Source organism: Epilithonimonas sp. (genome assembly GCF_032055105.1).
Classification (GTDB): domain Bacteria; phylum Bacteroidota; class Bacteroidia; order Flavobacteriales; family Weeksellaceae; genus Epilithonimonas.
Genome location: NZ_DAMBRK010000001.1, coordinates 175,100 through 232,770, shown reverse-complemented (window position 1 = coordinate 232,770; position 57,671 = coordinate 175,100). Strand labels below are relative to the sequence as shown.

The following is a 57,671-nucleotide window of genomic DNA, read 5'->3' as shown; positions in this document are numbered from 1 at the left end:
CGATCGATTTGTTCAATGTTTTGAATGACAGATTTTCCTTCTGCAGAAAGTGCTGCGATTAGAAGTGCATTTCCAGCTCTGATGTCTGGTGAAACCATTGTTGTTCCTCTCAAAGGCGTTTCTTGATTCATTCCAATAACAGTTGCTCTGTGTGGATCACAAAGAATAATTTGTGCACCCATATCAATCAATTTATCAACGAAGAATAATCTGCTTTCGAACATCTTCTGATGAATCAATACAGAACCTTTTGCTTGAGTTGCTACAACCAAAATAATTGATAACAAATCCGGAGTGAAACCTGGCCAAGGTGCATCAGAAACCGTCAGGATAGAACCATCAATGAATTTCTGAACTTTATAATTTTCCTGAGACGGAATATAAATATCATCACCTCTTTGCTCCAATTCAATTCCTAATTTTCTGAATGTATTTGGGATAACGCCAAGCTGGTTCCAGTTAACGTTTTTAATTGTGATTTCGGACTTTGTCATTGCTGCCAATCCAATCCAAGAACCAATTTCTACCATATCAGGAAGCATTGTGTGTTCCGTGCCGTGTAATTTATCAACCCCTTCTATAGTTAATAAATTAGAACCAATTCCTGTAATGTTAGCGCCCATTCTGTTCAGCATTTTACATAATTGCTGTAAGTAAGGTTCGCACGCTGCATTGTAGATTCTTGTTTTTCCTTTTGCTAAAACTGCTGCCATTACGATGTTTGCCGTTCCTGTTACAGAAGCTTCTTCTAATAGAATGAATTTTCCATTCAGTTCTTTTGCGGTTAAAGAGTAGAATGCTTCTTCCTCGTCATAAGAAAACTCTGCGCCTAGTTCAACAAAGCCTTGGAAGTGTGTATCCAATCGTCTTCTTCCGATTTTATCTCCACCTGGCGTTGGTAAATAAGCTTCACCAAATCTCGCTAACATTGGACCCAAAATCATTACAGAACCTCTAAGTTTTGCACCGTCTTTTTTGAATTCTTTAGATTTAATATAATCGAAGTTAACTTCGTCTGCTTTAAAGGTATAATCTCCTTTTCCGTTTTTGGTAACCTTAACATTGAAATCCTGAAGAATCTCAATTAGCTTATTAACATCCTTGATGTCAGGGATATTGGTAATTCTTACCTCTTCTTCGGTCAACAAAACAGCACAAAGAATCTGCAAAGCTTCATTCTTAGCACCTTGTGGCGTAATCTCACCACTTAATCTTTTTCCTCCTCTTATTTCGAAAGCTCCACTCATTATCTTCTTTTATTTTTATGGTTTTGGAAGTTGTTTTTTCTATTGTTATTTTGGTTTCTATTATTGTTATTTTGATTCCTATTGTTGTTATTTCTATTATTGGCATAATAGATTTTGCTTTTATCAAGAGAGTCAATTCCTGTAAGATCCAAACGATTATCAGAAAGTTCTTTCAAATGGCGGAAAATAACATCATCCTGAACATGTTCTTTATTATAAACATTGTAGGACTTTTTCATATTGTTAGCAATCACTTGGATTAAGGCTTCTTTTTCTTCACCTTCTTCCAGAGCAATAGCTTTTTCAATCAATTGTAGGATGCTTTTTCCATAGAATTTATAGGCATTGTCCAAAGACGGATAATCCATTTTTCTAGGTTTTGTGATCAGATCTTCTGCTGTAAGAATTGGATATGGAGAATCTACATCCAGCTCATGATTAGCTAAAATAAAAAGATGATCCCAAAGTTTGTGTTTGTAATTTTCTTCATCGCGCAGATGTGGATTTCTTTGTCCCATAAACTCGATGATTCCAACTGCCATTTCATTACGTTCTTCCTTAGATTCAAGGGTTTTGCAATGCTCTACCAGCTGTTGTATATTGCGCCCATATTCGGGCATTAGTAATTGCGGTCTTTCGGTATTATAATCCATAATGTTGCAAATATAAAACATTTCGAGTTCAAACTTTAAAATTCAAAATCGAGTGATTGTTTTTTCTTTAATTTGTATTGTCAGGCTGAGGCTCTCGAAGCCTTTTTTGTATTAAATTTATTTTTCAATAAATTTTTTCCTCTGTTCAGCATTCGGAAGAAAACATTGGTTGTCTGCCAATTTCTTTCGATTTCTGGAAACCAAATTATAAAACTGATTTCCAACAAAATCTGGAAGAATTTTTCCAACCGAAGCCAAAGAATAAATTCCACCAATTTCTGCAGCAATTTTTAAGATAGCTTGATATTTAGATAAATAAAAACGCTCAGGTTTCCAAAGATAAAGCGTGTCAAAAACTTTATTGGGTAGATTTCTGTCAGTCAAAAAATTCTGTCCAAATTCAGATTGAAGAGAAGAAAACAAAAACTTATCTTTCTTATCTCTTTCCAAAATCCACTGCACCCAATGATTACAAAACCCACATTCTCCATCAAAAAAAACAATGAATTTATCTTTCAAGTTTACTGAGATTTCTGTTGTCATAATGTATTCGAAGTGTCTATTTCTTTTTGAACCTTTCTGAAATAGTCAGCCAATTGTTTTCTTTGTTCATCAGTCAATTTTGCATCTTGATGTCCTAATGTATAACTTTCCAACGGCATTTTCTTTTGCTCCACATATTCCGCCGCTTCTTCCAGTTTATGCGCCTGTCTTTTCGGTTCGTAAGTTGCAAATGTAGAAAAATTAAGTTCTTTTCTACCCTCATCAATATGATTTTTCAACAGCCAAGCAATAGGCTGAATATTACTGTAAAACGGATATTCAGTTTCATTAGAATGACAATCATAACAAGAGTTTTTGATTAAGTTCGCAATCGGTTCAGGTGTGTTTTTGATTTTCAGAAAGTCCATTCCGTCGTTAGTCGAAGGATTTGTTTTATCAATCGGAAAAAATTGGATGATGATGAATGCAACAATCAGTACAATTAATATTTTTTTCATAGTTCAGATTTTGAATTGATAATTACAAAAAGCTTTCCAAGTTTTCATCGATATTTTTTAGGAGCTAATCCTGCTATCCGCTATATCTTTTCTGTCATTGCGAACGAAGTGAAGCAATCCATAGAAATTTTCACCGCAAAGACAAAAAAGGATGCCGCTACTATCAGGGCTAGTGAGCAATTCAATGTTTAAATTAATTCCCCTGTCGACAATCAACCAACAACTCTCAATCAAAAAAAACGTATCTTTGCAAAAAATTTGGGCTCTTAGAGTAAGAGTAACCCATTAATAATTTTATTATTAAACAATTTTATGTCAAACATTGTCGCTATCGTTGGACGTCCCAACGTAGGAAAATCCACATTATTTAACCGATTATTAGAAAGAAGAGAAGCCATTGTAGATTCTACAGCAGGTGTAACGCGTGACCGTCATTACGGGAAGTCCGATTGGAATGGCGTAGATTTCACAGTAATAGATACAGGTGGTTATGATGTAGGAACAGAGGATATCTTCGAAGAAGAGATTCGTAAGCAGGTTCAATTAGCAGTTGATGAGGCTACTTCTATCATTTTTATGGTGAATGTGGAAGAAGGTCTTACAGATACAGATCACGAGATTTATAACCTTTTAAGAAAAGCTAACAAACCACTTTATTTGGTGGTGAACAAAGTAGATTCTGCGAAGGAAGAACTTCCTGCGACAGAGTTTTATCAATTAGGTATTGAAAAATATTATACATTATCTTCTGCAACTGGTTCGGGAACTGGAGATTTGTTGGATGATGTTGTGAACGATTTCCCGACAACAGATTACAAAGATCCATTCGAAGGTTTACCAAAAATCACAATTGCAGGTCGTCCAAATGTTGGAAAATCAACATTGACGAATGCTTTACTTGATGTAGAAAGAAATATCGTAACTGATATTGCGGGAACAACCAGAGACAGTATCCAGACTTTGTATAACAAGTTCGGACACGAGTTTGTTTTGGTTGATACTGCAGGGATGCGTAAGAAAAATAAGGTTTCAGAAGATTTGGAATTTTATTCTGTGATGCGTTCCATTCGTTCTATTGAGTTTTCAGATGTTGTGATAATTATGGTAGATGCAACTTTGGGTTGGGAATCTCAGGATATGAACATCTTTGGTCTTGCTCAGAAAAACAGAAAGGGAATTGTGATTGTTGTAAACAAATGGGATTTGGTAGAAAAAGATACCAATACAACTCGTGATTTCGAAGCAGCTATCAAGAGCAAAATCGGACAGTTTACAGATATTCCAATCTTATTCGTTTCTGCTTTGACGAAACAAAGAATCTTGAAAGCTGTTGAGGTTGCAATGGAAGTTTATAATGACAGAGCTAAAAAAATCAAAACGTCTAAACTGAATGAAGTCATGCTTCCTGTTTTCGAAGCGTTACCACCACCAGCTATTAAAGGGAAATATGTGAAAATCAAATATTGTGTACAGTTGCCAACGCCGTCGCCGCAATTCGTATTTTTCTGTAATCTTCCACAATATGTGAAAGAGCCTTACAAGCGTTTCACTGAAAATCAATTGAGAAAACACTTTGGATTTACAGGTGTTCCAATCGAAGTTTATTTCAGACAAAAATAATTTTCAACCCTTTCAGAGCTTAGGTTCTGAAAGGGTTTTTTATTAATTTTAAATATTCATATATAAAAATCACAATAACTAATGCTTACAATATTATCAGATAATTTCTCTCTCGTCAATTCTTGGATCAATGATTTAAGAAACGTTGAAGTACAGCAAGACCGAATGAAATTCCGTAGAAATATGGAGAGAATCGGGGAAATTGCTGCTTTTGAAATCAGTAAAACTCTTGACCAAAAAGAGCTTGAAATCATAACACCTCTAGATAAAATCACAGTAAAAGAAATTGAAACGCAACCAGTTATCACAACTATTTTAAGAGCTGGAGTTCCATTGTTTCAAGGAATTTTAAATTATTTTGATAAAGCAGATTGTGGTTTCGTAGCGGCTTATAGAAAACATGATGCGAACGACTATTTTTCTATCAAACAAGATTATTTGACTTGCCCAAAATTAGATGGTCGTCCATTGATTGTTGCTGACCCGATGTTGGCGACAGGAGCATCTTTAATCGAAGCCATCAAAGATTTGTTGACCAACGGAAAACCAACTTCCATTCATATCGTTGCTGCAATTGCAAGCAGGCAAGGTGTTGAAACGATTCAAAATGCTTATCCTGAAGCGAAAGTTTGGATTGGTGCTTTAGACGAGAATTTAACTTCAAAAGGTTACATCACGCCAGGTTTGGGAGATGCAGGTGATTTATCTTACGGAGAAAAACTACAACGATAATTGTTAGTTGTTAATTGTTGAATTTATCATTAATAATTAATCAAACATCCATCGCCATCACCAAAATACTGATTTTTACATTCTTGGAATTATTGAGAATTTCCCACGCGATATTCGATATTGTGTTTCCGGTCGTGTAAACGTCATCAATTAAAAGAATATGCTTATCATTGATATTTTCCGTCAATTGGTAAGCATTTTTTGTTTTCAGTCTTTCACTTTGATTTTTCTTTGCCTGAGCTCTGGAGTGCTTGATTCTTTTCAGTAAAGTGTGATTCACAGGAATGTTATAATGCTTAGATAGCTCATTTACAAAAAGATGAAGCTGGTTGTAACCACGCTGTTTTAGTTTTTTATAATGAAGCGGAACAGTAACTAATAAATCAGGTTTTTCATTATTAAAATCAATTCGTTCAGTTGTCCAATTCGCTAAGACTTTTCCAATTTTTTCTCTGTGATTATATTTTAATTGATGAACAATTCTCTGCGCAAGACTTTCCTTTTCATAATATAATAAGGAGAAAGCGTTTTCGACAGGAATCAATAATGAAACTTTTTCCGTCAAGGAATTATTCTCGTAAAACTGATGATTGGAGAAATTAACCTTATCCAAACACAATTCGCAAACAACATCTTTTTTGTCAATCAACTGATTGCAATCCAGACAACGATTGGGAAAAAGAAAGTCAAAAATCATTGTCCTAAATTAATGATTTTCTGATTTTCTCAATCGATTTTTTCATATCGAGATTAAATTGCTCTTTTTCAAGTCTTGTTGGAGGCGCTTGTCTCACATCACAATTCTGAATACTGCAACTTTCGCAAGTCACACCAACTTCAATAGTTTTTAAAGTGGAAGATTTTGCGAAATTCAATTTTTTAATCGTTTGATTATTGAGCAGAATTCCCAAACAATAACTTCTGTTGCTTCCGTCGGAAAAAGGATTTTTTTGCGAAGTGGAAATCACGAGATAACTCACGCCTTGGTCTTTGTAATGCGAGATTTGAGCATCGGTCAAAGTCTCATTTTCTTTGAGATGATGCAGGTTTTTCACAGCAACCCAACGTCTGCAGTAATGCTCGTTGGTAGCGTTGGAATGTGGCGCTTGCTGATGATTAAGATGTAATTCTTTTAGAATATTGATTTTATCCGAATCATCTTTCTTCACAAAGCACAAATAAAACAAATCTCTAATACCAAATTCCGAGGTCAAAACATTGGTCAATCTGTAATAAAATGTTTCCGGCGAATCTGTGAAATGATTAATTAATGCTTCGAATTTATCAGATTCCCATTGTTTTTGGTCGAAGAAATCCGAGGTTTTTTCAATCAGTTCTTTTTTCGAAATCAAGAAACAACCTGCAAAATAAGAGGCGTAAAAATTATTGAGGATTTCTTCAAAACTTCCGAAATCCAGCCAAGAATAAGTATTGGGTCTCGGATTGAGTTTCAAAACATTGAAGCCGATTTCTTTTGCGAGAATGAAGGTTTTTTGATTAATGTCCAATCGCTCATTCAAAAGCAATAATTTCTTCTCAGGAATATATAATGAGCGAAGTTTGTTCAAAGCGTAATCTCCCGAAAAATCCTTTGATTGAATATGATAACCGAATTTTTCTTTCAATAAGTTTTCAAGAATTTCGGTTTTGAGGTTTTTATTAAGTTCCAGTTGATTCTCATTCGCAAACTGAATCGCTTTTTCCTCAACTTCCGGAAAGTAATTATCATACAATTCCTGAAAAGAACGCATCACAGCAAAATAAAATCGCTCTTTTCCGAGGTTGTAATTCTGAGAAATTTCTATCAATGCATTGATGAAAGCTGTTACTTTTTTGGGTGCATCGCTGATGATGCTGATGAGATTATTCTTGTTGATTCCGAACAAATCCAACGGAATTTCCTTAAAAAAATCTGATTGCAAAACGTCATTAATTGGCGTCAGGCTTTTATCCAATTTAGTTGAAACCAAATCATCAAAAGTGCAATGTAAAGCTTCTGAAAGCTGAATTATTTTGTCGTGTTTCGGATACTTTTTTCCATTTTCTATTTCGTTGAGATAGGATTTGGAAAGTCCGGTTTTGGTTGCAAGGTCTTGCAGAGACCAGTTTTTTTTCTGTCTTTGTTGTTTCAGTTTTAGTCCAAAAACCACGCGTATATAGTCGCTTTCTGCAATCATAGAATCAAAGATAAATATTAAAGCGATTATTCGCATAATAATTTTTATAAAAATTTAGCGAACGTTCGCTAATTGTGAAAATATTTTTTCTATATTTGTCAAACCAAATCACAAAATATTTTAATTATGGAAACGGTGAGCCAATTAAAAATTTCCCCGAATACCAAGTTTCAAGAGGTTTTTACTGATGAATTGAATGATTTTTTAATCAAACTTCACAGGAATTTTAATCATACTCGGATTGAATTGTTAGAAGAAAGAAAGAAAACGCAATTGAGATTTGATTCAGGAGAATTGCCATCTTTTCCATCAGAAACAATTCATATCAGAAATGGAGAATGGACTTGCGGGGAAACGCCAAAAGATTTGTTGGATAGAAGGGTGGAAATCACAGGTCCGGTTGATAGAAAAATGATTATCAATGCGCTTAATTCCGGAGCAAATACTTTTATGGCGGACTTTGAAGATAGTAATTCTCCGACTTGGGAAAACTGTATTCAAGGGCAAATCAATTTAACAGATGCTATTAATAGAAATATTGATTTTACTAATGAGCAAGGCAAATCTTACAAACTGAATGATGAAATCGCAACATTGATTGTTCGTCCAAGAGGCTTACATTTATCCGAAAAAAATATTGAGATTGAAGACGAACTAACTTCCGCATCATTAATGGATTTCGGAATTTATTTTTTCAGAAATGCTAAAGCTTTGATTGAGAAGGGAACTGCGCCTTATTTTTATCTTCCAAAATTAGAACATTATAAAGAAGCCCGTTGGTGGAATGATGTTTTCATTTTTGCTCAGAATTATCTAGACATCCCACAAGGTACAATCAAAGCGACTGTTTTGATAGAAACTATTACGGCTTCTTTCCAGTTGGACGAGATTCTTTTCGAACTGAAAAATCATAGTTCCGGACTCAATTGTGGACGTTGGGATTATATATTTTCTTATATCAAGAAATTCAGAAATCAAGCTCAGTTTTTAGTTCCAGATAGAGACCAAGTGACGATGACTTCACCTTTTATGAATGCTTATTCCAAAAGAGTGATTGAGGCTTGCCACAAAAGAAATGTCCACGCAATGGGCGGAATGGCAGCACAGATTCCTGTGAAAAATGATGATGAAGCTAATGAATTGGCTTTTGAAAAAGTTCGAAATGACAAAGAACGAGAAGTTCGAAATGGTCACGATGGAACTTGGGTGGCGCATCCGGCTTTGGTTTCTGTAGTGAAGGAAATATTTGACCAATATATGCCGGAGAAAAATCAGATTGATAAAAAGTTTGACCACAAAATAAAGGAGTCCGAATTGCTGGAAGTTCCTGCCGGAACAATCACGGAAAATGGCGTTAGAAAAAACATCAATGTTGGAATCCTCTACATTGAATCTTGGTTAATGGGCGTTGGAGCTGCTGCGCTTTACAATCTAATGGAAGATGCAGCAACGGCGGAAATTTCCAGAACTCAGATTTGGCAGTGGTTGTACCACGATGTTGTTCTTGAAGATGAAAGAACTTTGACAAGAGAATTGGTTCTACAATGGGAAAAAGAAGAGCTTTCCAGAATCAAAAGATATGTTGGAGAAGAACGATTTACAAAAGGGAAATTCAATCTCGCAAAAGAGCTTTTCAATGAATTGATATTCTGCGATAAGTTTGAGGAGTTTTTAACACTAAAAGCTTATCCATTTATTTAATCGTAAAAAGTATAATGTACAAAGTAAAAAGTACTTTTTACATTATACTTAATACGTTGTACAATAGTATCACACCAAATCACAAAATATTATGCAAACAAAACAAGAAAAAATCCAGGCTTTGGAAAAAGATTGGTTGACGAATCCGAGATGGATTGGCGTTACAAGACCTTACACGGCAGAAGAAGTGTTGAAATTAAGAGGCTCTTACAAATTAGATTACACGATTGCGACAGAAATGTCTCAAAAACTTTGGAATAAACTGAACAATCAAGATTGGGTTGCGGGACTAGGTGCTTTGACAGGAAATCAAGCGGTGCAGGAAGTGGATGCAGGATTGGAAGCGATTTATTTATCAGGTTGGCAAGTTGCAGCAGACGCGAATCTTTCAGGAGAAATGTATCCTGATCAATCTCTTTATCCGGCAAACTCGGTTCCATCTGTGGTTAAGAAAATTAATAATGCGTTGCTGAGAGCAGACCAAATTCAATCGGTTAACGGAGGCGGAGAAAAAGAATATCTTGTTCCGATTGTTGCTGATGCGGAAGCGGGATTCGGAGGGAATCTGAATGCTTTTGAATTGATGAAACAAATGATCGAAGCCGGTGCTGCAGGCGTTCATTTTGAAGATCAATTGTCTTCTGCTAAAAAATGTGGACATCTAGGCGGAAAAGTTCTGGTTCCGACTCAGGAAGCGATTAATAAGCTGATTGCAGCAAGATTGGCTGCTGATGTTTGTGGCGTTCCGTCTGTGATTGTTGCGAGAACTGATGCGGATGCAGCAGATTTATTAACTTCTGATATCGATGATAGAGATAAAAAATTTGTGACAGGAGAAAGAACTTCAGAAGGTTTTTATGTTGTTAATAATGGAGTAGAACAAGGGATTGACAGAGGGTTGTCTTATGCGCCTTACGCAGATTTGATTTGGATGGAAACTTCAAATCCGGATTTGGAATATGCAAGACGGTTTGCGGAAGGAATTCACGCTAAGTTTCCAAACAAAATGCTGGCTTATAATTGTTCACCGTCTTTTAACTGGGCTGCAAAATTGACTGTTGAAGAAATGGAAAACTTCCGTGAGGAGTTGGCGAAAATGGGATACAAATTCCAGTTTATCACATTGGCTGGCTTCCACGCTTTGAATACGGCTATGTTTGAATTGGCCTATGCTTATAAAGAAAGGGGAATGGCAGGTTATTCCGAATTGCAGGAAAGAGAGTTTGCGCTTCAATCCAAGGGTTTCCGTGCTGTGAAACATCAATCGTTTGTTGGAACAGGTTATTTTGATGAGATTCAAACGATTGTTACCAACGGAAAATCTGCAACTGTTGCAATGAAGGATTCTACAGAAACTGCACAATTTCATTAAGGCTCAGAATCCATATTATAATTGTTGAATTTTCGAAATATGTCAACAAAAAACCCTGATTTCTTAAAGTCAGGGTTTTGAATTTTATTGAAATGATTAGCTACGTGAAATTTGTAATATTTCCATATCATAATATTTGATTCTCATCTCTGAAGAACATTCGATAAGAGAAAATTTTGCAATATTAGAATTATATAAATTTAAATTATGTTCAACAATTGCATCGCTTGCAAGTTGTGATGTAAAAGCAAGTACAAACGTTTTTTTTCTTGTGTCAAATAATTTTATAAATTCATCTAAACTTAAAGAGTTAAAGTTTCTTCCTTTCTCAACTAATTGTTTATATATTTTTTCTAAAAATTTTTTATTATCTGAACCTAAACAATCTTTTAATCGTTTAGCGGATATCAATATTTGGTTAGTAAGTTCTCTCATACTAGCTGTGAATCCTTGCTTTACGTGTGTTAAATAAATGTTGTTGTCATCAAAATAAATAATATCGCAAAGTTCAATGCCATCTGATATAATTGTGTCTGTAACAAAATAATTAGCCAAGTTATCATATTTTAAATTGTATAGCCCTTCTCTAGTTAATCCAAATTCCCAATTTTGATTCAGAAAGTTGTTTTGTAGTTTATAAGTGCTAAGTATATGTTTTGTTTGTACTTTTAAATCGTCAATAAAAGAATTTCTTAAAAAATACCATTTATTGTCAATCAGAAATATTGATTGGTTTTCTATTTTAAATTCAGAATTAAAATGAAATAAGAATGATGCATTGCGGGTATTTATTTTATTTTTATAACAACATATTCTTATTCCTTGTAGGAATACCATAAAATTGAATTTGTTGAAATTTTCAATTTGTGAAATTGTATATTTGATAACTTCAGAATAAATATCTTCTTTATTGTTAATTGTTTTAAAAACTCTATGTCCACCTTTGTCGGTTTTTTCTTTTAATCGAAATTCATCGGCTTCATAAAAATCTTCAATGCTGTTTGGATTGCAAAAATCAAATTGAAAGTTACTAATATTAGCGGTTCCAATTGCATAGGCGATGTCATCATAAATTTTATCAATAAGTAAATTTTTTAAATTATTTTCAATATAAAGTTTATCTTTAATTTCCTCATATGAGCTTAAAAAATCTGAAGGAGCCAATTGCCTTATAATACTAAACTCTTTTATTATTCTGTGAAGAGAATTGAAATTTATATCTTTTTTTATTTTAAAACCTTTTCCTGTTGTGATATTTATACGAGGATTTTTTTTGTCTAATAAATATTTGAAATAATCTTTGGATGTTTTCTTATTTAATTTTATATGAATTTCTTGAGGAACTTTTCCAAATTTTATATAGTCAATTATTTTGAAATCATCACGATATTGTTCACTTAAGCCAGCTCTATTTCCTGTTATGCCTCTAGATTTTATTGAAGTAATGCTGTCTTCTGTAGGATTGATAATTCTTGAATACCAATCAATTCCGAAGCTTTGGTCAATAAACGGAAGTATTATTTTATATGCATTTCCACCTATAACTGAATAAATGTCATATTCATTTTCAATGAATAAAACTAATGATAGTTTTTGTTGAGTAAAGTTCTTATCTAAACGTAGTTTTTGTGGGAAAAAATTTTTCCAATCAGATTCTATTTCTTCGGTGTTTAGGGTGAAAAGATGATAATGAATGTTTTCGATATGAAAAGTATTGATTTCCTCTAATGAAATAGATGCTTTATATTCTTTTAGGATTTTTAAAATAATTTGTTCGTTTTCTAATCCGTTCAGTTTTAAATTATTTTTGTCAATTCTATATATTGTAGGAATGATATTCATATTATTATTTTTGAATAAAATTAAGAAAAAATGGAAACTTTTTAATAATTTTTAAAATATGTCAACAAAAAACCCTGATTTCAAAGAAGTCAGGGTTTTGAATTTTATTTGGAATAGGAAGATAATTAATACAATAGTTTGTAATATTCGTCCGCCATTCTATCACTTCCGAATTGGACTTTCACATCATCCATTGCGGTTTGTACGATGGTTCTCCATTGATCTGGCCTTTCGTAATAAGCTGGGATGATTTCGTTTTCCAAAACATCGTAAAGGTTGTCCAGGTCAAATTGATCCTGCTCAATGGTTGGCCAGTTGTTGTAATCTGCTTGAGGAACTACGAAAGCGTTTTCGCCGTGTCTTGCAAATTCTGGGATCCAACCGTCATCTGTAGAAAGGTTAACGGAACCATTCATAGAAGCTGTCATTCCGCTGGTTCCTGATGCTTCTCTTGGAACTCTTGGGTTATTTAACCAAATGTCAGAGCCTTGTTTTAGGGATTTACTTAAAGCTAATTCATAACCTGTAAGAACCGCCATATTTTTGTAATTCTTGCTTTCTTCCACCAGGTGATTGAAGGTGGAAATTGCGCCGTAATCCATTGGGTAAGGTTTTCCTGCCCAGATAATCTGAACCGGATGCTCTTTGTTTTCCAATAGTTTTCTGAAACGCTCTTTGTCCGCCAAAAGAAGATCTGCTCTCTTGTAAGCAGCAAAACGTCTTGCCCAAACGATAGTTAATACTTTGGTATCAAAGATTTTCCCTGTTTGGTCTGCAACGATTCTGAAAGCTCTTTTCTTGAGGTAAGCTTTTCTGGTATCAAACTCCTCGTTGTCTCCGTTTTCTTTGTGTTTGTAAAGAGCTTTGTCTCCCCAGTATTTGAATTCCTGAGCATTGGTGATGGATTTGATTTCACAGATGCCTGGATATTTGTTCCACATCTCTCTGGAAACTACACCGTGCAATTGGGAAACACCATTCGCAATTCTCGCCATTCTCAATGCACAAAGCGAGTGGTTGAAACGGTCATCATTCACGCCTTCGATTCTCTTAACTTCATCGATGGTTAGGCCGCAGAAGTAAGACATATCGTGGCAAAGGTGGATGTCGTGCTTCTCGTTACCTGCTTCCTCTGGTGTGTGGGTTGTGAAGACTAATTTCTCCTTCACTTTTGCAAGATCGCCGCCGTATTTTCTCAATAGATAGAATGCAGCTGGCAAACCGTGCGCTTCGTTCAGGTGGTAAACATCTCTTTCAAGATTGATTTCGTCTAGCAACTTAGCACCACCTTTTCCTAGAAGGATATATTGAGCAACTTTGGTAGACTCGTTGGCGTCGTATAGTTTGTGCGTGATGGTTTTTGAAAGGTGATCGTTTTCTGGTACATCTGTACTCAAGAAAAACATTGGGCAGGTCTTGAAGGTTTCCGGATTAAGGTACCATACTTTTACCCAAACTGGCGCATTGTGAATCTCGATTTGAAATTTAATGCCTGTATCTTCCAAAAAGCTGTACATTTTCTTGGTCCAGATTGGGTTCAGGGTTTGATCCATATTGCGGCTTTGGTCGTAGTAACCGTACTTCCATAAGATTCCGATACCTACAAAATCTTGTTTTAGGTTGTAAGCGCTTTTCATATGAGAACCAGCTAGGAATCCCAAACCACCACTATAGATCTTCAAAGCTTGATCTATCGCAAATTCCATAGAGAAATAAGCGGTTTTTTTAGAATAATCTGGATTGATGCTGTAAGGCATCTTGAAGTTTTTAAAATCCATTAGTTTAATAATTTTTAAGGTCTTGTCTATATGGTTGCAAATATAATAAATAGTTTTGGATGGGATGCAGGTAGCGGGTTGCAAGGTTGCTAGATGTAAGTTAAGGGGTTCTTGGTTTGTGGATTTTGGTGGGGATGCTCTTAGATTGATGTCTTGCTTCTCGTACTTCGCATTTCGTAATATTTTTATACGGGATTATACGGACTATCTACGGGGTATGTACGGACTATCTACGGGGTATGTGTGTTTGGGGTGATGGTTGATGGTTGATGGTTGATGGTTGATGGTTGATGGGTTGATGGTTGTTAATGGGGTTCATACATCTATAACTTACAATTTTGTACCTCATTATATTAATTTTAATTCATATAAGTGTTTTGTAATCAATAATTTATTAACTTTAGAAAGGTTTAATTTCTAAGACAATCAATATGATTTACAACGAAGACCTCGAAAAGAATTTGAACATTTGTGTTGCTTCCAAAAACGGCAAAACCGATGATTTGGTTAAATGGTATGATGCTATCAGTAAGGCTAATCTTTGTGAGCGCGAGGAGTATCAAAAAAAAACAGAACTGCTGCTACTGAACAGTTTGTTTGCTCATTATCCAGATATCGAGATCGAAAACCTGACTGGAGAAAGCCCGGATTTTATCATTAAGTATCAAGGTAAAAGAATTGGTGTGGAGGTTTCGGAGGTGATAAACCATCTTGAGCTCAAGAAAAAAGAGAGCTATATCAATCATATCTTTCGTACGGTAGAGAAGTTGTTGTCTGAATATAAAAGTCTTTCCGGGATCTATTATCTTAGCATCGATTATCACCAGGAGGATTTTTACCAACAGCCAGAGCAATTGATAAAGGAGATATCGTCTGCTATTACCAATAACAAGAATACTCAATTTGTAAAACATATCAGAAGAACGCCCCACAACAAGGGCGTTCTTTTGTTTTTAGAATACCGGTTTTCTTTGTTTGATGAGCTTCATTCTGAAAAAATCCGAGAAGTCATCGAGAAAAAGAATAATAAGTTTGTGCTTTATAATGAGAAAGCCAAAGAATGCTGGCTGGTGTTGGTTTCTAATATGTATAATATCGCATCCCGATACTCCTACATCCACGCCAAGGAAGAGCTGAATAATATCAGCAGTCCGTTTTCCAAAATCCTGCATATCGAGAATCTGCATAGCCAGATGATGGTGATAAAGTAGATGAGTTGCTTAGTTAATTAGTTGTTTTGTTGAATTTTGTCTTGTGGCTTATATTATTGGGGTTTTGTTATCTTAAAAAAGGTGTTTTATTTAACAAAGGAATACAATAAGCCTTTTGAATCAATTAAATTTTGTTTTCCCCAATATTATCAACTCAATTTTGTTTCCCCAGCCCTAAAGGGAGCAAAATTGATATGAAAATTAGGTCTTTGGTTTAACGTAGATAAGTGTGACGGCTTTGTTTGGGTTTAAAAACAGTATTTAATAATAAAAGCATTTCTGACTTTGCTGTAAAACAATGCAATGCTAATTTTGCTTATATGGAGGTCTTCGACTCCGCTCAGGCTGACAGTGCTAATTTGGTTGATTCTCGATACATTTTTGTTCTTCACTTTGTTGTGAACAAAAATACTTGAATTGACGGGTTGTGGTTTTTGAAGATTGATTCTCGATACATTTTTGTTCTTCACTTTGTTGCGAATAAAAATACTCGAATTGACGGGGGCTGGTTTTTGAAGATTGATTCTCGATACATTTTCGTTCTTCACTTTGTTGCGAATAAAAATACTTGAATTGACGGGGATGGGTTTTAAAATAATTATAGGAATTTGATTTTGATCTTTTATGTTAAATTCTTCGACTGCGCTCAGGTTGACAGGGTGAAAAAAAACACTTTTTTCTTCGAGATGTATCAGGAAGGTTCGCTTGCTTTTTTTATTGTTGACCGCCGTTTTTCTTAATTAAAGGTTAAATAATTGTAAAATTTAGGAAAATTAAATTTTAACAAATAGGGTTTATTTATTGAAATTAACATGATTTTGCTAGTGTTTTTGTGTTTAAGTTAACATTTTAAAAAAAATACGTTTGTTTTGTTTATATTATTATATTTGCCTGCTTAATGAAAACAAATGCTATGGATAAAAAATTATTCTCTCTGAGAACGCATTTTCTCTACACGTGTATCAAACCTCTTCTTTTCGCTTTGTTGATTGCTTCCCAATGGGCTTGGGGGCAGATTAGTTTAACAAATTCTTCAAATTCAAATACGCAAAATTTTGACTCTATGGGTGCAACTACAACATTGCCATCTAATTGGAGAATGCGTATTGAAACTACAAGTCCAACATGGGCGGCAGCTGTAGGTACGGTTACACAACAAAGCTCTGGTAGTAGCAATCCAACCGCTGGAGGAACATATAACTGGGGGCGAACAACATCGGAACGAGCTGTGGGTGCAATGACATCTGGTTCATTTGATAGTCCTAACAATTTATTATCATATTATAAGAATAATGGTACAACTAACATTACTCAAATTTCTGTTTCTTACAACGCGGAAAGATATAGAGTTAATACAGCGTCAGCTTCTATTCAGTTTTACTATTCTTTAAATGGAACAAATTGGACAGCGGTTTCAGCTGGTGATATTAGTGCTTCTAATTTTCCAACTGGTTCTAGTTCGTATACTTTTGCTTCGCCACTAGTTGTTAGTAGAACTGGGATTACCATATCCTCATTAACAATTGCTCCTAATAGTGACTTTTATCTTAGATGGACTATAAACACTACTGGAGCTAATTCTCAAGGTATAGGGATTGATGATGTTACATTGGCAGCTACTTATCAAGCAGTAGCTAACCCAACTATCACACTTGCTAATAATGAGAATGGGCAAATTACTGCAGCTAATGTTGTCCAAGGGACTGCCAGCCGTGTGCTTTCTAGTTTCAAAGCTACTGTTACAGATGCTGCAACAGTTCTTAATGAAGTTTATTTTTCTACCAAAGGAACTTATACATCATCAGATATTACCAATTTCAAACTATGGAGAACCACTGGGAATACATTTTCTGGTGCTACACAGATGGGCAGTACTTTTACAAATATCTTGGGAGCAGGTACTGGAGAAACTATTACTTTTTCAAACCTAAACCAAACATTGGCTCTTGGTAGTTCTTTTTATTTTTGGATCACTACAGATGTGGCTGCTGCTGCTACCGTAGGACATACTGTGGGTGTAGAGGCTATAGATGATCAAGATGCTTACTTTGATTTTTCTGGAACCGAGACGCTTACCGGTTCTGCCAGTGCATCGGGGTTGCAAACTATTGTGGCTAATACCACACCTGCTGCTACACTCAGCTCAACTCCAAGTTCTTTGTCAGAAACTAATTTAAATGGATCAAGCTTAACTGTTAATCTTACCAACGCAACTTATGTCAATTTTACGGCAACTAATTTTGTTCTTAACAATGCGCCTGCTGGGGTAGGGATAAGCTCGGTAAGTGGTTCTGGAAGTTCTGCTACTATTACTCTTACTTATGATAATACAGATTTTGATGCGGATATTATTAATTTTAGTGTAACCGTAAAAGGAGTGGCACTTAGCACGGGAAGTGATCTTACTACCAATACTGTTGCTATTACTGCGGTTACAGAAGCTTTATCTGCAACAGCGTTAACAGCTTTTGGTAATGTTTGTACCAATGTTGCAACTAAGCCTGTCAACTCCTTTACCCTTAGTGGTACAGTAAAAATTGGTAATATAAGTTTAGCTGCTCTTGCTGGTTATGCTTATTCGGAAACAGCTACAGGTCCTTTTACTTCTACATTATCTTTTGCTAATGCCGGTACAATGCTTAACAAAACGATATATGTACAGTTTAGCCCAACACAAGCACAGGCTTATAATGGTAATATAGTAGTGTCTGGAGGCGCTGCGCCTAGTATCAATGTAGCTGCATCTGGAACAGGGCTTGTGCCTTCACCGGCAACTGTGGCTACCAATGCAGCAAGCAATGTTGTCAACACAACGGCTACGCTTAATGGTGGTTTTTCTGCAAATAGCGTTTGTCTTCCTGCTATTACCGAGAAAGGCTTTGTGTATGCAGTTACGGCAACCAATGCGGATCCGCTGAATGGCGGTACTGGGGTTACAACAACGCCGGCTACCGGTACAACAACAGGTCCTTATACATTGGGTTTAACCGCTTTGACGCCAAATACAAGCTACTCATACAGAGCTTATGTATATGACGGGACTACCTATACATACGGTGCGTTGCAAACTTTCACTACAAAAAGTGTTGCTACCAAATTGGTATTTGGTATTATACCGCCAACTACTGGTGCTGCTAATGCTAATCTTACAACATTTACAGTTCAGGCGCAGAGAGATGATAATACAGTAGATGCAGAGTACACCTCTGCAGTTGGTCTTACTCGTAATATTGTAACAGGAACTGCTAATCTTACAGGAGCTGCCTCTGTAAATGCTGTGGCTGGCGTGGCAACTTTTTCTACGGTACAGTTTGATGCGTCTGGTACTTACACTATTACAGCGGCATCTGGAAGTTTGGCTACTGTAACGAGTGGAGATATTGTGGTATCAAAAGTTACACAAGCTACAGATTATTTCCGCAGTAATAATACAAATGGTACTTGGGCGACTGCATCACACTGGCAGTCTTGTGCTACTAATTCTACTAATGATGAGGATTGGATTACAGCTACTGCTGCGCCAACAAATATAGCAAGTGGGATTGACATAAGGAATGGACATATTGTATCAACCAGTGCAAGTGCAAGTGCATATAATCTTACCGTAAAAGATGGTGGTAGTTTGATTTTAAATTCTTTACTAACAAATTCAGGTTTATTTACTATTGAAGATAATGGGGTTGTCACAATATCATATTCTAGTTCTAATTTATCTGCAAATATTTGGGCAGGAGAAGAAGATTTTAAACCTAATTCTAAAGTAATAATGAGGGTTAAAAATAGCAGTGCAGATTTATTTGATATTAATTCGGGTGTACCTACGATTACCGCAAGAGAGTATAATGGTTATACGGCACTTTTTGGTAATTTAACCTTTGAACCGGTGTCAGGATTTAGTGCATTCATGCCTACTGGTGCAAATTATAATATTACACATAATGATTTAACTCTTACTTACAGTGTTGCTAGTAACCTAAGTATTTTTTCAGGAAGTTCTATAACTATGGGTGTGGGTAGAGATTTTATAACGGATATTAATACTACAAACTCGGTAGCCTATCAAACAGGAACTGGAAACTCAATTCTAAATATACAGAGAGATTATATTAAAAGAGGAACTGGAGAATTTAGATTTGTATCTGCAACTGCAAGTGCTGCAAATTCTCATACTATTACGTTAAACGTAAATCGTAATTTTGAAATACAAAAAGGAATTGCTAGAATGATTGTTTCTAACTCTGGTGGAACAAATTTTCAGATTAATCTAAATGGTAATTTAACTATTTTGGAAGGTCAATTAGTAAATGGAAATACAAGTACTTTTAATAATGGAATTTCAGGGCTGTTTTTTTCTGGAATTTCTGAGCAAACTATTGATTATTCTTCCTTAAATTACCCTACATATATTTCTTTTAATATAAAAAACAGTTCATTAGTAAAACTTATTAATCAAAACTTAACTTTAGGTTCCAATTCTAAATTCAATGTTTTATCTGGCGGTACGTTAGACTTTGGTTTTGCGGCGGATGGTATAACAGCGCTTAATGTTTTAGCTAACGGAAGTGGGCAAACGTTTACTTCAGCAAGTGACTCTACATTAAAAATTACTTCCTTAGACGGAATTACAACAACGGCTAATTTGGGAAATGTGCAAGTGCCTGTTGCTGGTAGAACTTATAGCGGCGATGCGACTTTCCATTACATTGGTAAAGCAAATCAGTCATCTGGAAACGGTTTACCAGATGCTGCATCCAACAAAAAAGTAATTGTAGAACTAGCTGATAATACTTTAGAATTTCAACCTAATGGTCTTAAGGAAATAAACGATGGTGGTTACCTTGAAATCAAAAAAGGAACTGTGTTAGATAATAGTACGGGATCTTTTGGGGACGGTGATACAAAAGGTGTATTAACTATGTCCGATGGACGCTATAAATTATATAAAACGAGTACAAACCCAGGTTTGTCTGGTGTTTATAATCTTACTGGTGGGGTTGTAGAGTTTGCAAATGTTAATACTTCTACTCAAACGGTTCGTAGTACAGCATACCAGAACGTAGAGATTACTGGTAAACCAGTAGGTAATTCTAGTGGAAGTATTACGTTGCAGTCTGGGGGGACTTTCACGATAAAAAATGGTGGTGAGTTTACCATTAATAATAATACCATTGAAGGACCAACAGGTGTACAAACGGTAACTGTAGAAAATGGAGGAACTTTCAAAACAGGAGATGTGGATGGTTTTTCCGGTAGTACTAATACATCAATAAAGAGTGATGTAGAAAATATAATATTACAGACGGGAAGTACAGTAGAGTATAGTAAAGCAACTACGGATGGTAATCAAACGGTAACATTGTTTCCTGCAGGTTATCAAAATCTAACCATTTCTGGTATAGGAGAAAAAACAGTAGCTCCGGGCAAACTTTTAGTAAACCAATTAACTAAAGTAACAAGTGCTACTTTGAAATTGTCGGAAACAGCTGATAATGTACCTTCTAATGTACTTGAAGCAAAAGGAGGTCTGCAAAATAATGGTGGTACAGTTTTATTTGAAAACAATGCACAGCTGATGCAGGATAAAGATGCAGCTAATGTTGGGAATATAAGAATGGAGAGAAAAGCTGATGTGCCAAGTGATCAATATAATTTTTGGTCTTCTCCGGTGAAAAACCAAGCTCTATATAGTCTATATCCAGGGATCTCTAATAAAGGTGTGATGGTTTATAATTCATTAAATGATATGTTTACTTCTCTTGCAACAGCAAGTAATCCACTTTCTCAGTTTGCAAAAGGTTATTCTATCAAAGGTTCTTCTATAGTAGCGCCAGCTGTAACTGCAAGTTTTGTAGGGGAGGCTAATAATGAAACTACATTGGGAACTAATAGTATAGAGTTGTCTACAGCAGGAAGTAACTATAACCTAATTGGTAATCCTTATCCTTCTAACCTTAATCTTGTAGCATTGTACAATGCTAATAGTGCAAGATTTTATAATGATACAGACGAGACGCCAACGGCTTACTTTTGGGATAATACAGGTAATACAGATCTGATTCAATTAGGGTCTGGGTATGTTAATCAAAACTATGCTACGGTTAATATGTCTTCAGGGATTGGTGTGCCTGCTCCAAGACATTCTGCGACAGGTGAGAAACCAAATGGAATTGTAAGACCAGGACAAGGTTTTATTATTAGAGCTTCGGAAGTAGGTGGAAACCTTAATTTCGAGAATTCTATGAGAACTTCAGGTATTTTAATGCATGGAGTGCACTCGCAATATTATAAAGGGGATTCTGAAAATAGTGATAAGTTCTATCTAAAATTAACCACATCTAAAGATATGAACTTGTTAACGGCGGTATATTACAACCCTGCTGCGGAAAATGGTTTTGAGCGTTTTGATAGTGCTATCTTCAGCGAAGGAGTTACAGAAAACTTCTTCTCTTTAAGCTCTGATTCGAAAAAATTGTCAATCCAAGGTAGAAAGGGAGCTTTTGATGTGGATGACATTGTTCCTTTGGGGGTTAAAACGGCTGTTGCAGGAAGTCAGAAAATAAGCATAGAAAGTAAAGGTGGTGTTTTCCTTGAGAGTCAGAATATTTATCTGAAAGATAAACTTCTTAATAAAATTGTGAACTTGACTAGTGGCGATTATACTTTCGAGGCAGTTAAGGGTACTGATCTTACTCGTTTCGAGATTGTTTATAAAGAAGATGTAGTTTTAGGTGTTGGAAATGATTCAAAATCTGATTTTGTAGTTTACAGAGATGGAAATGATTTTGTGGTGAAATCTTCTAAAGCTTTAGGAAAAGTAGAAGTTTATGATACGGCAGGACGATTGGTGGTTGTTCAAACAACAAGTAATAAAATCTTTAAGTTGAATGCTTCTACATTCCCAGAAGGTATGTTTATTATAAAAGCTGAGAATTCTGGAGATGTGAAAACCAAGAAAGTTATAAAGTAAGCGATTGGTAATCTATTAAAAAGACCGAAACAATTTTGTTTTGGTCTTTTTTTATTTTAAGAGCCTGTTTGAAAAGTAATCAAAATTATTACCCCGCCCCTAAAAGACGTCATTTTGATTACTTTCCAAGTGATTTTTCCTCCCTGTAGGTTTGTGGTAAAGTGAATTTTAGTTAATGTTTTTTTGCTTAGAATCTGTTTGGAAATTAATCTAAACCACATAGTCACATAGAAAACCCCTATCTGAAGTGCAAAAAAAGATAAAATAGACACTTCTTGTGCATTTTGATTGTTTTTCGTCACTTCGAGTAGTCCGCCTTAGGCGAGACGTATCGAGAAGTTTGTAATTTTGAAGATGAGTTTGTTCTCGATACAAAAATAATTTTCCATTTTATTACAAATTATTTTTTACACGAACTGACGAGTTCAATAATAAAATTTAGCAAAATGTACAACGGGTAAAATAGAAGTATGATGAGCTTCTTTAAATTTGTTTCGAAAACCATAAAAGTCACAAAAGTTTAAATTTTCCTTAAGTTTATCAAAAGTTCAAATAAGGATAATGACTTCTTTTTTGCTCTTTGAAAGATTTTCTTTTTTTGATTCTTCTTTTGTGACTTTGTGGTTTAATATTTTTTATATTTTTTTAAACAGGCTCTTACTATTTTTTCTTACAGATTTAAATTTCTATACTTTTTTAATATGAAAAATAAAAATTTTATAAATCCTTGTTATAAGAAATTTGTAGTATAAAATTATCTTATGACCGCTATAAACTTTTATCCCGAATTTAGGCTAGATAAGATTGGTTTTTTTTTTGGCAGTCAGATTAATCGGTGTTTTTCGGTTGTTGAAAAAAGTTGATCATTATTAAGTTTATTTTTGTGGATTTGTATAGCTTGGATAATGCTGGTTAAATTATTAAATAATTATTTAAAACACATTATTAATTATAATTTAATATATAAGGCTTATGATTTTGGTATAATTTTATATCTTTACAGCTTGAAAATTATGTTTATTTTTAAACGGACAATGAGGAAATATCTTAGCTTATTATTTATAGCAATTAGTTTTGTGTCTTTTGCACAGTTTCAGGATAATGTTTTTGAACAAGATAAATCGACTACTTTACACAATCAATCAGACGTGAATAATTCAACAAAGATAGGTACAGATACTCAAGTTGATGGGACTCAGTCATCTTCTGCAGGTCCTGGTAACCCTGGGCCTGAGCCTGTTCTAATTGATGGTTTTCTCCCATTTTTATTCTTGACCGGATTGGTTTTTATTATATATTATAGAGAAAAGAGTAAAAAAATTAATATTTAAAATATAGGCATCCGAAATTGATTGATTTCGGATTTATTTTTAAGATATGTATAGAGAAATCCTAAAACCAGTATTTGATTTCCTGTTGGCATTGGTTCTTTTGATAGGTCTTTCTCCTTTGTTTGTGTTGCTGATTGTTTTGCTTTATTTATTCAATCAACGCAATGTGTTCTTTTTCCAAGAAAGACCAGGTAAGAACGAGGAGGTTTTTAAGATTATCAAGTTCAAAACCATGACAGACCAAAAAGATGCGTCTGGAAATCTTTTGCCTGATGAGCTTAGATTGACTGAGATGGGGAAATTTGTAAGAAAAACATCCTTGGATGAGTTGCCTCAATTAATCAATGTGTTGAAAGGTGATATGAGTTTCATAGGGCCAAGACCTCTTTTGGTGAGCTATCTACCGTTGTATAATGAGGAACAAAAACAACGACATCTAATAAAGCCTGGTATTACTGGTTGGGCTCAGGTGAATGGAAGGAACGCTCTTAGTTGGCAACAAAAATTTGTTTATGATGTTTTTTATGTAAAACATGTTAGTTTTTTGTTTGACTTGAAAATTTTGTTATTAACAATCAAGAAGGTTGTAAAAAGTGAAGGAATTAATAGTGCAGGGCAAGCAACAACAGAAAGTTTTAAAGGAAATGAGTAAAGTTGTGTACATACTAGGAGCAGGAGGACATGCAAAAGTTGTAATAGAAATAGCTGAATTGTTGGGCTATGAGATTGCCGGGGTTTTTGATCAAAACAAAGATGTTAAAGATGTTTTGAACTATTCGGTTTCTCATGATTTTGATGTTTTTTCAAAACACAAAAATGTTTTTTTTGCCTTAGGTAATAATCAGAATAGAAAAAAAAATTCTGAGAGTTTCGGAGTTGATTATCCTAATTTTATTCATCCTTCTGCTATCATTACGAAGTATATTGATTTGGGTCGAGGCAATGCTGTTATGGCAGGTGTAGTGATTAATTCTTCTGTGAGAATAGGTGATTTCTGTATTATCAATACATCATCTAGCTTAGACCACGATTGTGAGATAGAAGATTTTGTTCATATCTCCCCAAAAGCCGCTTTGGCAGGTAATGTAAAGGTAAAGGAAGGTGCACAAATTGGTATCGGTGCATGTGTTAAACAAAATGTAACGATAGGTAAATGGGCGGTTATTGGTGCTGGTGCTGTTATTATAGAGGATGTGCCGGATTATGCTGTCGTTGTTGGCAACCCAGGTAAAGTGGTGAAATATTGTTATTGAATTTTGAACAATATCTCATTATTTGTGGAAATTTTTAAGCGAAGATTGTAGTCGTGTTGTTAAAAACTTTGAAGTTTTAATTATTGTTGTGAAAATGATATTATTAATTATTTGCTAATAAGCCCAATAATACGTCTAATTATAATATCTTTACAAGAAAATTAATAAATGGATTCTAAAATTTGGCTGTCATCGCCTCACATGGGTGGGATGGAGATGAAGTATATCCAAGAAGCGTTTGATAATAATTGGGTTGCTCCATTAGGAAAAAATGTTGATGAATTTGAAATAGCCATAGAAAATTATCTTCAAGACAATAAATTTGCTGCAGCACTTAGCTCCGGAACCGCAGCATTGCATTTAGCTTTGATTCAGCTAGGCGTGGGGTATGGCGATGAGGTGATTTGTCAATCTTTTACATTCTCGGCATCTGCCAATCCTATAAAATATCTTGGGGCTACACCAGTTTTTGTAGATTCGGCCCCATCCAATTGGAATATGTCTCCAGAGTTTTTGGAGGAAGCGATACAGGATAGAATCAAAAATCATAAAAAACCAAAAGCTGTAATTGTAGTACATCTCTACGGTATGCCAGCTTTGATGGATGAGATTTTGGAGATTTGTAAGCGGTACGAGATACCATTGGTAGAGGATGCTGCAGAATCTTTAGGATCAAGTTACAAAGGAAGGAAATGTGGCACTTTTGGAGAGTTTGCTTTGCTTTCTTTTAATGGTAACAAGATTATAACAACATCTGGCGGTGGTGCTCTTGTAGCTAACACAAAGGAAGAGAAGTCTAAGACTATTTTCCTATCAACGCAAGCTAGAGACCAAGCTCCCCATTATCAACATTCTGAAGTGGGGTATAATTATAGATTGAGCAATATCTGTGCAGGCATCGGAAGAGGACAAATGGAGGTTCTTGAAGAAAGAGTGCAACAGAGAAGAGCAAACCACGACTTTTATAAAGAATTGTTTTCTGATATAGATGCTGTAGATGTTTTTTCCGAAGCTAATTCTGATTTTTATTCCAATCATTGGCTTACAAGTATTACAATCAATAAAGATATTACTTTAAAAACAAATCTAGATTTGATGTCTGCATTTGCGGAGAAGAATATAGAAACACGACCATTGTGGAAACCAATGCATCTGCAACCTGTTTTCAAAGATTGTCCATATTATGGAGGAGACGTTGCCGAAGGATTATTCAACCAAGGTCTATGCTTGCCGTCTGGTTCTAATCTTACAGATGAGGATAAAAAGAGAATAACAAGTGTTGTAATTAACTTTCAGTTTTAAAATAGAGCCAAGTAGAAGATGGGGAAAGTTAAAACTTATAAAAGATTCTCACTCAATGATAATGTGTTGGATCTTGCAGATCTCAAATTTCTGCCAAGATGGGTTATTTTAGTAATTGATTTGATCATCATCATCGCATCGCTTCTTGTATCTCATTTACTTATACTAGCCTTGGAGGTTAATCATTATAAGGTGTTTCCTCTAGGGTATGTGTTTCTTTTTATTCTGGCGGTTAATGTTTTGTTTATGTATATATTCAAAACCTATTTGGGCGTTATAAGGCACTCTACGTTTGTAGATCTTTTCAAGATATTTTTGGCTAATCTGTGTTGTGTTTTAACTATTGTTGCTATCAATTATTCATACTTTTTGATTGTTAATAAAAAAATAGTTCTTATTCCATTTCTGGGGTTGTATTTTGCTATTTCCTGTTTGTTTTTATTTGTTTTCAGGCTTTGTGTAAAAGGTTTTTTCAATATTATAAAAGAAAATAAGAGGAGTAATAGTAGGAAAAAAATCTATATTCTGGGAGATGATGATACTTCTGTGGCTATTGCCCAGGTTATTTTGTCTAATCCTAATTTACCATTTGATATTAGAGGTTTTATATCTTATCATGATAAAAGGTTGAATGTTAAACTTTTAGATAGGAAAGTTGTCGCGAAGTCAAAATTTATTAGTAATCTCAAAAATGGGATTAACGAAGTTAGTAGTGTCTTGGTGATTAAAGAAGCCTTACAAAAAGAAGAATTGGACTTTTGGGTTAATATTTTTCTTGAGTACAATTTGAAAATCTATAAAGCACCAGCGTTGCAAAAATTACGTACTAATGATATCGTTAATCAGATTAATAGAATCCAGATTGAGGACTTGCTCAATAGGAAGCAAATCAAACTAGATAATCTAGAAATCAGAAAGCGACATTTCCAAAAAACGGTTTTGGTTACTGGCGGTGCAGGATCTATTGGAAATGAGATTGTAAGACAGGTTGCTCTTCTGAATCCAATGCAGATTATAATTTTGGATCAATCGGAGACACCTCTTCACGAAACAGAGTTAGAAATGAGAGAAACCTATCCTCACATCAACTTCAAATTTGTTTTGGCAGATATATCCAATTATAGTCGTTTGGAACCATTGTTTAAAAAGTATAACTTCTCTATGGTTTATCATGCTGCAGCGTATAAACATGTTCCTATTGTAGAAGATAATCCGCACGAAGCAGTTCTTGTAAACGTAATGGGAACCAAAAATCTAGCATTACTAGCTAATAAATATGGTGTCAATAGATTTGTAATGGTTTCTACAGATAAAGCCGTGAATCCTACCAATGTAATGGGTGCGTCCAAAAGAGTTGCCGAATTATTTGTTCAATCTTTGCAAAATCTACAAGGTAATACTACGAAATTTATTACCACTAGGTTTGGGAATGTTCTTGGTTCCAATGGTTCTGTAATCCCACATTTCAGAAAGCAAATTGAAAAAGGAGGTCCAGTTACTATTACACATCCGGAAATTGTAAGATACTTTATGACCATTGCAGAGGCTTGCGAGTTGGTTTTGAATGCCGGAACTATGGGTGTGGGTGGAGAGATCTATGTTTTTGATATGGGTGAGCCTGTGAAGATTCTTGACTTGGCGAAAAGAATGATAAAGCTTTCCGGCTTTGAACCAGATATTGATATTAAAATAGTTTACACAGGACTGAGGCCTGGTGAAAAATTGTACGAAGAACTTCTAAGTGATGATACTCGTACACTGCCAACATCTCACGAAAAAATTATGATTTCCAAAGATCCATGTATGCAATTTGAAGAGATTGATGAACTAACAGACCTTATTATAGATTTTTCTAAGAAAGAAGAGAAGCAAGAAATTGTAAGAATACTAAAAATAATCGTAAAAGAATTTAAAAGCAATAATTCTATTTACGAATCGTTAGATAAATAAGAATTCCTATATTTGCAAACCTTCAATTTAAGAAATCATTTATGAGAAGAGCTTTATCCATAATTTTTATGGCTTCAATGTTTTGTATTATATTTTCATGTAAAGTAAAAGATGATATCGATTACATGAAAAACATAGAGCAAACAGCAGTTCAAACATCTATTCAAACATCTACTTTTACGATTCAGCCAGGCGATCAATTAATGATTTCTGTTACAGCAAAAGATAATGATATAGCCAAACCATTTAATCAAAATTATTCTTCTAGTAATGTTTCACAATATTCGCTTTCTAGTAGTAATTTGCCAATGCAAGGGCAGTCGTCTGTATCTGGACCTACTTATCTAGTAGACTCTAAAGGTGATATACAATTTCCTACTTTGGGTACAATCAATACAAGTGGTAAAAATATAGAAGAGTTTCGAGAGATTCTTAAAGAACAATTAAGAAAATACATAAAAGAACCTGGGGTTAGCGTTAGAAATACGAATTTTAAAATTACAATATTGGGAGAAGTAAGCAAACCAGGCGCTTTCACTGTTCCAGATGGGCAATCTATGACTCTTCTTGCAGCCTTGGGTTTAGCGGGCGATTTGACTATCTACGGTCAAAGGACAAACGTTCTAATCATTAGGAATGTTGATGGAGCCACTACCAAACAATTTATAGATTTGACAGATGCAGGGTTTATGAACTCTCCGTACTACTATGTGAAGCAGAATGATGTGATCTATGTTACTCCTAATAAAACCAGAAAAAATTCATCGGCATATGGTCCTCAAACGGGGGTTTTGATATCTATAGCGTCTGTACTTGTGGGGCTTTTAGCTTTGCTGTTCAGGTAGATGTTTTTATCGGCACATACTCACTTTTTGATGAAAAATCTAATAACCACTTTATCTATTAAGATGATATTGGGTCGTTATTAGTGATTTTAGGAGCTTGGTTAATTAATGATTTTATCACAATTTAGAATGTCAATAAGTGTCTTGTTTGCCCATTATTATCACAAAAAATAATTCTTTTGTTAAAGAAAAACTAAATAATTTTTGGAAACGTAGTGGAACTAGCTTCTCAGGATAATACTTGATATGATTTTACAGAGAAGCTAATGATGTTTTCAAGTCTGGTATGCTATGGAAGAGTAGCTTTTGTATTGAATGATATAAGTAAAGGAAATTTTAACTATGGTTACAACTATAATTATAGTTACAATAATAAATAAGTCTTTTTAAATGAATAACGTTACGACAAAAGAAGAGGAAATCAATGTAAGAGAAATTTTAAAACCATATTTGAAAAAATGGTATTGGTTTTTCATAAGTGTTTTTATCATGTTGATTTTAGCAGTTATATATGTTAAAACTACAGCTCCTGTTTATAAAATACAGTCTTCTGTCCTAATAAAGGATGCTAAGAAAATGTCTTCTGCATCTGGTGACTTTGGCGTACTTTCTGGTCTTGGAGGTTTTGCCGGTATGGGGACTAATAGTATTGAAAATGAATTAGAAATTTTTAAATCTAAAAAGATTGTAAAAGATGTTTCTAATAAACTTAAAATACAAGTTTCTATTTTTTCCAGAGAAAAATTCTATGATGTAGAATTGTATAAAGACTCTTCTCCATATGATATATACGTTGTAAATGAAAAAGAATATGAAGAAGTACCTAAAAAACCTATAGATTTTAACGTTGAAGGGAATAAAGTGACACTCTCTTCAAAAGAAATCGGAAAAGATGTTGTAGGTTCTTTAAACAAATTAATTAGTCTGCCTTTTGCCAATATAATCATTACAAAAAATCCAAATTTTAACAAGAAAAAAGTTAAAAAATTAGATTTAGATGACTTTTATTTTAGTTACTCGGATGCTGAAGGGTTAGCGGATAATTTGCAAAAAGATATAGCGGTAGATCTTACGGATAAGGAAGCTACAGTTATAGGCTTGTCTATTAATCATCAGAATAAAGATAAGGGTAAGGATATCCTAGATGCTATAACAGATACTTATAACGAGTATGCCATTGTAGATAAAAACACAGAATCTAAAAAAACGAAAGACTTTATAGATGAGAGGATTAATATTATATCCAAGGAGCTAGGTGACGTAGAAACAGAAAGACAGCAGTTTAAAGTAGAACATAAGATTGTGGATCTTCCTTCAGAAGCCAGACTTAATTTACAATTGACTACAGAAGCTCAAAAGAGAGAGCTAGAACTCGATACACAATTGGAGCTTACTAATGTATTGATTAATTACATCAATTCTCCGGCCAATAATAATCAATTAATACCAACTAATATTGGGATAGACAGCCCAACAGCAACTTCAAATATTTCTGCATATAACAAGTTAATTCTTGATAGAAATAGAATGTTGGAGAATGCCACTCCAGAAAACCCATTGGTTGTAGAAATTACCAAAGATATCAATGCCTTGAAAACAGCTCTTAAAGAGAGTCTGTATAAAGCTAGTACCAACTTACAGATTTCAAAAAGAGATGTTACCAAGTATGCGAATGAGAAAGATAATAAAATCCAACAAATTCCTTATCAGGAAAAACTTTTTAGAAATATAGAACGTCAGCAACAGATCAAGGAAAATCTTTATCTTTTACTACTTCAAAAAAGAGAAGAGGCTGCCATTTCTATGGCCATTACTGGAGAAAAAGCTAGAGTTATAGATTATGCTTTTGTAGACAAAAAACCTGTTGCACCAAAAAAAATAATCAGTATCCTAATCTCATTTTTTGTAGGTCTTCTGATTCCTGCCGCTTTTATATATCTTAAAGAACTTTTCAGTAATCAAATAGTTACAAAACACGACTTAGAGAAATTAACAAGAGTTCCTATTTTAGCAGAAATTCCAAGATTGTCTAGAAAAGAAGATGAGTTGATAAAAATAAATGATGTCTCTCCATTAGCAGAAGCATTCAGAATATTGGTTACCAATATCAAGTTTATTTTACCTAAAAAGGATTCAGCAAAAATTATTTTTGTGACATCTACTGTAAAGGGAGAAGGGAAAACCTTTGTGTCAGTTAATTTATCTCTAGCACTTTCTTCAACTAAAAATAATGTTTTAGTCATTGGTTCTGATATCAGAAATCCACAGTTGCAAAGATATAATCCGGCAATGAAGGGTTCCAAAGGGCTTACAGAGTTTTTATATGGAGATATAGAACAGGCGAGAGAAATTATCCATCCAAGCGGTTTTATTAAGAATTGTGATTTTATCTATTCTGGTAGTATCCCTCCAAATCCTGCAGAACTGTTACAGAATGGACGATATGAAAAGCTTATTGAACAAGTGAAAAATGATTATCAATATATTATTCTAGATACCGCACCTCTTATGTTGGTAACAGATTCTTTCCTGATTTCTCATGTTGCAGATACAACGTTGTATGTAACTAGATCAGAAGTAAGTGAAAAAGGATTTGTAGATTTTGCAAACAAAAATGTTGAGGCTAAAAAAATTAACAATGTTGCATTTGTCCTGAATGATATCCATAAAACTAATTTTGGTTATGGGAACAAGTATGGTTACGGATATCAAGCGGAAGAACAAAGTTTTTTTCAAAAGGTTAAGAACATTTTTTAAATAGATGACAATATTTTTGGATAATTTCAAAAAAAAACTACTTGGTTTTGGCGTAGATGGCTCTGTTTTCTATACTGTAATGGGCCGTTTTTTACAAGGTCTCGGAGGTTTGTTTACAGTAATACTGGTTGCTCAATTTTTATCAAAAAGCGAGCAAGGCTATTACTTTACCTTCAGTAGTATATTGGCTATCCAGATTTTTTTTGAATTAGGATTGTCTGGTATTATTGTTCAGTTTATTGCCCACGAGATGTCTGATCTTTACATAGAGAATAACGGAACCTCAATTTCAGGAAACGGACAAAATCTTTCTAGGCTGTCATCATTGCTAAAATTTTCTGTTAAATGGTTTTTTATTATGGCCATAGTTTTGCTGGTAGTTTTAGTAGTTTCTGGGTTCTGTTTTTTTTCAAATTTTGGAAAAGATACCAATGATGCTATTGTTTGGAAATCGCCTTGGGTGATAATATCTTTAAGTACGTCATTTTCTTTAATAATTAGTCCATTTTTATCTTTTTTTGAAGGAATAGGCCAAATAAAAGATGTCGCAAAATTTAAATTGATTCAGATCACATTACAACTATTATTGTTAGTTTTTGGTCTTTACTTTGGATGGAAACTCTTTGCCTATCCAATAGCTAATTTTGTATCAATACTTATTTTGCCACTATGTATTATATTCTCTTCAAAGATTAAGATTCTAAAAGATGTTTGGAAAAAACACGGTACTTACAATGTAGATTATAAAAAAGAAATCTTTCCTTTGCAATGGAAGATCTCTCTAAGTTGGATCAGTGGTTACTTTATCTATCAGTTGTTTAATCCAGTGATATTTGCTTATGAAGGAGCTGTAGTAGCAGGTCAAATGGGCGTTAGCTTAGCTATCATAAACGGTGTACTGCTTGTGTCTTTAAGTTGGGTCAATACAAAAATTCCTGTTTTTTCTACACTCATTGCGAGAAAAGAATATCAAAAATTGGATGCACTATTTAGGAAAACTTTATTTCATTCTACAAGCATCAGTATTATCGGTATTACATTTGTGATTTTGAGCTATTGCGCTCTAAAATATTTTCAAATAGATTATTATAAAAGATTTTTACCACTTGGATTATTCTCCACGTTGATTTTTGGATTTTTGATTAATCAAGTAATATCTTCTTTAGCAATCTATTTGAGATGCCATAAAAAAGAACCATTGTTGGTGTACTCTGTTGTTTCTGCCATATTAATATGTTTTTCCACACTTTTTGTGGGTAAATTTTTGGGGATTAAAGGCATAATCTATGGTTTTAGTTTTTTAATTGTTTTCTTTTGTTTTCCGTGGGCACTTTATATTTTTTTAAAAAAAAGGAAAGAATGGCATTAGTAATATATTGATTTTAGATTTTTATCATGAGTAACAGAACACTTGCAATCACAATTCCTACTTATAATAGAAAAGAAATATTGATGGAAAACATTGATATGATTTTTGATGATATTGTAAAATATAATGTCTCTCTTTATATATCAGACGATAGTAATAATAATGAGACAAAAGATAGTGTAGAAAAATTGCAGAAAAAATATAATAATATATTTTATTCTAAAAATGAACCAAGTCTAGGGCATGATAAAAATTATATCAAAACAATGTCTTTACCCAAAGAAGATTACATCTGGTATCTTGGTGACTCTATGGTCATAGAAAATGGCGCAATAGAAAAAATTATAAATATTATTGCATTAGACGATTACAACTATATTGCCGTCAATGCTCAGGAAAGAAAATTAGATCTTGAATCTAAAGTTTATACAAACTTAAAAGAAGCTTTTGATGAAATTGGGTGGCATCTTACGCTAACTGGAGCAACAATATACAAAAGATCAACTTTGAATGTTGAAAAGATTAACTTTTCAGAAGTTCCCAATTTTCCACAATTAGCTTTAATTTTTAAAAACTTTGATGGGAAAAACATATTTTGGACAAACCAAAAATTGATACACTCAAACAAAAAAAAGGTAAGTTATTGGAAAAAGGATATTTTTAAAGTTTTTATAGGAGATTATTCAAAAAGTTTGAGGTATATTTTTAAAGACAAAGATTTTGACATCACTACATTAACCTATATGCATGTACATAAATCTGGTCTTTTTGGATTGACGAATTTGATAAATTTGAAAATTGAAGGTGTTTTAGAAGATACCGTATTATCAGAATATCGTGAGGTAATTAAAAGAATGAGCTTTGGGAAAAGGTTTTTTTTAATGATTATAAAGATAGTACCTGATTTTTTATTAAAAAGGTTTGTTTCTTTGATAATTACTTTAAGATAAATTTTATTAAAATAATATTTAAAAATGAAAATAAGGATAAAAAACATGTTATTTTAAAATAAATTAGAGGTTTATGATGTATTATTATTTGATCTTTTTTTTATCATCTTGTTTATCTCTATTTGGGAATTGGCGGCATAGAAATATAGTCTCTTATATTTTAATAACTGTTTTAGTTTTGTTTGCAGGCACAAGATTAGATATAGATGCAGATTACTTTATGTATTATAAAAATTTTCAATACATAGAGAAGACGCCCGAAGATTTTAAAGCTAGACTAATTACTTTAGAATGGTGCATGTATTTTTTTCCACATTTTTTTGAATTATTTTCAAGTTCAAAAATTGAAATTATTAGAGCCTCATTTTTTGCATTTGCTTTTTTTGGAGTGGTTACCAAAATTGTTGCCATGAAGAAATTTGCAGAGTTTTTTTTCTTAAGTATCATTCTCTATGTAAGTAACCTCTATTTTATGCAGGAGATGACAACAATACGTTCTGGTGTTGCTGCCGGTATTTTTATTCTTGCATTAGATGATCTGGATAAAAAAAATAACAAAGGTTTTCTTATAAAATTATTATGCTGTTTTTTCTTTCACTCCTCTAGTATATTATTTCTTATTCCTTGGATTGCCCTAAAATTCAAAATAAACATAAAGTTTTATTATTTTACAGCTATCGTTTCGCTAGCATTAGCGATGCTTAAAGTCAATGTTTTGACCCTTCTCTTTTTAGATAGAATTTTCCCCAGAGTAGAAGGTTACATAAAAGCAATGGAATGGATGAAAGAAAAAGAGGCTAACATTTTTAATTTTAAGGCTCTTTTCGCTATATTAATTATTATTCTTTTTGGATTATTTTATAAAAAAATGAAAGATGTACAATATTTTGATACATTGTTCAAAATACATATTATATCACTTTCTTTATTTTTCTTACTTAGTGGTAGTGCTCAGGTGTTCTCTATCAGAACTTTTGAAATGTTTTCCATCATACAATGCTTGCTTTACCCTTTGATTGTACATATCTTTCCAAAAAAAATGAAGATATTTGGTTGGGTTATCATTATATTGTTTTCATTAATCCAAATCTATTACATTATAGACGTTGCTGATATATACGAACCTTATGAAACTTGGTTTTTTTAAAAAAAAATATCTATGATGAAAATATTGTTCGGAATTGTTTGTTTTAGAGAAAAATTTTGGGAAACAAAATCTTTTATTAGCCTTTTGGCATCTGTAGAAAACTATCAGAAACCAATCTCTATTTTTGTATTTGATAATACCGATGATCTAGGTTGGGACGCTTATAGCAGTTATACCACTACCGAATTTGCACAGGTGGATTATAAACATAATCCCAAAAATCCGGGCATTGCAGTTGCATATAACACTATCGCAAGACATGCCAGAGAACAGCATTTTTCCCATATAGTTTTTCTAGATCAAGATACAGAACTACCAAGCAACTTTTTTTCGGAATATCTTAAGACGATAGACTTGGACTTGGACATAGCAGCTCCTCTCATATATGAAAATCGAAAACTATTATCGCCATCTATTTATAAAAATTATAGAACCTCATTTTATGATAAAATAGACAATGATAAGATAAAACTAAAAGGAAATAGTTGTATAAACTCGGGATTACTCGTTAAAACAGATTTTTTCTTTAAAATCGGGGGATATAATGAAACATTAAGACTAGATTTTTGCGACCACGAGTTCATCAAAAGAGCAGCCGATAATACTCAGTTTCTAAATATTATACCTGTAAAATTGGAACAAAATTTTTCTACCAATACAAACCCATTAGACAAGGCATTGTTTAGGTACGACTTGTTTTCTAAAGATGTTAAAGCATTTAAAAAAATTAATAAAAATGATATAAAAATTGCATTATTTGTAGATTTGCCCCATATAATTAGACTGACTTTACAATACAAAAGTTTTGCTTTTATCAAGCAAAGATTTTTTTAAAACCAAAACAATGAAGAAAAAAATATCTGTCTGTATGGCAACCTACAACGGAGAGCAGTACATAAAAGAACAATTAGAATCTATACTTTCTCAGTTAGGAAATCAGGACGAAGTAATTATTTCGGATGATCATTCTACAGATAATACATTGGATATTGTAAATAGATTATCGGATAATAGAATTCGAGTTTTTTTAAATGATAATAAAAATGGATTAACTTATAATTTTGAAAATGCAATAAAAAAAGCAACTGGAGATTATATTTTTCTTTCTGACCAGGATGATGTTTGGTTACCTAATAAAGTTCAGTTAGCTGTAGAGGCATTTCAAAAAAATGATGTTGTTGTTAGTAATTGCAAAATTACAGATGGAGAATTATTTGTAATAAATGAATCTTATTTTAAATTGAATAATTCCCAAAAAGGATTTTTTAAGAATTTTTATAGAAGTTCATATCTTGGTTGTTGTACTGCATTTAAAAAAGAAATTTTAGTAGATATTTTGCCTTTTCCTAGAAATCTTTACCTATATCATGATTGGTGGATAGGATATTTATCTGACATGAAATACAAAGTGAAATTTATAGAAACTCCATGTCTTCTATATAGAAGACATGATAATAATATGTCTTCAACTGGTGGGACATCAAAGCAAAGTTTATTTAAAAGAATTAGAGATCGTTTTCAGTTGTTGTATCTCGGTAATCTTAGATTATTAAAATTAAAATAAATATGATTTTTAAATTATTTTGGATAGTGCGGGCTTTATTATTCAAACCTTTTTTTGGGAGATTTGGCTTTGTATCATATATAGGGAAGCCAATTTTTATCAAAGGAAGTAAAAAAATTTTTATAGGTAAAAATGTAAGGATTTTTCCACATTTAAGAATAGAAGCATATGAGAACGCTAAGATTGTAATTGAAGATAATGTAGGGATAGGTCAAAATGTTCATATCACATCCGCATCCAATTTGATTATAGGTAGTAACACAACTATTTTAGCCAATACGTTTATTACAAATATAGATCACGAATATAAAGAAATTGGGAAACATATTTTAGATCAGCCAATGATAGTAAAGGAAACTAGAATTGGAGAAAATTGCTTTATAGGGATTGGTGTTGCAATACAGGCTGGCACAATTCTAGGGAAACAATGTATCGTTGGATCTAATTCTGTAGTTCGAGGTAGTTTTCCAGATTATTCGGTGATTGCTGGATCGCCTGCAAAAATCATTAAAAAATATAATTTTAAAACGCAAAACTGGGAAAAAATTTAGTAACCATGAATATACTTATTACGGGAGGAGCCGGATTTATTGGAAGTAATCTAGCCTTAAAATTAATAGCAAAGGGACACTCTATTACAGTATTGGATAATCTTTCTACTCAAATCCATGGAGATAATCCTAAAGAAACATCGCCACTTTATCAAAGTATCTTAGGTAAAGTTTCATTTATAGAAGGCTCTGTTACCAATGTAGATGATTGGAAAATTGCATTGGAAGGGCAAGATGTTATTGTCCATTACGCTGCAGAAACTGGTACAGGACAATCTATGTACGAGGTACAAAAATATGTAGATGTAAATGTAAATGGGACATCAATAATGCTCGACCTCTTGGTAAACGGAAATTACAATGTGAAAAAAATTGTTGTAGCTTCATCTCGATCTATATATGGAGAAGGAAAGTACATTAGTAAAGAATTAGGAGCTGTATATCCAAAACATCGTATAGCAGATGATATGGATAAAGGGAATTTTGAACCCATTTATAAGAATTCTTCAGAACTTACATTGGTTGCAACAGATGAAGATTCAAAAATACACCCTTCTTCTGTTTATGGAATTACAAAACAAAATCAGGAGCAGATGGTACTTACAGTTTGTCCTACTATTGGTATTGCGGGGGTCGCTTTTCGTTATCAAAATGTTTATGGTCCAGGGCAATCTCTCAAAAATCCGTACACAGGTATTTTATCAATTTTTTCTACACAAATCAAAAATGGTAATGGTATCAATATTTTTGAAGACGGAAAAGAAAGTAGAGACTTTGTTTTTATAGATGATGTCGTAGATGCTACTATTTTAGGAATAGAAAAAAATGAAGCAGACAATCAGGTTTTCAATGTAGGAACAGGTGTGGCTACAGATGTAATCACTGTTGCAGAATTACTTTCCAAAAATTATGGTGTAGAAGTTCCTATCACAATCTCTGGGAATTACAGGTTAGGAGACATCCGTCATAACTTTGCAGATCTTACAAAAATAAAAAATGCGCTTGGGTTTGAACCAAAATTTACATTTGAACAAGGTTTGAAGCAATTTACTGAATGGGTTAATACCCAAGAAGTAGAAAAAGACAGATATCAGGAATCTATCGATGAGATGAAAGCAAAAGGGTTATATAAATAGTCATGTTGGAAAATAAAAAAATACTCTTTGTATCAGTAAGTTTTTTTAATTATGAAAAAATAATTAAAAATAAATTGGAGCAAAGAGGTGCAATTGTCGATTTATACGATGAAAGACCATCCAATTCTATTTTTATTAAAGGATTGTTAAGAATTAAAAGAGATGCTTATGCTCTACAAATCAAAAAATATTATTCTAATATTTTAGAAGAGGTAAAAAATAAAAAATATGACTATTTCTTATTAATAAAAGGAGAAGTTATTCCTATTTACTTTATAAAAATGGTAAAAGAATTAAATCCAGGCATCGTTTTGATATATTATAACTTTGACTCATTTTATAATAATCCTAATGCATTAGATTTTTTACCATTATTTGATCATAATTTTACATTTGATACAGAAGATGCTGAAAAGTATAATCTCAATTTCAGACCTTTATTTTACTCAGATGATTATGAAAAAATTAGATTAGAAAAACAAGAAAACAAAACAAATTACGATATAGCTTTCATCGGAACAGCTCATTCAGATCGTTATCTAATAAGTGAAGGAGTTTCTAAAGAAGCAAAAAAAATAGGTCTTAAACATTTTGCTTATTATTATTCTCAAGGTAGAAGCGTTTTTTTATTTAAAAAGCTTTTTGATAAATCATTTAAAAAATTTGATTATAAAAAACTTTCTTTTAATAGTCTGTCACATTCTCAAATTATAGATATATATAAAAGTTGTAATTATATTTTAGATATTAATCATCCTAGTCAAAAGGGACTTACAATGAGAACTTTTGAAGCATTAGGTGCTGGAAAGAAACTAATAACAACAAATACAGAGATTGCTAAATACAAGATTTTTGAAAGTGGAAATGTATTATTAATAGATAGAAATACAGTGAAACTGGAACCGGATTTTTTCAAAAGTAGCAGAGTAGACTTTGATGATCAAACTCTATATGCTATGTCTATAGACGGATGGATTGATAATATATTTTTTATAAAAGCACAAATGCCGAAATGGTTTTAGAAATAAAATCTGTTAATGTTTTTTTTTAACATAATTTTAATATATTTGTAGATAACTGACAACCAAAAAACATGAAAAAAATACTATTCCTTTAGGGTTAGCGTTTAAAATAAAGTTTTATGAAAGTAAAAACTTATTTGAAAGTATCTAATCCTATAAATAGATGTCTCTTTATTAATGTAAGTGATATCTCACTTAAGCTTTTTCGAGGCAAAAAACTCCGAAAATCTTTTAAAGTAGTTAGATATAATTCCGGGAAAAATAGAAAAAGTATTCTGGAATATGTAAATCGTTTGAATATCAAAATAATTGTAATTGAAACCTCTAATTTAAATCACTTGCCAGAAAATTTAACAAATGATATTATTGAAGCAAGACTAAATGGTGTAAGGGTATATGATGCACAAGAGTTTTATGAAAAAGTAAATAGAAGAATACCTCTGGTAAAGCTCAATTCTAATGAGTATTTGGCAGATGATATTTTTTCTATAGGACTTAAACATCATTCAGGATTATCATCAAAAAGAATTATTGATGTTGCAATAGCGTTATTGCTCCTGCCAATAGCTTTACCATTGGTGCTTTTAGGCTGTTTGTTAACTTTTATTTCTTCTTCTGGGAAAGTGCTTTTTGTACAAGAAAGAATAGGAGTAAGCTCTAAAAAGTTCAAGATTTATAAAATAAGGACAATGAAATCCAAGCACAACGGAGGATATACAACCTCTAATGATGATCGGATTACAATAATCGGGAAATTTCTAAGACTTTCCAAAATAGATGAACTGCCACAGTTATACAATATCCTTAAAGGAGATATGAGTCTTATAGGGCCAAGGCCGGAAAGACCAGAATTTGTGGATATTTATAAAGAAGAGAATGCATATTTTGATTTGAGACATATTATTAAACCGGGAGTTACAGGATGGGCACAAGTTAATTTACCAAAAGCAACACCAGAAGATAATCTTAAAAAACTGGAATATGATCTTTATTATATAAAAAATTATTCTCCTAAATTAGATATTGAAATTATCTTAAGAACAATAAAAGTTGTTCTTACTATGAATAGTAACTAAATAATATTTTAACCATGAAAACACAGAAAGTTGGTATTACTTTTTCTTCTTTTGATTTGCTTCACGCAGGACATATAAAAATGCTAGAAGAAGCAAAAACTGTTTGTGATTACCTAATCGTAGGACTACAATTAGACCCAACATTTGACCGTCCTAACAAAAACAAACCTTCACAATCTATTGTAGAACGTTATATTCAATTAAAAGCATGTAAAGATGTAGACGAGATTATCCCATATAATACAGAGGAAGATCTTATGGATATCTTGCAATCTTTTGTTGTAGATGTACGCATTATTGGGAGCGATTACAAGGATAAAAATTTCACAGGAAAAGATTATTGCGAAGAAAAGGGAATAGAAATTTTTTTCAATAAAAGAGACCATAGATTTTCCAGTTCAGCTCTTAAAAAGGCTGTTTTTGAACAAGAATTAGAAAAAACAAAAAGACAATAATATATGAAGATTAAAGAAACACCACTTAAAGATTGTTATATTATAGAACCAACTGTATTTGAAGATGATAGGGGGTATTTTTATGAGAAATATAATGAAAAGAAATTTGAAGAAATAACAGGTCTTAATGGGCATTTTGTTCAAGATAATATTTCGAAATCATCTTATGGTGTTCTCAGAGGTATACATCTTCAAAAAGGAGAACATGCACAAGCAAAGCTCGTATCATGTCTTGAAGGCAAAGTTTATGATGTTGCAGTAGATTTAAGAGAAGATTCTCCTACTTTTGGTAAATGGTTTGGAATAGAATTGACTCCTGAAAACAAATTGCAACTATATGTTCCAAGAGGTTTTGGTCATGGATTTTCTGTTTTAAGTGAAACCGCGATTTTTGCTTATAAATGCGATAATTTTTATAATAAAGAATCAGAAGGAAGCGTATTGTGGAATGATGAGACTCTAAAAATTGATTGGCAGTTACCTGCTCAGGATGTTATACTTTCTGAAAAAGATCTTAATTCCCCAACATTCAATGATGGAAATTTTTAATAGATTAAGGATTATATTTTTTCTATTATCTACGTTATTATCTGCGCAGTCAGAAATGCCAATTATGGCATTTCACTCCTTTACACCTCAAACATCAACATTAGCGAACTTTAAAAAATTTAAAGAAGCCGGTTTTAATTTAAACCATACGATATTTAAAAATAATGAACAAGTTCAAACTGCTTTGGACTTAGCTCAAAAGGTTGGGATAAAAATGGTTATTTACTCAGATGAGTTAATAACAAATACAGAAGCAACCGTGAAAAGATTTAAAAATCATCCAGCTTTGTATGGTTATTTTGTAGCAGACGAACCTTCTCCGGGAGATTTTTCCAAGTTGAATAGTTTGATAACCAAAATAAAACTTTTAGATCCACAAAGTGTTGTCTATGTCAATCTATTCCCCAATTATGCTTCAGAAGAAAGCTTAGGAAGATTATCTTATCAGAACTATGTTGATGAGTTCAGTAAAAAAGTTGATGTTGAATTTCTTTCATTTGATAATTATCCAATCATCGATAATAATTTGAGGAATAATTGGTATGAAAATTTAGAAATTGTAAGAAAAACATCAATAGATATCAAAAAACCTTTTTGGGCATTTGCATGTTCTACCATACATTCTGTTTACAGGAAGCCAACAATTGGTGGTTTGAAATTACAGCAATTTAGCAACTTGCTTTACGGTGCAAAAGGAATACAATATTTTACCTACATAACAATGGATGATGAGTATTGGAAAATCCACAATTATGGCTATTCTATAGTTTTTAATAATGGTACACCAACGCCAACTTATAATTTAGTTAAACAATTAAATCAGCAAGTCAAAAATCTCTCATGGATCTTTTTGAAGTCCAAAACAGATTCTATATTTCATTTTGGGGATGCTATTCCTCTTGGAACAAAAAAAATGAACTTTATACCTGAAAAATTTAAGATTTTTAAAACATTTGGTAAAAGTGCCTTGGTTTCTTTCATGTCTTCGGGAGCTAGAAAATTTGTAATTATTCAAAATAAAGATATATATAAGCCTCTTGCATTTAACTATCAATTGATAAGTGGCGTTTCTATAGTAGATAGTAAGTCAGGAAAGCTTAAAAAAGCAAGTACAAAAGAAACAATTTATAATATCCCACCTGGTGATATTTTAATATTCACATATTTATAAGGAATCAAAATTTTGATTCCTTTTTTTATTAGTAAATTTGCAAACTTAAAATTGTAGAGAATGCGTACCAAATCTGTAGGTAAAAAGAAAATTAATATTGTAACACTTGGATGTTCCAAAAATGTCTATGACTCAGAAGTTTTGATGGGGCAGCTAGAGGCTAATGGTAAAAAAGTGGTACACGAGGAAAAAGGAGATGTTGTAGTAATTAACACCTGCGGATTCATAGATAATGCAAAAGAGGAAAGTATCAATACAATTCTAGAATATGTTGATCTGAAAAATCAAGGTGTTGTTGAGAAAGTTTTCGTAACGGGATGTCTTTCTGAAAGATATAAACCAGATTTGATTCGTGAGATTCCAGATGTTGATCAATATTTTGGGACTAGAGATTTGCCTATTTTATTAAAACATCTTGGTGCAGATTATAAACATGAATTGGTGGGAGAGAGATTGACTACCACACCGAAACATTACGCTTATCTCAAAATTTCTGAAGGTTGTGACAGGCCTTGCTCTTTCTGTGCAATCCCGTTGATGAGAGGTAATCATATTTCTACACCAATCGAAAAATTAGTAATTGAGGCTCAAAAATTAGCTAAAAAAGGCGTGAAAGAATTAATCTTGATTGCTCAGGATTTGACTTTCTATGGACTTGATATCTATAAGAAAAGAGCTTTGGGAGAATTGCTTCAAGAACTTATCAAAGTTGAAGGAATCGAGTGGATTAGACTTCACTACGCTTTTCCGACAGGTTTCCCAGAGGATGTTTTGGATATTATCAGAACAGAACCGAAAATTTGCAATTACATCGATATTCCACTTCAGCATATCAATACAGAGTTGTTGAAGGCTATGAAACGTGGAACAACTTTCGAAAAAACCAATGCTCTTCTTGATAAATTCCGTGAGAAAGTTCCAGATATGGCTATCAGAACAACTTTGATTGTTGGTTTTCCAGGAGAAACAGAAGAAAAGTTCGAAGAACTGAAACAATGGGTCAGAGATCAGAGATTTGACCGTTTAGGTTGCTTCACTTATTCTCATGAGGAAAATACGACTGCTTATGTTTTGGAGGATAATATTCCGGATGATGTAAAACAAAGTAGGGTAGAGGAGATTATGGAAATCCAACAACAGATCTCTTGGGAAAAGAATCAAGAAAAAGTTGGAAAAATTTTCAAATGTATCTTTGATAGAAAAGAAGGCGATTATTTTGTTGGTAGAACAGAGTATGATTCTCCAGATGTAGATAATACTGTTCTTGTTCCGGCTAAAGATGTTTACATCTCAATTGGTGAATTTGCTAATGTAAAAATAACTTCAGCAGAAGATTATGATTTATATGGAGAACTAGTATAAATTCAATTTTAACTAATAATTAAGCCTTCACTTGTTGAAGGCTTTTTTGTTTTCTGTTAATTTTTTAATGGTTTTTGTTTAACTAATTGATATTTAGGATATTATTGTTTTGTTGGATGCTTTTAATTTGATTTTACGTAATAAATTATTGAATTATTATTAATTATTTGTTTTATTGATTTTATAAATAATTATTTAGCGTATTAATTGAATAGTTTTAGCTAATATTTATTTTAAATTATCAATTAATTAATATTTTTAAAATTATAACTTTTAAAGATAATTATTAATGTATTGATTTTCTTTGTTTTATGGTTGTTGGCGGTTTTATGACTTGTTTAATTAATTAACAAAATGTAAATTATGTTAACATTTTTTAACAAACTCTGTGATTTACTTACAGTAGGTAGTTGTAGAGGTTTTGTATTTTGATTTTTGCCCAATCCAGGCTGGTTTCCGCAAGAAATGAGGTTCGAAAAGTCATTAACGGTATCTTTGCGGAGTCAAAACCCAATAAATATTCAAAATGATAAAAAGAGTTATTCTCGTAATCATAATGATGATTTCAACACTTGGCATTTATTCCTTCAAGAGTTATGCCACAGATGCCAAAACAAGTTTTGCATCGTACTACCACGATAAGTTTAATGGTAGAAAAACAGCAAGCGGAGAAATTTTCAGTAACAATGCTTTAACCGCTGCTAACAAAACACTTCCTTTCGGGACAGAAGTAAAAATTACTAATTTGATTTCTGGGAAAAGTGTTGTAGTGAGAGTGAACGATAGAGGCCCTTACCACTCGTCTAGAGCCTTTGATCTTTCTAAAGCTGCATTTGATTCAATTGGTGACCTAAGAAAAGGAACCATCGCTATTGAATACGAAATTATCGACTAAGATTACCTTAATTAAATTAAAACCGCCAATCAAAATTTTGATTGGCGGTTTTTTTATTGCTTAAAATTTATATTCGATCTTGTTCTAACGAAGTCATTTTGTTTAATAGTTTTTTTTTCATTAGGAAATATTTTCTTCCAATATAGAAATGCAGACTGTTAACTGCAAAAAACAATTGCTGAAGATTAGTATTCAGATATTCATTTTGATTAAAATACAATAAATCGTTTTTAATGTAAAATTCCAGATCTTTTCTGTTTTGCTCATTGATTTCTTCATTGAGTAAAGAATCATTTAGAATGTCTTTTATTTCTTCTTTTAATTTTGATTCCAAAGGTTGCAGATTGTTGAAGTTCTTTTTGATTTTCTCAAAAGGCGTGGTTGTGCTTACAAACTCTAAAGCTTTGCTCAAATCTTTGAATAGATTAAATTTTTCTTCATAGATTTTATCATAATCCAAAAACTCGGAAAACTGATTTCTCATCTCGTATTCTCGATTCTGATTTTTTGCTAGACCTACAAAATAATGATAGATATTAATATCATTTTGAGTGATCTTCTCTTTCAGTATTTTTATTTGATTTTCAAGGATTGGAATTAGCGTTTTAGCTTCGTTGGCTTTATACTTTTTCCCATCATAGTCAAACGTTTTAATCACATAAGTTTTGTCAGCGATAGAATTAATAACATTTTTATCATTCTCCAAAGCGATTAAGGTGTAAACATCTTCCACTTTGTCTTTGGAGAAAAGATCTTCGAATTTATAATTGATTGGCGAAATATTGTCCAGACTCAAATCAAATGGATTAGGATTTTTATTATCGTAATAATTATTGAAAATTTTATTAAAAGTTCCCTTGTTGTAGTTTTCTTTAAATTCAATTTTGAAAGTTTCAAAGTCCAAGTCAAATTGTGTCTTTTCATATTCTACATTTGAAAAAAGCTTTGCCGTTAGTTTCTCATCAGTCGCTTCGAAGTTTTTGAACAAAGTTTTTGCAGGAGAGTTATCTGCATCTTTTGTGATCCCGAGTTTTTGTAATCTGGCAATTCTGTCTTCTGTTGAAGGGTGAGAAGCCCATTGATTTTCTATATTTAATTTTGATTTATTAAAAAGACCAGATTCTGTTGATTTTACAACCGGTAAATCGTTTTTGTAATCAAGCTCATTTTCATTGGCATAAAAATTCATGACATAGAAGTGTTCTCTGTAGATGTTTTTGCTTGATTTTTTTTCAGGGATTTTGCTGTTGTAAAAATTGATAACAGCATTATAAGAATTGTCTGCCAAATCCATTCTCATAAGCGATTCTTCCAAGGCTAAAGAACCAGCAATGTTGGCGGCCACTTCATCCGCATGAAATTCCATTTCTCTGGACAATGCCATATGACGGATGTTTAAAAAAGAGTACATCTTCGTAAGAATCCATTTTATTCCTTGGGTTATCTTAATCGCTAATTCTGCAAAAAAGGCAAAAAATCCACTTGCACTAGCCCAATCTTTTACCGTGTTTTCATAGGATTCATCTTCATTGACTAAGTTGAAAATGATTTGATTAACGTTGTAAACATAACTTCCTACTTTCATAGATCGTTGTGAAAAGTGCCCGAATTCGTGCGCTAAAATGGCTTTAAGTTCTTGCTTTGTACAAGTGTTGACAAGTCCAATTCCAATAATTAAATTCTTTTTGATAGGCAAAAACATACTCCAAAAATTAGAATCGTAGAAAACACTTGCGTTGACATCATAAGCTAAGTAAACTTTTTTGGGAAAGTCTGTTCCGGCTTTTTTGACGATTTCGTCTATCATTTGAAAAAGTTGTGGCTCATCATTTCTATTGATTTCAGTTAGATTGCTTCGGTCGTTGATGTGTTGTTTGAATAGAAATTTTATTAAAAAATAAGAAATTAAAACGCCCAAACTTGCTAATCCAATACCAATCATCACCGTGAAAAACATAGGTTTTATACTGATTATCCAAAGTCCCGCTGCAATACAACCAATGGTTAAAGCAATAGCGGAAAAGAATAACAAAATGTAAACAATAATGAACAGAACAATAGCAATAATTGCTGATGTGCTTTTTTTCTTAAACTCTGGAGAAACCTGAATAAACATAAAGGGAATTAATTTTTCATAAAAATAAAGAATCAAACTCTATTTTTTCGAATATATTTAATTAATTGTTTAAGAAATTTTCACAAAAAAACCGCTCAGAGAAATCTGAACGGTTTAATTTATATTATTTCAGTAACTGACTGTTACATCATTCCTGGCATTCCGCCACCCATTGGCATTGCAGGCTCGTCTTTTTTAACTTCAGTGATAACACATTCAGTTGTTAAAAGCATTCCTGAAACAGAAGCCGCGTTTTCTAAAGCAACTCTTGTTACTTTAGTTGGATCAATGATTCCAGCTTCTAGCATATTTACAAATTCGTCAGTTTTAGCATTGTAACCAAAATCTGCAGTTCCTTCCGCTACTTTAGCAACGATTACAGAACCTTCACCTCCTGCGTTAGCAACGATTTGTCTCAATGGCTCTTCAATCGCTCTTTTTACGATTTTTATACCTGTAGTTTCATCAGCATTATCACCTTGGAAGTTAAGGGCTGAAACAGCTCTTACCAAAGCTACACCACCACCAGCAACGATTCCTTCTTCAACTGCAGCTCTTGTAGCGTGAAGCGCATCATCCACTCTGTCTTTTTTCTCCTTCATTTCAACTTCTGAAGCAGCACCTACGTAAAGTACAGCAACACCACCAGCTAACTTAGCCAATCTCTCCTGAAGTTTTTCTCTGTCATAATCAGAAGTTGTAGTTTCCATCTGAGCTTTGATTTGAGAAACTCTTCCTTTGATTTGAGCTTCGTCACCACCACCGTTTACGATAGTTGTATTGTCTTTATCGATAGAAACTTTTTCAGCAGTTCCTAACATTTCGATAGTTACATTTTCCATTGTGAAACCTCTTTCTTCGGAGATTACAGTTCCACCTGTCAAGATTGCGATGTCTTCCAACATAGCTTTTCTTCTGTCACCGAAACCTGGTGCTTTTACAGCTGCAATTTTAAGAGAACCTCTCAATTTATTTACAACCAAAGTAGCTAAAGCTTCTCCTTCAACTTCTTCAGAGATAATTAATAAAGATTTTCCGCCTTGTGCAACTGGCTCAAGAACTGGCAATAATTCTTTCATAGAAGAGATTTTTTTCTCAACCAAAAGAATGTAAGGATTATCTAATTCGGCAACCATCTTCTCAGGATTAGTTACAAAATAAGGCGATTGGAAACCTCTGTCAAACTGCATACCTTCTACAACATCTACAGTTGTGTCGATACCTTTTGCTTCCTCAACAGTGATTACACCTTCTTTTCCAACTTTTCCAAAAGCTTCAGCGATTAATGAACCGATAGTTTCGTCGTTATTTGCAGAAACAGAAGCAACTTGTTTTACTTTTTCTGTAGAATCACCAACAGTTTGAGATTGAGATTTAAGGTTTTCAACTACGGCAGAAACAGCTTTGTCGATTCCTCTTTTAAGATCCATTGGGTTTGCGCCAGCTGCTACATTTTTAAGACCTTCTCTTACGATAGCTTGTGCCAAAACAGTAGCGGTAGTCGTACCGTCTCCAGCGATGTCATTGGTTTTAGAAGCAACTTCTTTCACCATTTGAGCACCCATATTTTCTACTCTATCTTCTAGTTCTATTTCTTTTGCAACAGACACACCATCTTTAGTCACGTGAGGAGCACCGAAAGATTTTTCGATTACTACGTTTCTACCTTTTGGTCCCAAAGTTACTTTTACTGCATTAGCCAATGCGTCAACACCTCTTTTAAGAGCGTCTCTTGATTCAATATCGAATTTTATTTCTTTTGCCATTTTTTGTTGTATTAATTTACTTTGTACAATGTATTAATGAATTTAATATCCACGTGAATTGAAATCCTTTTAACGTGAATACGCTTTATTTTTACAATTAATTATCCAATAATTCCTAAAAGATCTCCTTCTTTTACAATTAGGTAATCCTTTCCTTCAAATTTCAATTCTGTTCCAGAGTATTTTCCATAAAGCACTTTGTCGCCAACTTTTACAGTTGTTGGTTCATCTTTTTTACCAGGCCCAACTGCAACAACGGTTCCTTCTTGTGGTTTTTCTTTTGCCGTGTCAGGGATAATAAGTCCTGATGCTGTTTTAGTTTCTGCAGGTGTTGGTTCTACCAACACTCTGTCCGCTAATGGTTTGAAATTTACTGACATAATTATATTTTGATTTTAATATTATTCTTCATCGTTATTCTCCAACAATGTGCCAAATGAGACAGAAGTTAGAACTTAGAAGTTAGAAGTTAGATTTGGCAGAATTTTATTTTTATTGCTGAAATTTTGGCAGAAAAAAAGTCATTCAATCGAATGACTTTGTAATGTTGTTTGTAGTTTTTTATCTTTTCCCTGCAGCTTGCATTGGGTTTACTCTTCCACTTGCACCGCCTCTTGCAGTTTCTTTTTGAGCCTGTTTGAAAATCTGGAATTTCGAAGGTGTTTCTATTGAAGCAGTTGCTGCCCAATAGTTATTAGAAGTGTCAATATCAGCTGTTTCTTTCATTGGATCCAATTGAATCGATTTTATTTTTTTATCGAAATAATAGGTTTTAGAAACCTTTTGCTCGTTCGATCTCCAGATTTGAACATTGATTTTATCATTCAGTTTAGTTCCATCTTCAAAAGTAAATTCCAGAATAATTGGCATTACTAGTCCTCCTTTATTAGTGAAATCTATTTGGTATGCAGTAATGTTTTTATTAATTCCGTTTGTTTTATCTTTTGTAGATAATTTTTCAGAAGCTTCCGTTTTTAAAGTATATTCTTTTGAAGTGTCTACTTTTTCTTGTCCTCGATCATATTTGTAATAAAAATCCTGAACATCTTTGTCTCCATCTACATAGAATTTGATGTTTTTATCTTCTCTATTTCTGACTTTAGAAATATCTTCAAATTCATTCTGAAGTGGGCTGTCTGTTTTGTATTTTGTTTCTTTCGCTTCTTTCGGCAGTGCATCAAAATCTGGAACAGCTACAGTCACTTTATCAATTGCAATATCTACAGGATCTGTGCTGTAAAACCAGCCTCTCCAAAACCAATCGAGGTCTTCGCCACTTGCATCTTCCATTGTTCTGAAAAAATCTGCTGGCTCTGGATGACGGAAAGCCCATCTTTTTGCATAAGTTTTGAACGCTTTATCGAATAATTCTCTACCCATAATGGTTTCACGTAGAATATTCAATCCCGTTGCTGGTTTCGAATAAGCATTCGGTCCAAATCTCGCAATGTTTTCAGAATTAGTCATGATTGGCTCTAGTTCGTCTTTGGGAAGTTTCATGTAATCTACAATTGTCCAAGCTGGTCCACGTTTGGAAGGAAATTTATTATCCCACTTTTCTTCTGTCAAATACTCTACAAAAGTGTTCAAACCTTCATCTATCCAAGACCATTGTCTTTCGTCAGAATTGATGATCATCGGGAAAAAGTTGTGCCCAACTTCGTGGATAATTACACCCAACATTCCGTTTTTGATAGCTTCAGAATAAGTTCCGTCTTTCTCGGTTCTTCCGTAATTGAAACAGATCATTGGGTATTCCATTCCGTTGGAAGCTTCTACAGATTGCGCCACTGGATATGGATAAGGAATAGTGAATTCTGAGTAAGTTTTAATCGTATGAGCAACCGCTTTTGTTGAGAATTTTCTGTACAATCCATAAGCTTCTTTTCCGTAGAAACTCATCGCCATTACTTTGTTGTTGTTTTCAGGAATGGTAACTCGCATTCCGTCCCAAACAAATTTTCTTGATGATCCCCAAGCAAAATCACGAACATCATTCGCTTCGAATTTCCATATTTTTCTTTCCTTAGATTTAGATTTTTCAGCTTTTTTAGCTTCGTCTAATGTTACAATTTCTATTGGTTCGTTTGAGTTTTCCGCTTGCTTATATCTTGCCAATTGAGCTGATGTCAAAACTTGGTCGTAATTTTTACATTCGCCAGTTCCACCAATGATGTGATCTGCCGGAACATTCATAGAAACTTTAAAGTTTCCGAAAACCAATGCAAATTCACCACGACCTGTAAACTGATGATTTTGCCATCCGTGGAAATCGCTGTAAACACACATTCTCGGATACCATTGTGTCATTGTGTAAAGATCGTTGCCATCTTCTGGGAAGTTTTCATAACCGCCACGACCTCCTTTTTCCATACGATTTGGGATGTTGTAATTCCAATCTACTTTGAAAGTGAATTTCTCCCCAGCTTTCAACGGTTTTTCAAGATCGATTCTCATCATCGTTTTATTAACAACATATTTTATAGGAGAGCCTTTGCTATCTGTTACTTTTTCAAGATTTACACCATAGCCATCATCTTTTGCAGGAAGATCAGAGGTTTTTAATTTATCAATATTGGCTCCTTTTGGTAGGGTAGAAGAAGATGGATAATCGGCATTTTTGACAGAAGATTGTTGGTTCTCATCTAGTTGTAGCCAAAGGTATTCTAGTTCGTGGGGAGAATTATTGTAATAAGTAATCGTTTCGGAGCCTTTTAGATTTCTTTTGTCTTCGTCCAGATATGCTGTGATGTCATAATCTGCACGTTGCTGCCAGTATTGATTTCCTGGTGCTCCAGAAGCTGTTCTATAAGTATTTGGAGTTGGTAGGATTGTCCCAAGTTGTTCGAATTTGTTTCCGTGATTACTCCCTGGATTATTTTGAATGTTTTGTGCGCCAACAAAAGCACAAGCGAGTAATAATCCTAAAACTTTTAATTTCATGATTGATAAATTAATGGCTGATAAAATCTATAAATAATCAAATTTATAAAATAGTTATTAATAAAATGGAATAGAAATCTTATTATTAATGATGTTTATTTAAAGATTGATTAGAAAACCAAAGTTTTTCACCTTCTAAAGCTAAAGGGCTTGGGAAATTATTAGTAAACAAACCTCCAGTTCCCAAACCCTGTGGCATCGGGCTGTTTTTTGTGTAAGTGTATTGAGCAATAGCATTGAGCCCGATATTACTTTCTAGTGCAGATGTAATCCACCAACCGATATTTTGTTTTTCTGCTAGAGAAATCCATTCATCTGAACCTGAAAACCCGCCAATCAAACTTGGTTTTAGAATGATATATTGAGGACTGATTTCTTTTAGCAGTTCTTTTTTGGAATCTGTATTCAAAACTCCTATTAATTCTTCGTCCAAAGCAATTGGAGTAGGTGTATTTTTACAAAGTTCGGCCATTGCTTTCCAGTTTCCAGCTTCTATTGGTTGCTCGATAGAATGGATGTCTAAGTCTGCTAATTCTTGTAAAACCACTTTTGCTTGTTCCAGAGAAAAAGCGCCATTTGCATCTACCCGAAGTTCGATTTGATCTTTCGAAAATTTCTTTCTCAGAGATTTTAATATTTCTTTTTCAGAATCCCAATCAGTTCCGATTTTAAGTTTGATACAAGAAAAATTGTCTCTAATTTTTTCCTCGATTTGAGATTGCATATAGTTTACATCTCCCATCCAAATGAGTCCATTAATTTTAATCGAGTCTTTTCCTTCTGTAAAATCACTAGGGAAATACAAATCGCTCTGATGTTCCAAATTACGTAAAGCTTGTTCAATTCCAAAAATAATCGAAGGATGATTGATGAGTTCTTCTTTTAATTCTTCCAAGCTCAAATTGATATTACGACAAGCCCATTCCAAAGCATTTTCATAATCATCATCGTCATCAAAACTCAATCCACGGAAAAGAGCACATTCGCCGATTCCTTTTTTGTCATCTTCATAGATTTCTATGAAATAAGTTTCTTTTGTGTTGAGAACGCCTCTGGAAGTTCCGCTTGGAAGTTTGAAATCAAGAATGTATTGATGGAATTTTGCAGTCTTCATTTTGCAAAAATAAGAAAAGGCCGAGGAAATCGGTCTTTTTTATATTCTTTAAATTATTCTTAATTTTTATCGACAGCTTTTGCCATAAATTCTTCGGCTTTGGTAACCATTGCTGCACTACCACAGAAAAATGGAACACGTTGATGCAATTCTGTTGGCTCTATTTTCATAATTCTTTTGAAACCATCGCTGCATTTTCCGCCGGCTTGTTCTGTCAAAAATGCCATTGGATTAGCTTCGTAAAGTAATCTTAATTTTCCTTTTGGAGATTGTGAAGTTTGAGGATAAATATAAATTCCACCTTTCAGCATATTTCTATGGAAATCGGAAACTAGAGAACCGATGTATCTAGAAGTGTAAGGTCTGTCGCCTTCTTCTTCCTGACAATATTTGATGTAATCTTTTACGCCTTGAGGAAACTTAGCATAATTTCCTTCATTTATAGAATAGATTTTTCCAGAAGTCGGGAATTTGATGTCTTTATGAGAAAGGTAATAAGTTCCTATGGATGGATCTAGTGTGAATCCGTTTACGCCATTTCCTGTTGTATAAACAATCATTGTAGAAGAGCCGTAAACAACGTATCCAGCCGCAACTTGATTCACTCCTTTTTGTAAAAAATCTCTTAGTTCAACTGGACTTCCCGGATCAGAAACTCTACGGTATATGGAGAAAATAGTTCCAACAGAAACATTTACATCGATGTTTGAGGAACCGTCAAGTGGATCAATCAAAACAACATATTTGCTAAGGTGCGCATTTTCGGTACATTTAATTTCTATGAAATCATCGCTTTCTTCCGAGGCAATTCCGCAAACAACTTCTCTTTGAGATAATGCTGCTATAAAAATGTCGTTAGCTAAAACATCCAGTTTTTGTTGTTCTTCACCTTGGATGTTTTCGGTTCCAACTTTTCCAATAATGTCAGCAATTCCAGCTTTGTTCACTTCTCTATTAACAATTTTTGTTGCAATTCTTATAGAACTGATAAGGCGAGAAAGTTCTCCTGTAGAATACTTAAAATCATCCTGTTTTTCAATTATGAACTCTCCTAAGGTTTGTAAAGCTTGATGTGACATATTTTGGTTAATTTGATTTTCTACAAAACTAAATTTTTTTTCAATTAGGTGAAACAAAATTTATAAATTTTTGATGATACTTGTCATAATTCTATTAATATGGTTTCAATATCTCAATTTGAAGCATTGAAAATAATAACACTGATTTTTATATTCCGTTCATTATTAATATTTTTGAAAGTTAATAATTGATTAACGGCTTCTTAATTTTTAATAAAAAAGTTTAACGGTAAAAATCTAATGAAAGTTTACAAATTTGGTGGTGCATCTGTTAAGGATGCAGAAGGTGTGAAAAATGTGGCATTGGTTCTAGAAACTCAAGGGTTTGAGAAATGTTTGGTTGTAGTTTCTGCAATGGGAAAAACGACAAATGCGTTGGAAAAAGTAGTAGAATATTACTTCAAGAAACAGGATTATCAAGCAGAAATTGAATTGATCAAGAAAAATCACATCGATATTGCCAAGGGTTTATTTTCAGAAGGTCATGCTGTTTTTGGAGAAATCACATTATTTTTTGATGATATTGATTCTTTTTTGAGAAGAAACAAATCACCTAATTATAACTTCGTTTATGATCAGGTTGTAAGTTGCGGAGAAATGATTTCTTCCAAGATTTTGAGCGAGTATCTTAATGATATTCAGTTTTTTAATCATTGGTTGGATGCAAGAGATTATATCAAGACTGATGCGAGTTACAGAGAAGGAATTGTTAACTGGCAAGAAACGGAGCAGAATATTTCTAAATTAGATAAAATCAATTGTTATGTAACTCAGGGATTTATCGGTTCGGAAAGTAATAATTTCACTGTGACTCTTGGAAGAGAAGGTTCCGATTACACAGCTGCGATTTTTGCTTATTGCCTTAATGCTGACGAAATGACAATCTGGAAAGACGTTCCAGGTGTAATGACCGGCGATCCTAGAAAATTTGAAAATGTAGAATTGTTGTCTTTCATTTCTTACGAAGAGGCAATTGAGATGGCTTATTATGGAGCTTCGGTAATTCACCCAAAAACACTTCAGCCACTTAAACAGAAGAATATTCCTTTTTTTGTAAAGTCTTTCGTAGAACCTAAAAAACCAGGAACCAAAGTTGGAAATTCTGAGGAAAATGAATTGATCGAGAGTTATATCCTAAAAGAAAATCAAACCTTGTTGAATGTAGAAACCCGTGATTTTTCCTTTATTGCAGAGGATCATATGAGTTTGATATTTACGCTTCTTGCTAAATATAAAATTAAAGTTTCTTTGATGCAGAACTCTGCGATTTCATTAGCTTTATGTTTGGAAGATAAATTTGGAACAGCCAATGATTTTAATGAAGAATTACAGCAGAGTTTCATCACGCAAATGACGAAAAATGTATCCTTGTTTACTGTCAGAAATGCAGAATTAGACCAATTAGATAAATTTTATAAAGACAAAAAAGTACTGCTGGAGCAGATTTCCAAAAAAACCTTCCAAATGGTAACCCTGTAAAAACACTATGAGTTTAATTTCTAAAGAAGATTTGATAAAAGCAGCAGGACTCGATAAAATTGGTTTTCTTAAAAGACCAGTTGCGTCAGCAATTATGAATCTTACTAAAATAAATGAAGTCAACAATCTTTATAATAAACTGATTCATACCAAAGGTGTACAGTTCTTTGATGAGTTTATCAGAGAGCAAGAGCTCAGTTATATCGTTTTCGAAGAAGACTTGGCAAAAGTTCCCAAAACAGGACCTTTTATCATTGTTTCCAATCATCCGCTTGGCGCTTTGGATGGGATTTTGATGTGCAAAATTTTGTTACGCGTTCGTCCAGATTTCAAAGTGATGGGGAATTTTCTTTTGTCGAAAATTAAACCAATGCAACCTTTCGTGATTTCCGTGAATCCGTTTGAAGGTAGGAAAGATGCTTTTAATAGTTCTTCTGGGATGAGAGAAACTTTCAAACATTTGGAAGAAGGTGGTTGTATTGGTATTTTTCCAGCTGGTGAAGTTTCTAATAAAAATAATGAATACGGCGAAGTTCTGGACAGACCTTGGGGGAAAATTGCTTTGAAGATTATCAAAAAAGCTAAAGTTCCTGTAATCCCAATGTATTTCCACGCAACTAATAGCAAAATGTTTTATAACGTTTCCAAGTTGCATCCAGATTTACAGACATTGATGTTGCCAGCAGAAATGATGCGCAAAAGAGATAAACCAATCCGAATCCGAATTGGAAAACCTATTTCTGTAAAACAAATTGAGGAAGAAGAAACAATAGAGGAATTAGGCGATTATCTTTATAATAAGGTTTATATGCTTAAGTCTTATTACGAAAGAAGAAAAAGCATAACAGAAAAGCTGAAGTTACCTAATATGTCTCTCAAACTTCCTTTGCAAAAGCAGAACAACATCGTTCAAAATATAATTGATGAAACGCCTGTAGAAGATATTGTTAATGAAATCGAAAAGCTAAAGCTTACTGAAAACAAAAAACTATTTTCTCACGGCGATTATGACGTTTTCTTTACAAAATCAGAAGAGATTCCATCGATAATGAGGGAAATCGGACGCCAAAGAGAATTGACTTTCCGAGCGATTGGAGAAGGAACCAATCTGCCTTTTGACTTAGATGAATATGATAACCATTATCATCATCTTTTTCTTTGGGATAATGCAGGCAAAAAATTGGTTGGTGCGTACAGGATGGCATTAGGTTCTGAAGTGATGAAAAAGCACGGAATCGACGGATTCTATACCAGTTCTCTTTTCGAATACGATACAGAATTACAGCCGTTTTTCCGAAAAGTAATAGAAATGGGAAGAGCTTATATTTCTATAGAATATCAGCAAAAACCGTTTCCATTATTCTTGCTTTGGAGAGGGATAGTTCACGTTTGTCTAAGAAATCCGGAACACAAATTCCTAATGGGAGGCGTAAGTATCAGTAATAAGTTTTCCGAATTTTCTAAATCATTGATGATAGAATTTATGCGTTCTCATTATTATGATTCTGCGGTGGCGCAATATATTCATCCGAAGAACGAGTTCAAAGTGGTGATGAAAGAGCGTGATAAAGCTTTGTTCTTTGAAGATATGGATGCGGATCTTAATAAGCTCGATAAGATTATTGATGATCTTGAACCAGAATTGAGATTGCCTGTTTTGATCAAAAAATATATCAAACAAAATGCAAAAATGATTGCTTTCAATGTAGATCCAAACTTCAATGATGCGATTGATGGATTGATGTATATTAGAATAAGTGATCTTCCTGAAGATACAATCAAACCGGTTTTGGAAGAATTAAGCGATTTTTTCAAAGCTCAGACCGAAAAAAAATCTTCTGATAATCAATGATTTTAAATAAATGTGCGAAGAAATTCTAATATAATTTGCATTATAAGAATAAAGAATATACTTTTGCACCACTCAAAACAAAAAGAGTGATGGTTTCTTAGCTCAGTTGGTAGAGCAATGGATTGAAAATCCATGTGTCCCTGGTTCGATCCCTGGAGAAACCACTTAAAAACCGCCTTGGTTAGGCGGTTTTTTAAATAAAAAAATGAAATTAGTAGCAATCTAATTTGGATTATAAGAGGAAAGAGTGTATTTTTGCACCACTCTAAACAAAACGAGTAATGGTTTCTTAGCTCAGTTGGTAGAGCAATGGATTGAAAATCCATGTGTCCCTGG

Annotated in this window: 43 protein-coding genes and 1 tRNA gene (1 of these 44 cut by a window edge); 30 read left to right on the top strand and 14 right to left on the bottom strand. The window is 33.3% G+C overall.

The features are described 5' to 3' along the window. The 4 genes from murA to RTY06_RS00915 all read right to left on the bottom strand — a co-directional run. Positions 1 to 1,247, bottom strand: the 5' portion of a protein-coding gene (murA, locus tag RTY06_RS00930) for a UDP-N-acetylglucosamine 1-carboxyvinyltransferase (RefSeq protein ID WP_312822126.1). Its footprint begins 67 nt before the window's first position; 1,247 of the gene's 1,314 nt are visible here — the first part of the coding sequence; it begins with the start codon at positions 1,245 to 1,247; its stop codon lies off the left edge, out of view. Then, positions 1,247 to 1,900 carry a DUF4290 domain-containing protein gene (locus tag RTY06_RS00925; protein WP_312822125.1) on the bottom strand — a complete coding sequence of 218 codons (654 nt, stop codon included), beginning with the start codon at positions 1,898 to 1,900 and terminating at the stop codon, positions 1,247 to 1,249. The genes murA and RTY06_RS00925 overlap by 1 nt, the downstream gene beginning before the upstream one ends. A gap of 117 nt (positions 1,901 to 2,017) precedes the next feature. After that, positions 2,018 to 2,443, bottom strand: coding sequence for a DCC1-like thiol-disulfide oxidoreductase family protein (locus RTY06_RS00920; RefSeq protein ID WP_312822124.1), 426 nt, complete (start codon positions 2,441 to 2,443; stop codon positions 2,018 to 2,020). Further along, the gene (locus RTY06_RS00915) at positions 2,440 to 2,901 is read right to left on the bottom strand and encodes a heme-binding domain-containing protein (RefSeq protein ID WP_312822123.1); all 462 of its coding nucleotides are present in this window, start codon (positions 2,899 to 2,901) and stop codon (positions 2,440 to 2,442) included. Before RTY06_RS00915 ends, RTY06_RS00920 begins: the two co-directional genes overlap by 4 nt. Before the next feature lie 312 nt (positions 2,902 to 3,213). On the opposite strand from RTY06_RS00915, the gene der reads away from it, so the two are divergent. Together der and upp are read left to right on the top strand one after the other, a co-directional pair. Continuing rightward, the gene (gene der / locus RTY06_RS00910; protein ID WP_312822121.1) at positions 3,214 to 4,521 is read left to right on the top strand and encodes a ribosome biogenesis GTPase Der; all 1,308 of its coding nucleotides are present in this window, start codon (positions 3,214 to 3,216) and stop codon (positions 4,519 to 4,521) included. A gap of 81 nt (positions 4,522 to 4,602) precedes the next feature. Beyond that, the gene (gene upp, locus RTY06_RS00905; RefSeq protein ID WP_312822119.1) at positions 4,603 to 5,253 is read left to right on the top strand and encodes a uracil phosphoribosyltransferase; all 651 of its coding nucleotides are present in this window, start codon (positions 4,603 to 4,605) and stop codon (positions 5,251 to 5,253) included. Positions 5,254 to 5,293: 40 nt separating this feature from the next. Here the strand turns inward: upp and RTY06_RS00900 are convergent, their stop codons facing one another. Beyond that, positions 5,294 to 5,950: a ComF family protein gene (locus RTY06_RS00900; protein WP_312822117.1), complete on the bottom strand. Its 657-nt coding sequence runs from the start codon at positions 5,948 to 5,950 to the stop codon at positions 5,294 to 5,296. 4 nt (positions 5,951 to 5,954) lie between these two features. Further along, entirely contained in the window at positions 5,955 to 7,466 is a 1,512-nt protein-coding gene (locus RTY06_RS00895) for an XRE family transcriptional regulator (protein WP_312822115.1), read from the bottom strand. 90 nt (positions 7,467 to 7,556) lie between these two features. Here RTY06_RS00895 and aceB point away from each other — a divergent pair, with 90 nt between their 5' ends. Both aceB and aceA read left to right on the top strand, forming a co-directional pair. Continuing rightward, on the top strand, positions 7,557 to 9,131 hold the full coding sequence (gene aceB, locus RTY06_RS00890; protein ID WP_312822114.1) for a malate synthase A: 1,575 nt from the start codon (positions 7,557 to 7,559) through the stop codon (positions 9,129 to 9,131). Positions 9,132 to 9,222: 91 nt separating this feature from the next. After that, complete coding sequence (gene aceA, locus RTY06_RS00885; protein WP_312822113.1) at positions 9,223 to 10,503, top strand: isocitrate lyase; 1,281 nt, start codon at positions 9,223 to 9,225, stop codon at positions 10,501 to 10,503. Positions 10,504 to 10,599: 96 nt separating this feature from the next. Here aceA and RTY06_RS00880 read toward each other — a convergent pair whose 3' ends face one another. Further along, positions 10,600 to 12,345: a TIGR04141 family sporadically distributed protein gene (locus RTY06_RS00880; protein ID WP_312822112.1), complete on the bottom strand. Its 1,746-nt coding sequence runs from the start codon at positions 12,343 to 12,345 to the stop codon at positions 10,600 to 10,602. A 125-nt stretch (positions 12,346 to 12,470) separates the two neighbouring features. Next, positions 12,471 to 14,123, bottom strand: a complete 1,653-nt coding sequence (gene glgP / locus RTY06_RS00875; RefSeq protein WP_312822111.1) for an alpha-glucan family phosphorylase — start codon at positions 14,121 to 14,123, stop codon at positions 12,471 to 12,473. Between the two features lie 431 nt (positions 14,124 to 14,554). Between glgP and RTY06_RS00870 the strand changes: the two genes are divergently transcribed. The 23 genes from RTY06_RS00870 (at position 14,555) to RTY06_RS00760 (ending at position 44,986) form a co-directional block, all read left to right on the top strand. Continuing rightward, positions 14,555 to 15,334, top strand: a complete 780-nt coding sequence (locus RTY06_RS00870) for a hypothetical protein (protein WP_116031462.1) — start codon at positions 14,555 to 14,557, stop codon at positions 15,332 to 15,334. A 913-nt stretch (positions 15,335 to 16,247) separates the two neighbouring features. Further along, positions 16,248 to 22,301, top strand: a complete 6,054-nt coding sequence (locus RTY06_RS00865) for a T9SS type A sorting domain-containing protein (protein WP_312822109.1) — start codon at positions 16,248 to 16,250, stop codon at positions 22,299 to 22,301. Between the two features lie 905 nt (positions 22,302 to 23,206). Beyond that, positions 23,207 to 23,632 (top strand): hypothetical protein, encoded by a 426-nt coding sequence (locus RTY06_RS00860; protein ID WP_312822108.1) that lies wholly within the window; start codon positions 23,207 to 23,209, stop codon positions 23,630 to 23,632. A gap of 46 nt (positions 23,633 to 23,678) precedes the next feature. Next, positions 23,679 to 24,284 carry a sugar transferase gene (locus RTY06_RS00855; protein ID WP_312822106.1) on the top strand — a complete coding sequence of 202 codons (606 nt, stop codon included), beginning with the start codon at positions 23,679 to 23,681 and terminating at the stop codon, positions 24,282 to 24,284. A gap of 4 nt (positions 24,285 to 24,288) precedes the next feature. Then, positions 24,289 to 24,885, top strand: a complete 597-nt coding sequence (locus tag RTY06_RS00850) for an acetyltransferase (RefSeq protein ID WP_312822104.1) — start codon at positions 24,289 to 24,291, stop codon at positions 24,883 to 24,885. 168 nt (positions 24,886 to 25,053) lie between these two features. Beyond that, positions 25,054 to 26,187, top strand: coding sequence for an aminotransferase class I/II-fold pyridoxal phosphate-dependent enzyme (locus RTY06_RS00845; RefSeq protein ID WP_312822103.1), 1,134 nt, complete (start codon positions 25,054 to 25,056; stop codon positions 26,185 to 26,187). Positions 26,188 to 26,205: 18 nt separating this feature from the next. Then, positions 26,206 to 28,137 carry a nucleoside-diphosphate sugar epimerase/dehydratase gene (locus RTY06_RS00840; protein ID WP_312822101.1) on the top strand — a complete coding sequence of 644 codons (1,932 nt, stop codon included), beginning with the start codon at positions 26,206 to 26,208 and terminating at the stop codon, positions 28,135 to 28,137. A 41-nt stretch (positions 28,138 to 28,178) separates the two neighbouring features. Then, positions 28,179 to 28,982 carry a polysaccharide biosynthesis/export family protein gene (locus tag RTY06_RS00835; RefSeq protein ID WP_312822099.1) on the top strand — a complete coding sequence of 268 codons (804 nt, stop codon included), beginning with the start codon at positions 28,179 to 28,181 and terminating at the stop codon, positions 28,980 to 28,982. A 390-nt stretch (positions 28,983 to 29,372) separates the two neighbouring features. Continuing rightward, the gene (locus RTY06_RS00830) at positions 29,373 to 31,739 is read left to right on the top strand and encodes a polysaccharide biosynthesis tyrosine autokinase (protein WP_312822097.1); all 2,367 of its coding nucleotides are present in this window, start codon (positions 29,373 to 29,375) and stop codon (positions 31,737 to 31,739) included. Positions 31,740 to 31,743: 4 nt separating this feature from the next. Beyond that, on the top strand, positions 31,744 to 33,108 hold the full coding sequence (locus RTY06_RS00825; RefSeq protein ID WP_312822095.1) for a polysaccharide biosynthesis protein: 1,365 nt from the start codon (positions 31,744 to 31,746) through the stop codon (positions 33,106 to 33,108). 26 nt (positions 33,109 to 33,134) lie between these two features. After that, positions 33,135 to 34,058: a glycosyltransferase family 2 protein gene (locus tag RTY06_RS00820; RefSeq protein ID WP_312822093.1), complete on the top strand. Its 924-nt coding sequence runs from the start codon at positions 33,135 to 33,137 to the stop codon at positions 34,056 to 34,058. A 73-nt stretch (positions 34,059 to 34,131) separates the two neighbouring features. Further along, complete coding sequence (locus RTY06_RS00815) at positions 34,132 to 35,205, top strand: EpsG family protein (RefSeq protein WP_312822091.1); 1,074 nt, start codon at positions 34,132 to 34,134, stop codon at positions 35,203 to 35,205. A gap of 12 nt (positions 35,206 to 35,217) precedes the next feature. Beyond that, a complete protein-coding gene (locus tag RTY06_RS00810) occupies positions 35,218 to 36,039 on the top strand; it encodes a glycosyltransferase (protein WP_312822089.1) in 822 nt (273 codons plus the stop codon). Between the two features lie 10 nt (positions 36,040 to 36,049). After that, a complete protein-coding gene (locus RTY06_RS00805; protein ID WP_312822087.1) occupies positions 36,050 to 36,769 on the top strand; it encodes a glycosyltransferase family 2 protein in 720 nt (239 codons plus the stop codon). A 2-nt stretch (positions 36,770 to 36,771) separates the two neighbouring features. After that, complete coding sequence (locus RTY06_RS00800; RefSeq protein WP_312822086.1) at positions 36,772 to 37,320, top strand: DapH/DapD/GlmU-related protein; 549 nt, start codon at positions 36,772 to 36,774, stop codon at positions 37,318 to 37,320. A gap of 5 nt (positions 37,321 to 37,325) precedes the next feature. Next, complete coding sequence (locus RTY06_RS00795; protein WP_312822085.1) at positions 37,326 to 38,456, top strand: NAD-dependent epimerase/dehydratase family protein; 1,131 nt, start codon at positions 37,326 to 37,328, stop codon at positions 38,454 to 38,456. A gap of 2 nt (positions 38,457 to 38,458) precedes the next feature. Continuing rightward, positions 38,459 to 39,478, top strand: a complete 1,020-nt coding sequence (locus tag RTY06_RS00790; protein ID WP_312822083.1) for a hypothetical protein — start codon at positions 38,459 to 38,461, stop codon at positions 39,476 to 39,478. A gap of 119 nt (positions 39,479 to 39,597) precedes the next feature. Continuing rightward, positions 39,598 to 40,554, top strand: coding sequence for a sugar transferase (locus tag RTY06_RS00785; protein ID WP_312822082.1), 957 nt, complete (start codon positions 39,598 to 39,600; stop codon positions 40,552 to 40,554). 14 nt (positions 40,555 to 40,568) lie between these two features. Then, positions 40,569 to 41,009 carry an adenylyltransferase/cytidyltransferase family protein gene (locus RTY06_RS00780; protein ID WP_312822080.1) on the top strand — a complete coding sequence of 147 codons (441 nt, stop codon included), beginning with the start codon at positions 40,569 to 40,571 and terminating at the stop codon, positions 41,007 to 41,009. A gap of 3 nt (positions 41,010 to 41,012) precedes the next feature. Continuing rightward, a complete protein-coding gene (gene rfbC, locus RTY06_RS00775; RefSeq protein WP_312822079.1) occupies positions 41,013 to 41,558 on the top strand; it encodes a dTDP-4-dehydrorhamnose 3,5-epimerase in 546 nt (181 codons plus the stop codon). Then, on the top strand, positions 41,542 to 42,729 hold the full coding sequence (locus tag RTY06_RS00770; protein ID WP_312822078.1) for a beta-galactosidase: 1,188 nt from the start codon (positions 41,542 to 41,544) through the stop codon (positions 42,727 to 42,729). Before rfbC ends, RTY06_RS00770 begins: the two co-directional genes overlap by 17 nt. Before the next feature lie 60 nt (positions 42,730 to 42,789). Further along, on the top strand, positions 42,790 to 44,091 hold the full coding sequence (gene rimO / locus RTY06_RS00765; protein ID WP_312822077.1) for a 30S ribosomal protein S12 methylthiotransferase RimO: 1,302 nt from the start codon (positions 42,790 to 42,792) through the stop codon (positions 44,089 to 44,091). A gap of 526 nt (positions 44,092 to 44,617) precedes the next feature. After that, the gene (locus RTY06_RS00760; RefSeq protein WP_312822076.1) at positions 44,618 to 44,986 is read left to right on the top strand and encodes a septal ring lytic transglycosylase RlpA family protein; all 369 of its coding nucleotides are present in this window, start codon (positions 44,618 to 44,620) and stop codon (positions 44,984 to 44,986) included. 67 nt (positions 44,987 to 45,053) lie between these two features. Here RTY06_RS00760 and RTY06_RS00755 read toward each other — a convergent pair whose 3' ends face one another. The 6 genes from RTY06_RS00755 to fbp form a co-directional block, all read right to left on the bottom strand. After that, on the bottom strand, positions 45,054 to 47,102 hold the full coding sequence (locus tag RTY06_RS00755) for a M48 family metallopeptidase (protein WP_312822075.1): 2,049 nt from the start codon (positions 47,100 to 47,102) through the stop codon (positions 45,054 to 45,056). A 143-nt stretch (positions 47,103 to 47,245) separates the two neighbouring features. Further along, positions 47,246 to 48,868, bottom strand: a complete 1,623-nt coding sequence (groL, locus tag RTY06_RS00750; protein ID WP_312822074.1) for a chaperonin GroEL — start codon at positions 48,866 to 48,868, stop codon at positions 47,246 to 47,248. A 101-nt stretch (positions 48,869 to 48,969) separates the two neighbouring features. Then, complete coding sequence (gene groES / locus RTY06_RS00745; RefSeq protein WP_074235464.1) at positions 48,970 to 49,248, bottom strand: co-chaperone GroES; 279 nt, start codon at positions 49,246 to 49,248, stop codon at positions 48,970 to 48,972. Positions 49,249 to 49,429: 181 nt separating this feature from the next. Beyond that, complete coding sequence (locus RTY06_RS00740; RefSeq protein WP_312822073.1) at positions 49,430 to 51,811, bottom strand: M1 family aminopeptidase; 2,382 nt, start codon at positions 51,809 to 51,811, stop codon at positions 49,430 to 49,432. 85 nt (positions 51,812 to 51,896) lie between these two features. Next, the gene (locus tag RTY06_RS00735) at positions 51,897 to 52,925 is read right to left on the bottom strand and encodes an o-succinylbenzoate synthase (protein ID WP_312822072.1); all 1,029 of its coding nucleotides are present in this window, start codon (positions 52,923 to 52,925) and stop codon (positions 51,897 to 51,899) included. Positions 52,926 to 52,984: 59 nt separating this feature from the next. Then, positions 52,985 to 54,004, bottom strand: a complete 1,020-nt coding sequence (fbp, locus tag RTY06_RS00730) for a class 1 fructose-bisphosphatase (protein ID WP_312822071.1) — start codon at positions 54,002 to 54,004, stop codon at positions 52,985 to 52,987. A gap of 240 nt (positions 54,005 to 54,244) precedes the next feature. Here fbp and RTY06_RS00725 point away from each other — a divergent pair, with 240 nt between their 5' ends. The 3 genes from RTY06_RS00725 to RTY06_RS00715 all read left to right on the top strand — a co-directional run bounded on the left by RTY06_RS00725 (position 54,245) and on the right by RTY06_RS00715 (position 57,499). Continuing rightward, positions 54,245 to 55,483 (top strand): aspartate kinase, encoded by a 1,239-nt coding sequence (locus tag RTY06_RS00725; protein WP_312822070.1) that lies wholly within the window; start codon positions 54,245 to 54,247, stop codon positions 55,481 to 55,483. Between the two features lie 7 nt (positions 55,484 to 55,490). Next, positions 55,491 to 57,335 (top strand): lysophospholipid acyltransferase family protein, encoded by a 1,845-nt coding sequence (locus RTY06_RS00720; RefSeq protein ID WP_312822069.1) that lies wholly within the window; start codon positions 55,491 to 55,493, stop codon positions 57,333 to 57,335. Between the two features lie 91 nt (positions 57,336 to 57,426). Continuing rightward, positions 57,427 to 57,499, top strand: a tRNA-Phe gene (locus tag RTY06_RS00715). The last annotated feature ends 172 nt before the right edge of the window (positions 57,500 to 57,671 follow it).

Bases quoted from the DNA above. Each gene is read 5' to 3' on its own strand.
- RTY06_RS00840 (WP_312822101.1), top strand. From the start codon at position 26,206: ATGGGGAAAGTTAAAACTTATAAAAGATTCTCACTCAATGATAATGTG.
- RTY06_RS00915 (WP_312822123.1), bottom strand. From the start codon at position 2,901: ATGAAAAAAATATTAATTGTACTGATTGTTGCATTCATCATCATCCAA.
- rimO (WP_312822077.1), top strand. From the start codon at position 42,790: ATGCGTACCAAATCTGTAGGTAAAAAGAAAATTAATATTGTAACACTT.
- aceA (WP_312822113.1), top strand. From the start codon at position 9,223: ATGCAAACAAAACAAGAAAAAATCCAGGCTTTGGAAAAAGATTGGTTG.
- RTY06_RS00790 (WP_312822083.1), top strand. From the start codon at position 38,459: ATGTTGGAAAATAAAAAAATACTCTTTGTATCAGTAAGTTTTTTTAAT.
- RTY06_RS00780 (WP_312822080.1), top strand. From the start codon at position 40,569: ATGAAAACACAGAAAGTTGGTATTACTTTTTCTTCTTTTGATTTGCTT.
- RTY06_RS00900 (WP_312822117.1), bottom strand. From the start codon at position 5,950: ATGATTTTTGACTTTCTTTTTCCCAATCGTTGTCTGGATTGCAATCAG.
- RTY06_RS00830 (WP_312822097.1), top strand. From the start codon at position 29,373: ATGAATAACGTTACGACAAAAGAAGAGGAAATCAATGTAAGAGAAATT.
- RTY06_RS00845 (WP_312822103.1), top strand. From the start codon at position 25,054: ATGGATTCTAAAATTTGGCTGTCATCGCCTCACATGGGTGGGATGGAG.
- RTY06_RS00835 (WP_312822099.1), top strand. From the start codon at position 28,179: ATGAGAAGAGCTTTATCCATAATTTTTATGGCTTCAATGTTTTGTATT.
- RTY06_RS00795 (WP_312822085.1), top strand. From the start codon at position 37,326: ATGAATATACTTATTACGGGAGGAGCCGGATTTATTGGAAGTAATCTA.
- der (WP_312822121.1), top strand. From the start codon at position 3,214: ATGTCAAACATTGTCGCTATCGTTGGACGTCCCAACGTAGGAAAATCC.
- RTY06_RS00740 (WP_312822073.1), bottom strand. From the start codon at position 51,811: ATGAAATTAAAAGTTTTAGGATTATTACTCGCTTGTGCTTTTGTTGGC.
- RTY06_RS00810 (WP_312822089.1), top strand. From the start codon at position 35,218: ATGATGAAAATATTGTTCGGAATTGTTTGTTTTAGAGAAAAATTTTGG.
- RTY06_RS00865 (WP_312822109.1), top strand. From the start codon at position 16,248: ATGGATAAAAAATTATTCTCTCTGAGAACGCATTTTCTCTACACGTGT.
- RTY06_RS00770 (WP_312822078.1), top strand. From the start codon at position 41,542: ATGATGGAAATTTTTAATAGATTAAGGATTATATTTTTTCTATTATCT.
- upp (WP_312822119.1), top strand. From the start codon at position 4,603: ATGCTTACAATATTATCAGATAATTTCTCTCTCGTCAATTCTTGGATC.
- RTY06_RS00870 (WP_116031462.1), top strand. From the start codon at position 14,555: ATGATTTACAACGAAGACCTCGAAAAGAATTTGAACATTTGTGTTGCT.
- RTY06_RS00815 (WP_312822091.1), top strand. From the start codon at position 34,132: ATGATGTATTATTATTTGATCTTTTTTTTATCATCTTGTTTATCTCTA.
- aceB (WP_312822114.1), top strand. From the start codon at position 7,557: ATGGAAACGGTGAGCCAATTAAAAATTTCCCCGAATACCAAGTTTCAA.
- RTY06_RS00895 (WP_312822115.1), bottom strand. From the start codon at position 7,466: ATGCGAATAATCGCTTTAATATTTATCTTTGATTCTATGATTGCAGAA.
- glgP (WP_312822111.1), bottom strand. From the start codon at position 14,123: ATGGATTTTAAAAACTTCAAGATGCCTTACAGCATCAATCCAGATTAT.
- RTY06_RS00725 (WP_312822070.1), top strand. From the start codon at position 54,245: ATGAAAGTTTACAAATTTGGTGGTGCATCTGTTAAGGATGCAGAAGGT.
- RTY06_RS00785 (WP_312822082.1), top strand. From the start codon at position 39,598: ATGAAAGTAAAAACTTATTTGAAAGTATCTAATCCTATAAATAGATGT.
- RTY06_RS00855 (WP_312822106.1), top strand. From the start codon at position 23,679: ATGTATAGAGAAATCCTAAAACCAGTATTTGATTTCCTGTTGGCATTG.
- RTY06_RS00755 (WP_312822075.1), bottom strand. From the start codon at position 47,102: ATGTTTATTCAGGTTTCTCCAGAGTTTAAGAAAAAAAGCACATCAGCA.
- RTY06_RS00805 (WP_312822087.1), top strand. From the start codon at position 36,050: ATGAAGAAAAAAATATCTGTCTGTATGGCAACCTACAACGGAGAGCAG.
- rfbC (WP_312822079.1), top strand. From the start codon at position 41,013: ATGAAGATTAAAGAAACACCACTTAAAGATTGTTATATTATAGAACCA.
- RTY06_RS00720 (WP_312822069.1), top strand. From the start codon at position 55,491: ATGAGTTTAATTTCTAAAGAAGATTTGATAAAAGCAGCAGGACTCGAT.
- RTY06_RS00800 (WP_312822086.1), top strand. From the start codon at position 36,772: ATGATTTTTAAATTATTTTGGATAGTGCGGGCTTTATTATTCAAACCT.
- RTY06_RS00760 (WP_312822076.1), top strand. From the start codon at position 44,618: ATGATAAAAAGAGTTATTCTCGTAATCATAATGATGATTTCAACACTT.
- RTY06_RS00925 (WP_312822125.1), bottom strand. From the start codon at position 1,900: ATGGATTATAATACCGAAAGACCGCAATTACTAATGCCCGAATATGGG.
- RTY06_RS00920 (WP_312822124.1), bottom strand. From the start codon at position 2,443: ATGACAACAGAAATCTCAGTAAACTTGAAAGATAAATTCATTGTTTTT.
- RTY06_RS00860 (WP_312822108.1), top strand. From the start codon at position 23,207: ATGCTGGTTAAATTATTAAATAATTATTTAAAACACATTATTAATTAT.
- RTY06_RS00820 (WP_312822093.1), top strand. From the start codon at position 33,135: ATGAGTAACAGAACACTTGCAATCACAATTCCTACTTATAATAGAAAA.
- RTY06_RS00825 (WP_312822095.1), top strand. From the start codon at position 31,744: ATGACAATATTTTTGGATAATTTCAAAAAAAAACTACTTGGTTTTGGC.
- RTY06_RS00735 (WP_312822072.1), bottom strand. From the start codon at position 52,925: ATGAAGACTGCAAAATTCCATCAATACATTCTTGATTTCAAACTTCCA.
- groES (WP_074235464.1), bottom strand. From the start codon at position 49,248: ATGTCAGTAAATTTCAAACCATTAGCGGACAGAGTGTTGGTAGAACCA.
- fbp (WP_312822071.1), bottom strand. From the start codon at position 54,004: ATGTCACATCAAGCTTTACAAACCTTAGGAGAGTTCATAATTGAAAAA.
- groL (WP_312822074.1), bottom strand. From the start codon at position 48,868: ATGGCAAAAGAAATAAAATTCGATATTGAATCAAGAGACGCTCTTAAA.
- RTY06_RS00880 (WP_312822112.1), bottom strand. From the start codon at position 12,345: ATGAATATCATTCCTACAATATATAGAATTGACAAAAATAATTTAAAA.